This is a genomic window from Agromyces cucurbitae (genome assembly GCF_058349945.1).
Genome location: NZ_JBYRES010000001.1, coordinates 767381 through 825051 on the forward strand (window position 1 = coordinate 767381; position 57671 = coordinate 825051).

Below are 57671 nucleotides of genomic sequence, written 5' to 3' on the forward strand. Positions count from 1 at the left end.
ACGTGAATCATCGTCCTGCTCTCGCAAACACCATGAGCCCGCGTGAACTCGCGGCACTCGCATCGCAGAGCGATATCGTGTTCGTCGGTCTGGACGAAGCCGATCGGCTCTGGGGGACGAAGACACCCGAAGCGGTCAGGGCGCTGTTTCCACGGCCGGCCTGGCTGATCGTGAAGGACGCCGAGCGCGAGGCCGTCGAGTTCCACGACGACGACGTTGTTCGCGTTCGATCGCCAAAGGTCGTCGTGGTCGAACCGACCGGCGCCGGCGATGCCTTCGCAGCAGGCTGGTTGAGCGCCTTCGCAAACGGTCTCCCGGCCCGACAGCGAGTCGAATCCGGCCACGCCTGCGCGGAACGCGTGCTCCGCTCCCGCAGTGACTCCCTCGTACCGGAGATCACCCATGCGATCCACTGAACTCGAGCACGCCCTCTCGGACGTCCCAATCATCGGGATCATCCGCAATCACGATCCAGCCTCGACGCTCTTCGAAGCCGACAGGATGTGGGACGCCGGCATTCGGGTTGTCGAGGTGACCATTCAAAGCGCGGATGCGGTGCCTTCGCTCGCCGCCGCGGCAGCTCGTGCCCGTGAACGGCAGGCGATCATCGGGGCCGGCAGCGTATTCGGCCTGGAACAGCTCGAAGCTGCGACATCCTGCGGCGTGGACTTCACCGTCTCTGCCGGCCTCGCCCTCGATGTGCTCGCCGAGTCCAAGCGACGCTCAGTTCTGCACATCCCCGGTGTTGCGACCGCGACCGAGATCATCGCTGCGCGACAGTCCGGTGCCCCAATCGTCAAGGCGTTCCCGGCTGCTCAGCTCGGAATGGGATGGGTGGGCGCTCAGCTCGCCCCGTTCCCAGACCTGGCGATCATCGCCACCGGCGGCCTCACCCCGGACGATCTGTCCACTTACCGGAACATCGGCTGCCTCGCCATCGGCGTCAGCGCACGAAACATCCATCCAGGTTGGACCGCGCACAGCACGAACGAAGCGGGCGGACGATGAGCGCCCGAGTCGTCGTCGTCACCGGCGGCGCTGGATCTGGCATCGGGCAGGGAATCAGCCGGGCCGTGGCCGGCGCTGGATGGACGGTATTGATCGCCGACCAGGATGTTGAGGCAGCCGAGCGTCTCGCCGCGACCTTCCAAGCGGAAGGGCTGAGCGCCCGCGGCGCCCGGCTCGACGTCGCGGACGATGCCAGCGTCGACCACCTGTTCGGCGAGATCCTGCCGGGTGTCGGGACTCTCCACGGACTCGTCAACAGTGCCGGCGTCGGTCTCGTCAAGAGGCTGGGTGAAGTGAGCCCCGCCGAATGGGACCACCTGCACGGCGTCGACCTCCGAGGGGCGTTCCTGTGTGCCCGCGCCGCGATCCCGCAGCTCGCTCGCAACGGAGGTGGTTCGATCGTCAACCTCGGGTCGGTGCAGGCCCTCGGTCCGCACGTCGGCTACTCAGCTTATGCCGCGGCGAAAGCCGGACTCATCGGCCTGACTCGTGGAATCGCGGCGGATCACGGTCGTCAGAACATTCGCTGCTCGATCATCCACCCCGGCCTCGTCGACAGCCCGCAGAACCGTGACATCTTCGCGGCGTGGGGCGATGCCGATCGGTGGATCGAGGACTACGTCAACACGAGACAGATGCTCCCACGGCTCATCACGGCGGAGGAGATCGGCGCCGCCGCGGTCTTCCTCCTCTCCGACGCGAGTCGGTCCATCACGGCCGCCGAACTCTCGGTCGACGCGGGCAGTTCTCGGATGGCTTTCGACAATACGGAAGGACGATCGTGAAGATCGAACAAATCGAACTCGTAGAGGTACGGGTGCCGGCTCGAACCGGGGCCATCAACTCAGCGCAACTCGATAAACCACTGCACAAGATGGCGTCCGGCGCGGATGCCGCCTGGACCCGCCAGTTCGACGAGTTCTCGAAGGTCATCCTCGTCGCCACTACAGACGATGGAACCGTCGGTCTGGGCGAGTCACTTCGGGATCCCGATCACCAGGTCCTTACCGCGATGGCACGGAAGCTCGTCGGCGCGGACGTCTCAGCCTTGCGATGGCAATCACTTCCCCTCGCAAACGTACGAGAGTACGACGGATTCGAGCTGCTCGTACTCGACCTTCTCGGCAAACGAGCGGACCTTCCCGCGGCGGCACTCCTGGGCGGCGCATTCCGTGATGAGGTTCCGGTGGGGGCTTGGAGCGGCCACCGCACGCCCGAGGACGCCGTGGAAATCGCACTGGCCGCACAGGCGCGCGGTGCGACGACACTCAAGCTCAAATGCGAGCTCGAGGACGATGTCGTGGGTATTGCCGCCGCGATCCGGAAGGCATGCGGTCCCCAGTTCTCGCTGATATTCGACCCGAACGAGCGGTTCGACGAGCTCCGTCACGCCGTCCGGATCGCGAGCGGGCTCGAGCAGATCGGGAACGTGCTCTGCCTGGAGGATCCGCTGCCCCGGTGGGATCTCGGGGCGTATGCCGAGCTCCGGGCTCGGACCGCGATCCCGATCGCCATTCACGTTGCGCTCGGCTATCAGTCGCACGGACAGAAGATCACCGACGTCACCAACGCAGTGGGCGCTCGCGCCGCGGACGTGTTCAATTTCAGCGGCGGGATCGCCGACTTCCTGCGCATGGCACATGTGGCGGATGCCGTTGGGCGGCCGTACTGGCACGGGAGCGAGGTCGACCTCGGCGTGATGGAGGCCGGCGCCGTGCATGCGGCTGCGGCTGCCGCGGGCGCAACGCTGCCGAGCGACATCTTCGGGCGACTCATCCGTGAGAGCGATCTGCTGGCTGAACCGCTCGCGTTCAGCGGCGCGACGGTCCGCCTGCCGCGGGGCGCCGGCCTCGGTGTCGATCTCGACCTCGAGGCGGTCGCGCGCTATGAGCTGTCACGGACGGTCGTCACCCCCGGAAGTGTCCGATGAACAATCTCTTCAAGATTCACGAGATGCTCATCGAGCGAGACATCGAAGCCTTCGTGGCCGAGGACTGGGATGCCGTCCAGGCCGACTTCGATGCAGACGCATTCGCCGGTTACAGCGCCGAGAGCGGAAGTGTCCGACTCCAGTACCCCACACTCGATCACTACCGTGACTCGTGGCTCGAGCAGGCGGCCGTCTTCCGGGGCGCCGACCGGTTGCCACTCGTGCAGCAACTCCACGCAGCGCAGAGCCTGCAGCGGGTGGAGGTGGCTGAAGGACGCGCCCTGGTGACCAAAGTGTTCGATGGCGTCGTCGACGGCGCCCATGGGGCCAGCCACCTGAGATGGACGACGTACTACTTCCTGAAGTTCGACCGCGACCTGAGTCGATGGTTCATCACCGGTTTCGTCGGCTACTTCCCGAGTGATTGGAACGCACGATGAACCGGATCATCTCCTTCTCGCACTCCACCCAGCACTCGACCGCGGGGCCGTATTCGCCGGTGCTCGCGGTCGCAGCCGGCGATCTCGTCGTCGTCAGCGGGCAGGGACCGCTCGACGACCGAGGGAACGTCATTGGTGCAGATATTCGCGAGCAGACCAGGCACACGCTCGAGAACTGCGCCCGGCAGCTCGCTACAGCGGGAAGCGATCTGTCGAGGGTGTTCAAAGTCAACGTCTTCCTCGCCGACCTCGACGAATGGGACGAATTCAACGCCGAGTATCTGCAGCACTTCGTCGAGCCGCGGCCGGTCCGCACGACGGTCGGTGTGCGCCTTCTGCTCGGCATGAAGATCGAGATCGAGTTGTGGGCGACGCGATGAAGCTTCTCGAACTCCGCTCGGCCGAAGCCGACTTTCGGAATCGTGCGGCTGCGGTGGGCGTGCTGCCGCTCGGTGCGGTAGAGCAGCACAGTCTTCACCTGCCGCTCGGGACGGATGCACTAATCGTCGAATCGGTAGCGCACGAAGTGGAGTCACGGCTGCCGGAGCAGGTGGTGATGCTGCCCACGATCCACGTCGGGGCAAGTGACCATCACCTCGCAATGCCCGGCTCGGTGTCCGTCGGCACGGCGGCGATCGCAGATGCGGCAGCACGGCAGTGCCTGTCGCTCGCCCGCAGCAGTGGCATTTCCCGCTTCCTGCTCCTGAACGGCCACGGAGGAAATCAGCCGGCCGTGCGACTTGCACTCGAAACCATCCACGCCTCGGATCCGAGCCTGCGCGGGTTCGGCGTCGACTACTGGTCGCTGATGTTCGATCGCCTCGATGCGGACCAGATCGACCGCCCGACCGGGATGGGACACGCTGATCGCATCGAGACTTCCATCCTTCTGGCGGTGCGACCCGACCTCGTCAGGATGAACCTCGCCGCCGAAGACGGCTATCAGGACGGTCTGCCGGGGGCAGTGTATTCAACCGCGGGTATTCCCGAGCGCACCTGGCACGGCGGTGTCGGCGATCCGCGCGATGCGTCGGCCGCGTACGGCGAGCGATGCCTGGTGGCCGCGGTCGATGCTGTGGTCGCACTGATCGGGCGAATCACGTCCGCACCATGATCATTCATGCCTTCCGGCGAGGCTTGATCCGTAACGAAGCGCATCGATCATCGGCAAATTCGGGCGCGTCTCAGGCTGACCCGGGCTCAACCGACCGTCAGTCCTTCTCCTGACAGTCATGGCCGCGAAGCGCCGCTTCCTCGCGGCGTCGCTCTCGAGCCCACCATGCAAGAGTGCCATTGCGCGATCGACAATGGCGTAGCCGACGGCGTCTCGTGGCGAGGACGTCGAACTACTCGAGCGCCCCTCTTGCCAGGCGGAGATGACTTGCCCGGAGCGTGAGTCGGCATCGGAATGGGGGAACCTGTTGGAAGCTGCGGGTCCCGCCCCGATGGGATTGAACTAGCGGAGCGTGACGGCTCGCGTACTGCCTCCCACGGCCACGTCGTGCAGAACCGATTCGAAGATGGCTTCGTGTTGCCAGCGGGGCTTGCCGGCCGAAGCGGATGATGTTCAGCGATCCCGTCGCCCTGGACCTGGCTGTAGATCGCTGCAGATATGAAAGAGGAAGCGTCCCACGCCGTGCCGAGCAAGATGCCGAAGGAGCGCCATACCCTTCGCCACGTTGTTCTCGTGGTGCAGCTGGGTCCACGACCGACTCCGGGACACCGTTTGCGGCGCCTCGAGAAGGGGTCGGAGCATGTTGAAGCGGAGGCCCGCTCCCACAACGCCGACCCCGATCACTGACTGGTTCATCGATGTTGCTCCTTTGCGTTGTGTGGTGCCCTGAACTTCAGGCGGATCACGATGACCATGCCGGCCAGGGTGAGTCCGATCCCGATGATTTGAATGCCCGCAGGTGCGACGGTGATGCCCAGGACGGCGGAGGCGATGCCGACGAGCGGTGGGACTGCCAGGCCCAGCAGCGACGTGAAAGCAGCGCCTGCGTTCAACAGGAGCCGGTGCTGCACCAGATAGGCGGGTACGTAGACGGCGATGCCGAGGAACGCCAGCACGGCGATGCTTGACGGGTCGACGCGCTGCCCGGCCGCCACGTCGAGCCCGGCCCAGACCACGAGCGGGATGCTCCCGAGCGCGAAGATCGGGAGGATGCGCGGGGTCATGGCGCCCTCGTAATGGCGATTGACGTGCGCGAAGTGCAGGCTGTAGACAGCCATCGAGAGCATGGCCCCACAGGAGGCGAGGGCTCCGACGGCCATGTTCGCGTCGGCGGACCCGTCGAACCGGGGAAGCACGTAGAGCGCTGCGCCCACGATGGCAGCGCACGTGGCGATCAAGGCTGACGCGCCGAGGCGCGTCCGCGTTACGGCTGCCTCGAGCACCAGTACGACAGCGGGCGAGACCGAGAGCACCAGGCTCGGCAGCGTCGGCCCGGCGAGGTTGATCGCGACCGTCGACAGCATCGTGTATCCCGCGACGCCCGTCCCCGCGAGAACAACGAGCTGCCATGCAGTGTAACGCCGCGACCGATCGGCTACCGGTCGGTCATCAGCGGGCGCCGATGCCCCCTTTCGCGACATGAGCAGCAGCAACAGCAGGCCAAGCGACGAGAAGACGGTGCGACCTGCGGAGACCACTCCCGCGCCCGCTCCGACGAGAGCGATGCCGACGATCACCCAGGTCGATGCGAGAAGCGTCACGAGTGCGATCGACTGCATCACGACGCGGGTGGCCGGCGACGGAGACGGAGCTTCGGACGCCGGTAGGCGTGCGGAGGAGAAGTACCGAACCGGCATGACTCTCCTCTTCGTCGAGTCGCACACGGGCGCTTAAACGTTTTGGCAGGAGCTAAGCAAGGAACCGTGCTCGGTGTCAAGAGGTCGGCGACCAGTCGAGGCGGCGCTCTTGACGCAAACGTAAAACGTTTGCTAGCGTCCCGCACAATCGTTTAAGCATGGAGTGGCCCACCGCGTCGGTCGACTGCCCTGTGCCCCACGGGCGATGGAACCGCCGGTTCAGCGAAGAACCGACATGAGCAGAGGAGTACTCGTGACAGACGGGCGAAGCAGACCGATCGCGGTCCTCACCGCGACGGCAGTGATCTCGACGATGATGGCGGTCGGAGCGGCCGCCGGTCCGGCACAGGCCCAGCAGGTCGGCGGGAACGCGCCCTTCATCAATTCGTGGCTGGTCTCCGGACCGTTCGAGACCGCGGTCGCCGACGAGATCTACGGGTGCGAGACCGCCGAAGTGGTGAACCTCGCCCGGACGGCGAAGGCGACGGCATCGTCGTCCCTCGCCGCCAACCCCCCGGCGCAGGTGAACGACGGAGACATCCGTAAGCAGTGGGTGACCGAGAACGACACCGCTCCGACGGTGACACTCGCGTGGGATGCCCCGGTCTCGCTCAATGAGGTGCGCCTCGCCCAGTGGGGCGACTCCCGGCACGTGAACGGCGCCTACGAGGTGACGTTCGTGCTCGCCGACGGTTCGACGGTCCCTTCACCGCGAATCGCAAGCACCTCGGGATCGCCGTCCTCGCCGACGGTCTACACGCACCCCGAGACGATCGACGACGTGGTGTCGATGCGGGTCGCCATCGACCCGGGCCTGACGCCGTATCCCGCCATCACCGGCCTGTCGGAGATCGAGGTCTACGAGCGCACCGAACCAGCCGAAGGCGCGGCGTCGATCGATCCCGCCGTCGGCGGCGAGCTCGGCGACGAGGCGGAGTCGAACCCGTGGGAGTACTTCGACGACCGCGTGTTCAACCGCAACTACGACGACTACCAGGACCTGTACGGCTACTACTCGGTCAAGAAGGGCGAAGACACTCGCAACAAGTTCGTCTATGCGCACACCTACGTCTACAGTCCCGCCGCGCAGAAGGGCTACGTCAACGTCGGCGCAAGCGGTTCGTACCGCCTCTACGTGAACGACCACTGCGTCACCGCCAAGAGCACGCCCGTCGAGGTGCAGAAGGACCTCACCAAGCAGGAGGTCGCCCTGAAGAAGGGCTGGAACAAGGTCCTGCTCCAGATCGAGCACACCTACACGGAGGACATCAACACGAACGGCGTGCCGATCGCGAAGGACCAGAACGTGGCCTACCTCGGTTTCTACGGTCGAGTCGCCGACGCGAACGGCAACCGGATCGACGGCGTCGTGAGCTCGGTGAACGGCCCGTCGGAGAAGCTGACGATCGACACGCGGCCGTTGAGCGGCGAAGGCGCCGAGGATGGCGCGCTGCCGAAGGGTGCGCTCCCGACCGGATACCTCGAATGGCCCTACGTGTGGAACAAGTCGACGACGGGCCGTCCGTACGGCGTCGCAGCGTCGGCGTTCCAGTTCATCGCGAGCGGCGGTGAGCCCGGCTACACCTGGAAGCTGGTCGACGGCGAGCTCCCGAAGGGGCTCGAACTGAACGCCGACGGCACGATCGCCGACGGGCTGGTCGACGGCCGGCCCGACCTTTCCAGCACGAAGGGCATCGTCAGCCCTGCCGCCAGGCTCGGAGACTACGCCTTCACCGTCGAGGTGACCGATGCAGGAGGTGCGACGACGACGAAGGAATTCACCCTCACCGTCGACGATCGGCCGAACCGCGAATTCGAAGAGGGCCGCGTCAGCGCGCTCACGCACGCCGCGCCAATGTACAGCTACTTCGTCGACCCGAACTATTCGTTTGACCAGTGGGCGGCTCGCGCCAAGGCGCAGGGACTCGCCATGGTGTCGGTCGAGGCGTTGCAGCAGAATTACCACTGGCCCTCCAAGTTCTCCGACCCCGCCGGTGACCGCCAGAAGTACCTGCCCAAGGGCGAGGACGGCAACGTCGTCGACGGTCTGAAGCCGATGGTCGACGCCATCCGCCGCTACGGCATGGACGTGGGGATCTACTACGCCACGGAGGGCGGCGGCCTGCAGCACTACTCGACGGACGTATTCGTGCAGAACGTCGAGGACCTGCTCGAGCGGTACGACCCGAGCTACCTGTACTTCGACGGCCCCCAGGCCATGCCGAACGCCAACTACGACGTGATGTACAGCGCGGTTCGCAACCACAGCGCCGACGTCGTCATCGACTCGAACGCCTGGGGCGAGGAGTTCGGCGACCCCGACCTGCGCACGGACGAGGCATCCGGTATCTATGCGAACGCGGGGGCGAACCACCTCGTCAAGCGCACTCCGATGGAACCGTGGAAGATCCTCGGAACGAAGAACCAGGATTCGCCGTACTACCCGCAGCGCGATGACTTCCGGCTCGTCGTGCAGGAGACCGTCATGAACGCCGGCCGAGGGTACGTCGACAACAACGACCAGACGATCGTCGACGGTCGCGGTCCGAACTGGCACTCGCCGGCGGAGATCGTGACGCGGTACCCGAAGGGGGCCCAGGAGTTCATCGACGTCCGGAACGAGATGGCCGACTGGTTCGCGCCCGCGCCGGGGATCAACCTGCTCGAGTCGGTGACCGGCACGACGCCGTACTACCTTCCCGGGTTCGGGTACGACGACGACGGGATCGGCAACTACGAGAAGTTCGCGCATCCGAATGCGACCACCGGGCCCCAGTGGGGGTACGCGACCGCACGCGACAACATCATCTACCTGCACATCCTGAAGGGGCCGGACGGCAAGAAGGGCTTCGACGCGATCGCCGACCGTCGGCTGTCGATCGGCGGCATCGATCACGAGGTGAAGTCGGTCTCGGTGCTGAACACGGGCGAGCGGATCGGCTCGTTCAGCCAGGACGGGGAGTCGCTCGCCCTCGACCTGTCCGCGGTCGAGGCCGATCCCGTCGACACCATTATCAAGATCACGACCGACGATCGCGCACGCGAGTACCGGCTGACCGACCTCACGGTCGACGCAAAGCCGCTCTCGCACGGGCGCCTGCAGTTCGAGACCGCGGGCTACATGAAGTTCCCCGCCCTCACGGCGGCGCTCGACGAGGTGAGATATCGCGTGCCCAACTCGAAGGTCGTCACGATCGACGATGACGGCGTCGTGTCTCCACACTCGAACGGGTCGGTCAAGGTCACCGTGACGGCGAAGGCCGGCGACGTCACCGAGAAGACCAAGGTGCGAATCTCGGTGCGCGACGGAATCGCCTACATCGGCGAGGAACTCTCCTCGGCGGTGCTGCGAATCGGCGGGAAGGAGACCTACGGGAGTTTCCCGATCCATGCGCGACCCGAGTACTCGCTCGACGGCCGCTCGGACGGCGGACGGTCCGTGAGACTCGACGTCGCCGACATCGAGTGGCACGCCGGCATCGTCGACATCGACGGTGGAACGAAGACCGACCCGGTCGCCATCACGGAGGTCGACACGTTCGACTTCGCCGACGGCAGACTGACCACGCCGCAGGTGAGCGAGACCACTCGCGGAGTCGTGTGGGCCGAGGTCACCCTCGACGGCGAGACCGTCACGAGCAACCGGGTCTTCCTCGACCTGCTGCCGACGCGCGACGTCGCCGGCTCCGCGACGGTCGCGACGAGCGACGCCTCGACCTCGGCGTCGAAGCTCACTGACGGGATCGCGATCGATGCCGATCACCTCGGCGGGTCGGGCTGGTCCACGGCTGCCGGCGAAGCCTCGTGGGTGCAGTTCGATCTCGCCGCTCCGACGGAGCTGTCGAGCATCGGCCTCGGCTTCAACGAACTCCGCCAGCGGTACGTGAACACGCCCAAGCAGATCGTCATCCAGACGAGTGTCGACGGCGAGACCTGGGAGGACGCGCGAACCGCAGCGGGGCCAACCGGCGACATGTTCTGGGGGGCGGTGAACTCGTATCCCGTCTCGGGAGTGGCCCAGCACGTCCGGGTCTCGTTCCCGGAGGGTTCGGGCGGTTCGTCGCTCGACCTCCTCGAGGTGCAGATCAACGCGATTCGCGAGATGACAGCGCTCGCTGCCATCGACGCGACGGCGAAGATCGACAGCTCCGAGCGGGCCGCGTCGATCGAAGTCGCCGGTCGCTCATTCCTCGGCGAACCCGTGCAGCTTCCGCACGGTGCGATCTCGATCACGAGCGATGCGCCCGAGGTCGCGTCGGTGGCGAAGGGCGGCGTGTTGGCCGTCGGGGCCGGTCGCGCGAAGATCACCGTGACGGCGATGGTCGACGGCTATCGGGCGGTCGACTCCTTCTTCGTCGAGGTCGATTCGCAGGGGCGCCTGTCGCTTCCCGAGTACCTCAAGGGCGTGAAGCTGACCCTCGGAGAGAGCAGCATCCGCGTCGGCGACCCGGTCGTCGCGAAGGTGGAGGCGACGCTGAACACCGGCGCCGTGGTCAATCCGGCCGAAGCCGTCACCGTGCTCGAGTTCAGTGATGCCCGACTGAAGCAGATCGAGAACAGCAACACGATCGTCCTCACCGAACCGGTGACGACAGCCGTACAGGCCACGGTGCGGGCATCGGTCACGCTCCACGGCGAGACCGTCGTCTCGGGCCCGGTGCCGCTGACCGCGACCGGCGACGACCTCGCCGGTGCTGCGACGGTGACCGTGTCGTCCGTTCGCGACCGTAACGGCGTGCCCGATGGAACCGATGCGGACGCGCGGTACGTCGGGGGCAAGGCCACCGACGGCGACCGGTCGACCGCGTGGGCGTCGAGGAAGGCCGACGTGTCGCCGTGGATCCGGCTGGAGTTCCCCGAGCCGGTGCTGATCGACCGGGTCAACCTGGTCGATCGCGGTCACGAGGTGAACCAGATCGTCGAGGGGCTGCTCGAGTGGGAGGGTGGCAGCAAGGTCGTCACCGGCATCGAATGGGACGGCCAGCCCGACAACATCGTCGAGCTCGACTCGCCCGTGACGTCCTCGTGGGTGAAGTTCACCATCGATCCGCAGAACGTCTTCGACAACCAGGCGCTCGGCGGTGAAGCGGGCCTCGCGGAGTTCGGGGTGTACGGACCCGAGCGCGAGCGGACCCTCGTCGAGTCCACGGCCCTGGCGGTGAACACGTCGGTGGGCGTTCAGCCCGTGCTGCCGGCCGAGATCGACGTCGTCTACAGCGACGGCGCCATCGGCCGCGTCGCCGTCGACTGGGACCCGGTGACCGCGGAACAGCTCTCGAAGGCCGGATGGTTCGTCGTCGAGGGGACGCTCGCCGACACCGAGGTGCGGGCCCGGGCGGTCGTCACCGTGCGGTAGCAGAACTACGGAAACGGCCGGCTCGACGCCCTCCACCCGGAAGCGTCGAGCCGGCCGTTTCGGCGGACTGCTCAGCCGCCCAGCGCGGGCGTCCCGTACAGGCGGACCGACGGCGTCGTCAGCGAGTCGAGTTCGAGCACGGTGATGCTGTTGCGCCCGACTCGGGTCGCCGGCCATGGCACGTACAGTCGTGTCTGCGGGCCTCGGTTCCAGTACCTGCCGAGGCACAGCTCGTTGAACCAGACGTAGCCCTTCGATCCGCCGGGCACTTCGAGGTATCCGTCGGCCTGCTCGTGCAGCTCGACCACCGCGCGCGCGTACCTCGGCCCGATCGTCGGACGAGCCTCCAGATCGGTGATCGCCGTCCAGGAATGGTCGCGAGGATCGGGCAGTGCGTGGGCCGACACCCGGTAGCCGTGCAGCCACTGGTTGTCCTGGCGAAGTCCGCCCAGACCCTTCGTGCCTCCGAGTCGAGGACCGTAGTTCACTCTTCCCATCGACTCGACGACGACCGAGACGCGTGCGGGCCCGCCGACGGTGGGCGGGTTCGAGCGGTCATCGTCGCGATCGAAGATGCCGACGAGCTCGTCGTCGATGAACACGTGGGCCCGGTCGCGCACATCGACGAGCTCGAGGGACAGGGGGGCGCGGGGGCCGGGGATCTCGACCTCGTATCGGACGAGTCCATGATCGATGCCGAGCTCCTCGAACGTGGGCGGCACGACATGCCGGCCGAGGTCCTCGAATTCGACGTCGGCGACATGGGTCATCCTGATCGTCGTCTCGTCCATGAGCGGGCGCAGCTGGGGCAGCGCGATGGGCTCGACAGCGCGGGAGGCGCTCGAGAGCACCTCGCGCAGTGCGTGGAACTTCGGCGTCGGCGCCCCGCGCTCGTCGAGTGGGGCGTCGTAGTCGTAGCTCGTGACGGTCGGGCGGTACTCATCGGTGCCGCCGTGATCGTGATGGTTCGCGCCGGCGCCGACGCCGAAGTTGGTGCCCCCGTGTGCCATGTAGAGATTCACGGAACCGTCGGCGACAAGGATCTCCCGGAGTTCCATCGCGGCGTCGGCCGCGGGTCTCGTGACCCGGGGGTGTCCCCAGTGATCGAACCACCCGTTCCAGAACTCCATGCAGAACGGTGGATCGTCCGGGCGGTGCCGGGCGAGGGCCGCGAAGGCGGCGGATGCCTCTGAGCCGAAGTTCACGGTCGCGGGGATGCCCGCCACCGTTCCGCCGGTCAGGCAGGTGTCGGTCCATCCGTCGCTCGTGAACAACGGGGCTCCGACGCCGCGCTCCGTGAGACCGCGCGCGATCGCGGCCAGGTAGGCGCCGTCGGTTCCGAACGACCCGTACTCGTTCTCGACTTGGACCATGAGCAGGCTCGGGTGGTCGGCGAACCGCGGCACGACCGCATCGAGGTAGCGCTCGACGGGCTCCATGAAGGCCGGATGGCTCGTCCGCACGTGCCGCCCGACCCGTCCGGTGAGCCAGGACGGCAGACCGCCGTTGTCCCACTCGGCGCAGATGTACGGGCCGGGTCGCACGATCGTGCGGAGCCCTTCGGCGTGGGCGCAGTCGAGGAATCTGGTGATCTCGCCCAGGCGCCGCCACTCTCCCTCACGCGGTTCGTGGACGTTCCAGGCGAGGTAGGTCTCGACGGTGTCGAGACCCATCGCCCGAAGCGACCGCATGAGATCCGGCCACTGCTCGGGCAGCGACCGGAAGTAGTGAGCCGCGCCGGAGAGCACGCGGGGCGGGTGGGAGGGGTCAGTCATGGAATCCAATCGTTCGTGTCGTTCGCGTCGCTCGTACGGCTCAGAGCTTCACGGCGCCGGCCGTGAGGTCGACGCGCCAGTACTTCTGCAGGCTGATGAAGGCGATCGCGAGGGGAATGATCGACAGCAGCGACCCCGTAATCACGAAGCTGTAGTTGAGCTCGCTGGGCTGGTTGCCCCAGAAGTAGAGGCCGAGCATCGCAGGCCAGAGCTCGGCGTCGTTCAGGGTGACGAGCGGGAGGAAGAAGTTGTTCCAGATGCCGACGAACGAGAACAAGAACACGGTCAGGAGCGCGGGGCCCATGATCTGTAGAGCGATCGTGAAGAAGATGCGGATCTCACCGGCTCCGTCGATGCGCGCCGCATCCAGGAGCTCGTCGGGAACGCCCTCCTGCGCGGTGATCCGCGAGAGGAACACGCCGAACGGGCTCACGAGGCTCGGGATGATGACCGCCCACATCGTGTTGATCATTCCCATGGAGGAGAAGAGGAGGTAGAGGGGCATGACGAGTAGCGACGCCGGAAGCAGGATCGAGGCAAGGATCCCCCCGAAGATCGCGGCCTTGCCCCGGAACTCGAACTTCGCGAAGACGTAGCCGGCCGCGGCACTGAGCAGCGTCGCACCGATCGCACCCCCGCCGGCGTAAATCACGGAGTTCAGCATCCAGCGGAGGAAGAGCCCGTCCTGCCTCGTGAGCACCGACGCGACATTCTCGAAGAGGGCGAAGTCCTCGCCGAACCACAACGGTGGGCTGGAGAACAGCTGCGAGCTCGATTTCGTCGATGCCGTGATGAGCCACCAGATCGGGATCAGGAAGTAGACGACGCCGAGCAGGAGGACGCCGCGGAGCATGAGGCGGCTCGTGAACCGGGGCATCAGGCGACCGCCCGCCGGGCCGTGAGGAGGTTCGAGATGCGTAGGAAGCCGAACGAGAGCACGAACGTTCCGAGCGCGAGAAGCACGGCCATCGCCGCGGCGACGCCGTAGTCGTTGAGGCCGAAGGCGACATCCTGGACGGCCATGTTCGGTGTGTACCCGGCGGTGATCGCGCTCGCGTACGACTTCAGTACTGTGGGCTCGGCATAGAGCTGGACGGTTCCGACGATGGAGAAAAATGTCGTGAGCACGAGCGCTGGGGCGACGAGCGGGATCTTGATGCTGATCGCGATCCGCCAGGCACCGGCGCCGTCGAGTGCGGCGGCTTCGTACAGATCCTGCGGAATGCCGGTCAGTGCCGAGTAGATGACGAGCATGTTGTAGCCCGTCCACGTCCAGGTCACGATGTTCGCGATCGACCAGAGCACGACGTCCTCGTTGAGGAAGTCTGCCTCGATGCCGATGCTCGCGAAGGCGGCGACGAACGGGCTCGTGCCGCGGAGATACAGGAATGCCCAGAGGATCGCCGCGATCACCCCCGGGACCGCGTACGGGAGGAACGCCGAGAGTCGGACGAGCTTCGGGAAGACGCCCCGCAGGGCGTCGACGGCGAGGGCGAGGGCGAGGGCGACGAACAGCATGATCGGCACCTGGACGACGCCGAAGAGCAGGACGCGCACGACGCCGTCGAGGAGGTCGGTGTTCATGATGGCGGTGACGTAGTTCGCGAACCCCGCGAACACCCGCTCGCCGCCGATGCCGAGTCCTGATCGCCGCTCGGTGTAGAAGCTCTCGACGAGCGCGTACGCGAGCGGGAGCACGAAAGCGAGGATGAAGAGCACGAGGAACGGTCCGAGGAGAAGCCATACGGCCCTGCGCTGCGAGCGGCGGATCGTGTCGTGCGTGCGGGGGTTCGCAGTGCGTGGACGGGAGGCCGGCGGCGCCGCTTCGCGCGTGGCCGTCGGTGCGACGAACGTCATGGTGTCCTCCGTGCGGAGCCTGGTCGGTGATGGGTGCGGGGAGTTCCCCGGCGGCTGAACGCGCGCTGGGGAACTCCGCTACGGGAGGCGGCTGCGCGTCACTCGGTGACGCTGAGCCCCTTGGCGGTGAGCGCGTCGACGAGCGACTGCTGGGCGATGTCGAGTCCCTCGGGCATCGTGCGCTCGCCGTCGAGCACGGGCTTCATCGCGTCGGCGTAGGCGTTCTCGGTCTCGGTGTTCGCCGGTCCGAACTGCCAGTTCGGATCAATGGTCGGTGCGGCCTCCGCGAAGACCTCGTAGACCTTCTGCCCGCCGTAGAATTCGAGCGGCTCACTCAGCGAGCCGAGTCCCGTGCCGTTCGTCGCGGCGGGGAAGGACGCGGCATCCTCGATGAGGATCTCGAGCGCACCGTCGTCGGTGCTCATCCAGTCAGCGAACTCGACCGCGCCGGACACGTCCTCGCAGCCGGTGAGCACCGATGTTGCCGACCCGCCGGCGGTGCCGGTGCTCGGTTCGTCGGCGACGACGTTCGGCATCGGCGCGACCCGCCACTTGCCCGCCGACTCGGCGGCGGCGCCTTCGAGGACGGTCGTCCACCACACCGGGGCGACGTAGCTCGCGATGCTGCCCTCCTGCACCGCGGCGAACCACTCGGGCGTCTCGGGGTTGGTGACCTTCGTGAGGTCGTCGTCCATCATCTGCTGCCAGTAGTCGGCGACGGACTGCGTCTCGGCGCCGTTCATCGAGACCTTCCACTGGTCGTTCTCGCTCGAGTACCACGTTCCGCCTGCCTGCTGCACGAAGCCGGCGATCTGATAGGTAATCGCCGGCGCGAACGAGCTCAGGTAGACGTTCGGGTCGGCCGCGTGCACCTTCGCGGAGTCCGCGGCGAACTGCTCCCAGGTCGTCGCCGGCGTCACGCCGAACTTCTCGTAGACATCGGTCCGGTAGAAGAGCGCGAGCGGAGCGATGTCGACCGGCACGCCGTACGTGCCCTCGCCGACCTGCATGGCCGCCCAGGCGCTGTCAGGGAAGGCGGCGCGATACTCGTCGACCTCGTCCGAGATGTCGACGAGCGTGCCGTCCACGGTGAGCGTGGGGATCGACTCGTTGCCGACGTGGGCGAGGCACGGCGCGTTGCCGGCTTTTACGGCGGCCTGCATCTTGGCGTAACCGCCCTTGCCGCCCGAGGCGGTGGTCTCGAACTTCACCTGCTGATCGTGCGAGGAGTTCCAGAGGTCGACGACCTTCTCGTAGGCCGGGTTCCACCCCCAGAACTCGAGTTCCGCCTGCCCGTCTGCGGGCGGCGTGCTCGAGCAGCCGGCGAGGGTCGCGCCGAGCAGCGTGGCCGAGATCGCGGCGGAAACGATCCCGCGCGTCGTTGAACGGGGCTTCTTCATCTTCTTCTCCTTGGGGGGATTGGGTCTTACCGGGCGTTCGCGGCGAGCGTCGGTGCCGCCGCGAGGTTCGTGAAGCGGATCTCGGGGAGCCCGACGTCCTCGAGCCCGTAGACGGGCTTCGAGCCGTACTCGAAAGCGCGGGTGAGTGCTCCCAGCACCGTGGCGTCGTCGCCGAGGTGGGATGCGATGATCGTCGGTTCGTAGAGGAGCCAGCCTTCGGCGATGAGGCGGGTGCGCAGCATCGCGACGATGGCGTCGCCGTGCTCGGCGGCGTCGCAGCCGACGACGATGCAGCCGGGGTCGACGACCTGTCCGATCATCCCCACCAATTCGGCGAGCCCGTCGACGAACGCGCCGCGCTTCGCAGCAGCCTCGGTCTCGCCTGCCTCGGCGCGGTCGAGGACGGATCGAAGCGAGGGTTCATCAGCCCAACCCAGGTCGCCCTGCGGGTCGACCGGCAGCGGCAGGCTGCGTCCGGCGAGGGCGCCGGCCGAGTCGTGGCTGCCGAGCCGGAGCCGTCCGTCGAGCACGAGGGCTGCCGAAATGCCGCGACCGATTCGCAGGTAGAGCATGTCGGAGATGAGCCGGGCCGAGCCGATCCGGTGCTCCGCCAGCGCCGCCAGGTTGACGTCGTTGTCGACGTTCACGTCGCAGCCGAGCATGCGCGAGAGGTGGTCGGCGATGTCGACTCCCTCCCAGTCCGGGTAGGCGCCGGACTGGCGCAGCCGCCCGTCGGAGCCCACCCATCCCGTGAGGGCGACGTGCGCGGCCACCAAACGCTCCGTCGTCTCGCCGGTCTCGGCGAGGGCCGCCGCGATCTCGGCGGCGACGAGCTTGAGTCGGGCGAGCGAGTCCTTCGGGAGCGGGCCCTCCGTGCGCCGCTGGGCGAGCACGGCGCCGCCGATGTCGGCGATCACGACCGTGATGCTCGTGCGGGCCACGTCGACACCGGCGACGAACGCGGCGCGAGGGACGAACTCGAACACTCGAGCCGGGCGTCCGGTCGCGACCTCCGCCCCCACCTCCGCCTCGACGACGAGGCCGCGCTCGACCAGCCGCGCCAGTGCGACCTCGACGGTCGGGCGCGAGACGCCCGCGCCGCGCGTCAGCGCGGCGACCGACGAGCGCCCGTGGTCGCGGAGCCACAGCGCGCAGCGCGTTTCGTTCTCCTGCCGGATCGCGCCCACGCGGGCGCCGTGACGTTTGCTGCTGTCCACGGTCTGGCCGCCTCATCTCCATCGAAGGTTCACGCCGACTTATGCAAGTACATTGCATTAGTGCGGTATCACCCTAGGAGTACTCAAGCTAGATATCAAGCGGGTTCATTGAGATAAGGAATCCAAGATGCAACTACCTTGCGTAATTCCTAGCGGCGGGAGCGTCGCGGTCAGCCGGTGTCCGCTCGATGATCAGGCGAGCGAAACCCGGCTGAGCCGGACGGTCGACGTGACGCTGCCACGGCCGCGGACCACTGTCTCGTCGCCGCCCCGAGCGGCGCCCGTGCGTGCTTCGCCTGTGCCTGGCAAGATGTTCGCGGGCTCCACGGCGACCGCGTACATGCGCTGGAACCACGGCCAGTCGGGCTCAGCATTGGCCTCTATCCACAGCCACGCGACCGGGTAGCGAACGCGCTGCCAGGTGAGCTGCAAGCCGAAGCCGTGGGTCGGACTCGCGAAGAGCACGCTCGGCTCCGCGGTCGGGAAATCGGCCAGCGCGGCGAACAGCGATCGCCGCGCTCCAGGACCGGGGAGCGCGACGCTCGAGGCGACAGGGCCGGGAGCCAGGATCGAGCGGGGCGCCCCGGCGGCGTCCGCCTCGGCGAGGTTGCCCGGCGCCTCCGCGTCGGCGATGAGCGTACGTGCGTCGGTCACGAGATAGCTCCGCGAGTCGAGGAAGGGCGCTCCGAAGGCGGGATGCTGCACCATTCGGGCGTTCACATCGATGTCGGCGAGGTTTCGGATCGTGTCGGTCACGCGGAGGCCCGATGCATCGACGACCAGGCGGCGACGCAACTCGAACGGGGCGGTGGTCAACCGGGTGCCGAGGACCGCGCTCGACTCGTCGGTCGCGAGCACGTTCCAGCTCAAGAGTGCCGACTCGCCGTGGTAGCCCTGCAGGATCCCGTCGTGCTCACGTTCGGGCCCGGCGTTAGGTGTGAGGAGCTGCCACCCGCCGGGATAGCCGTCGTGCCAGCGCGACTTCGAATCGAGCGAGGGTGGGGGAGGCGCATCGGCGGTTGCCGTCGGGGCCGCGCTGAGCGTGGCGACCCCGGTCGCGCGATCGACGACCTGCACGATGTCGGCGCCGCGCTCGGGCGCGACGGCGACATCGAACATCGACGAAGAGAGCGTGATCGTCATGATACGGACGGGTACCCCGTGAAGAAGTCGGGGTGCTCCGTGCGCAGCCGGGTGGCGTCCGTGAGCACGCGCGTCGCGTGCCGGTCGATCACGCGCACGCCGGCCTCGGCGTCGCGCGACGAGAGGGCCTCGACGAGCTCGCCGTGCTCGCCGAGGAGGTCGTGGTCGTCGATCGACGTTTCGAGGTTCAACCGGCGGAGCCGGTCGAGCTGCAGCTTGGTGCCGCGGAGGACCTCCCAGAGTCGAGGGACGCCCGCGAGTCGGAACACCGACTGGTGCAGGAGCTCGTCGGTCTCGAAGAATGTCTCCGGGTCGCCCGCCGCGGCCGCGGCGAGGTTCGCGTCGAGGTGCCCTCGCATCTCGGTGGTGTCCGGCGTGCCACGCGCGATGGCCTGCTGGAACGCGCTCGTCTCGAGGGCGCGGCGAATGAACACCGCCTCCTCCACCTCGCGGATCGAGATGGGAGCAATCTGGCTGCCGACCTGGGGTACGACGATCACGAGGCCGAGGTCGACGAGTCGAGTGATCGCCTCCCTCACCGGGGAACGGCTCACCTGCAGAGATGCGGCGATGCCCGGCTCGGAGATCGGCGAGCCGGGAGGCAGCCGGAGACTGCGGATCGACTCGCTCAGGGTTGTGAACACCGCGTCGGAGATGCGGTAACGCGAGCCCGGTGCGGCTAGCGGTTGCAGGCCGCGGACTGCAGGGTGGGCGTTCGTCATCTACGGCCTCCGTCGGGTGATGCCTTGCGAACTAGTATACAAGTATGCAAACCTGACCTCCAGTGCTCGGGGTAGAGGAGGACAGGATGCAGCGCAGGCATGAGGGCCGCGTCGTCGTCGTGACCGGCGGTTCCGCGGGGATCGGTCGCGCGGTGGCTGAGGCGTTCGCCACCGAGGGTGCCTCGGTGGTCGTGCACGGCCTCGCGCAGGGCGGCGTCGACGACACCGTGCAGCGGATCACGGCCGGAGGCGGCAGCGCGATCGGGATCGCCGGCGACGTGGCGGTCGAGGCGACACATCGCGCGGTCGTCGAGGTCGCACTTTCGCGATTCGGTCGCATCGACCACCTCGTGACCTCCGCCGGCATCCAGACGTACGGTGACGCCGCGACGACGACACCGGAGAGCTTCGATCGCGTCTTCGCGGTGAACGTCAGGGGGGTGTTCCTCGCGGTCCACCACGCGATCGAGCAGATCAGGCGCAACCGCGGCACGATCACCGTCATCTCGTCGACGCAGGGCGTTGCGACGCAGGGCGACGTCGTCGGGTACACCTCGACGAAGGGTGCATTGAACGCGATGACGCGCGCGCTCGCCGTCGACGAGGCGGCGCACGGCGTGCGGGTCAATGCGATCCTCCCGGGGGCGATCGACACACCGATGCTCCGCACGGCCGCACGCGAGTGGTCGGACGGCAGCGATGCGGGCGAGGCCGGGGTGATCGCCGAATGGGGGCGGGCGCATCCGCTCGGCCGGGTCGGCCGCCCCGCCGAGGTCGGCACCGTGTGCACGTTCCTCGCGAGCGACGAGGCCGGCTTCGTCACCGGCGCCGAGATCAGGGTCGACGGCGGGCTGCTGGCGCGCCTCGCCGCTTCGCTGCCCGATGCCGCGCGATCCACCGACTCAAGAACCGACCGACCCCCCGACGCGACGGAGACCTCCCGTGATCAAGCTCAGTGAATTCCTTCCGCCCCGCCCGACGACCGCCTGGCGATTGATCCGGCAGGTCGGCGTCGACAACGTCGTCGGGGTGCTCAACGGCGGTGAGCAGGACCAGCGGATGTTCGCGTCCGTCGGCAGCGCCGGCTGGGAGATCGAGGATCGCGACGAGGTGCCTTGGAGCCTTCCGGCCCTGCGTCGCAACAAGGAACTGTACGAGCGGTGGGGATTCTCGTTGGTCGCCACCGAGGACACGGCGCCGATGGACAGGATTCGGCTCGGGCAGGACGGTCGCGACCAGCAGATCGACCAGATCATCGAGCAGATCCGGGCCCTCGGCTCACTCGGGGTTCCGACATTCGCGTACAACTGGATGGCGTTGAGCAGTTGGGGACGCACGGATGTCGCGCTCGAAGACCGCGGCGGTGCCCTCGTAACCGGCTACGACCAGGCCACGGCGCAGGCCCGGCCGGCGCTCATGGCGGCCGGTGAAGTGAGCTCCGAAGACATGTGGAGCGCGCTCGACTACTTCCTCCGCGCCGTCGTTCCCGAGGCCGAGGCTGCGGGCGTGCGCCTGGCGATGCATCCGGACGACCCGCCGCAGACGGTCGACCGAGGGGTGCCGCGCATCATGAGTTCGGTGGCCGGATTCCGTCGGTTGCTCGAGATCGTGCCGTCCGATCACAATGGCATGACCTTCTGCCAGGGCAACTTCGCGCTCATGCCGGAGGTGCTCGCCGGCGAGACGAGCATCCCTGCCCTGATCCGGGAGTTCGGGACGTCGAAGATCCCGTTCGTCCATTTCCGCGACGTACGGGGCACCCCCGCCTCATTCCGGGAGACGTTCCACGACGATGGTCAGACCGACATGTCCGCGTGCATCGAGGCGTACCACGCGATCGGCTTCGACGGGGCCATGCGCCCGGACCACGTGCCGACGTTGGAGGGTGAGTCGAACGATGCTCCGGGCTACGAGACGCTCGGTCGCCTGTTCGCGATCGGGTACATCCGCGGCCTCGAGCATTCGGCCTACGGGCACCCCTCCACACGGCTCGGCTGACGTCGAGTGGGGCGATCGCCACGCGTCGGACGGATCCCAAGCGTTCCGCTGTGTCGAGGGGGCAGCCGGAGCGATGCCTCCCGCTCGGGCTAATCTCGGCTGGCGACGAGGGCATCCTCGATCGTGGCCGGATCGTATCCGGCATCCTCGAGCCCGCGGCGGACCTCCGCTTCGCCGGCTTCGCCGACGTCCCGGCCGTGCTGTCCGGTGCGCAGCGCTCGCGAGAGGCGATCGAGGTTGAAGCTCACGAACTCGGTCACCGGCTGAATGAAGTCCAATGGTCGCTCTCCTCTTCGATTGCTGCTCTGGAACGGGCCGAATGCGGCGCGGGCTCGAAGGCTCCCATCAGAAGTCGAGAATTGCCTGAGGCAAACCGGCCGTCGCCCGCGTTTGCAGCCGGCGCTTGGTGGTGCACCTCGTGATCAGGGGCGGTCCTCGGGCTGCCACGTCCACATCTGCGAGATGTGCAGTCGGAGGATCGCCGAGGCTTCGTCGACGCGCCCCTCACGGAGCGCGCGCGTGATCGCCCGATGCTGCTCGTTGGCACGATCGTAGGCCGCTCGAGGCTGCTCGGTCACTTGTACCGGCGGGGGCATTTCGTCGACGAGCAGCTGCACGATGCCCTCCGTCAGTTGATTGCCCGCCCGGCTCCGGTAGATCCGATGGAAGGCGAGGTCCGCCTGCTGCAGTTCCTCGAAGTCGGTCGAGGTATCCATCGTCAGCAGGTGGGCATCCATCTCCTTGAAGTCGGCCTCGGTGAGTAGCGGGGCGGCCTCGGCGAGGAGCGAGAGGTCCAGGTCGAGGCGCAACCGCACGGCATCGGCACGCATGCGCTCGCCCATGTTGAGTGCCAGGGCGATGTGCAGCACCTTCGGGTCGAGGAAGTTCCACTTCGAGGGTTCGCGCACGACGGTGCCCTCGCCCTGCCGGATCGTGACGAGACCGGCGGCCTCGAGGAACTTCACCGCCTCGCGGGCGACCGGTCGGCTGACACCGAACTCGCCGACGAGCTGCGGCTCTGGGGGGAGGAGTCCACGAACGGGGTATGTGCCAGAGATGATCCGCCGGACGAGTTCCTCCGACACGGCCGTGCTCAACCGGTTCGGCCGGTGCGCGCGGCGGGGCTCGCCCGTACGGCCCGCCGAGGCCGGCTGCGTCGATCGTGCGTCCGTCGGGGACTCGTCGCGCATTTCTCTGACGCCATCACGCTCGCTCACGTCTGCATCGTAGCTTGTCCATCAGACGTCAAACGTGTAACGTTCGATGTGTGCCGAATGGCGCGGAGAGCCTGCGAGAGAAGTGCGCGATGAAGATCACCCATGTCGAAGTCTGGACGGTATCGGTGCCTGCGCCGTCGCCGGCGTTCAAGTGGCGAGCCGGGCTCCCGTGCAGCGGTCCCGCGGGTGAGCGCGGCATCCTGCGGATCGGCACCGACACGGGCGCGTCGGGTGTGGCGTACGCCTCACGCCCGGGGAGCGCGCACATGCTGCGCGACCTCGTCGATCGCGTCTGGCGCGACGAGCTCGTCGGGCAGGATCCGCTCCAACGCGAGCATCTCTACCACCGAATCTGGGAGCTCGATCGGCTCGAAGAGTTCGCCCTGCCCTACCTCGGAACCGTGGATCTCGCGCTGTGGGACCTCGCCGCCCGTCACGCGGGTCTGCCGCTCTGGCAGTTCCTCGGCGGTGCGCGGACGCGGATCCCCGCCTACGCCTCGACGACGACGTTCGACGACGCCGAGGAGTTCCTCGCCGTCGCCGACCGGGCGCTGGAACTCGGCTACCCGGCGATCAAGTTGCATGCGTGGGGCGACGCCCGCCGGGATGCTGAACTGTGCCAGACGCTCCGAGACCACGTCGGCCCCGATGTGCCGCTCATGTACGACGGCTCCGCGGGATTCGATCTCCCCGACGCGATCCACGTCGGGCACGCCCTGTCCGATGCCGGCTACCTCTGGTACGAGGAGCCGATGCGGGAGTTCTCCATCTCCGCCTACTCGGCCCTCGGTCGCTCGGTTCGTGTACCACTCCTCTCGGCCGAGACCTCCGATGGCTCGTTCATGAACGCCGCCGACTTCGTGAGCGCGGGCGCGGCATCGTTCGGACTGCGAATCTCGTCGGAGCTGCGAGGCGGCATCTCGGGCGCGATGCGCACGGCGCATCTCGCGGACGCCTTCCGACTGCGTGCCGAACCGCACGGCATGGGCGAGCCGGAGCGGCACCTGTGCATGGCCGTAGGCAACGCCAGTTACTACGAGTCGCTCGTCACGCACCCCGGGTTCGAACGCAGCGACGGCATCGACGACGAGGGCTTCCTGTTGGCTCCAGTCGGCCCGGGCGTCTCGCTCCCGAGGACTCTCGACTACCCACGAGAGCTCGACGACTACGTGAACCCGGACCCGGTCTCGGTCTCGGTCGCCTGACGACGTCCGGATCGGTCCGGCGGTCAGGCTTCGGTCGGCTCCTCGGCCGAGAACAGCCGGTCGAGGATGGCGCCCTTGAACTGTCGTGCCGTGATGTCGACGTGCTCGGCCATGAGTGCGACGGCGAGTGCGGTGTTCCCTCCCGAGATCGCTCCGGCGATCGCGACATGCTGCTCCGCAGCGGCGGTAATCGAGCCGCCTGCGGTGCTGGCCAGCGCGATGACGCTGATCTGGCGCTGCAGGCGCTGCACCGAGGCGAGGCAGCCCAGCATGAACGTGTTCCCGGATGCCTCGCCGATCGCCCGATGGAAGGCCGAGTCCGCATCATTGAATGCCTCGAGGTCGCCGTCGGCGAGCTCCAGCGTCCGCGCGGCCGCCTCCTGGATCGCTCGGACCTGCGCCGGCGTGGCCCGCCGGGATGCAAGCTCAGTCGTGCCGAGCTCGACGAATCGCCGGAACTCGAAGATCTCGCCGACCTGGTCGGGATCGGTCGGCAGGAATCCGGACAGATCCGGACCCCACGGCGTCTCGGGCGGCCGTGCCACGTAGATGCCGCGACCGCGCTGCACCGAGAGTCGTCCGAGCGCCGAGAGGATCTTCACGGCTTCGCGCACGATGGTCCGCGACATCCCCACGATCTCCGCGAGGGAGGCCTCGGTGGGCAGCCGCGCGCCGGGAGGGAGTTCCTCGTCGACGATGTATTCGAGGATGCGCTCGGCCGCGATCTCGTATCCCGGCCGGTACGTCGACGCCGGCGGTGGCGCGCCCGGGGCGGACTCTGCGAAACCTGCCACCCTGATTCTCCTTCGTGAAGACCGACGCGCAGAGCCTACAACAGGGGGAACACCGACCCGGGCGCAGTACGGGAGTTCCGAAGGGAACACCCGGCGCCGCTCGCGAGAGCGACGCCGGGTGCGAATACCGCGCAGGGCCTCAGGCCGAGGAAGCGACTTCGGAAGCCCTGCGCGGAGTCATCGAACGGTGACCACGGCGGTGGCTTTCGCCGACGTTCCCGCGATCGTTCCCTCGACCCTGAACCAGCCGGGCTCGGCGACATCGTCCGCCGTCACCGGCTCCCAGTCGACCGAGACCGCCTCGACCGTGCCGTCCGAGTAGACCGCGTCGACCTGGGCGGGCAGCGAGGGGAGCTGTCCGACGGTAGTCTCGACGACCGCATCGACGGTGTCGACGACGGCTCGCTCATCACCGGCTTCGTAGACCTGGAACTCGACCAGACCGCACTCGCCGCCGCCGGCCACGTTGTCGTAGGTCTTATCCGGGTCGATCGTGAACTTGACCCAAGAGGTGGTGATCGGCGAGTCGAACGTCACGATGTTGTCGGGGTTGCCCTCCCACTCGATGTCCGTGACCATCCGGCTGCCGCCCTCCCATTCGAGGAGGCCTTCGCCCGCGTGGTCGACGAGCGAGCCGCGGTCGACCAAGTTGATCCGGTCGATCCGGATCGGGTCGTCGAAGCGGAGCGTGATCGACGGCGTGGCATCCGCCTTCTTCGCCGCCCACTGCGTCGACCTGCTGCCGTCCGTCGCCATCGTTCCCACGTAGCGCGAGTCCTGGTCGTCGCCGTTCGGCGCCCCCGAGCGACTGCGGACCGAGGACGTCGTCACCTCGGCGAGCCCGGAGACGTTGGTTCCTGCGACGCGCACCGTCTCCGTGTTGGAGCGAACCGTCACGCCGTTCAGCGTCACCACGGCTTCGATCGTGGCCTCGAAGGGCGCGGTGACCGGCTCGGCCAACACGATCACATCGCTGCCCGGCACACGCTGCAGCCGGTCGTCGCTGAGGACGTACTCGACGTCAGCCTCGGCCAGGTTCGCCGTCGCGCCGGTGTCCAGCATCCCCTCGAGTCGGGCGACTGCTGGTGCCCCGGTCGTCACCTCGTTCTTGTCGAGGTCGAGCTTCGCCGACGTGAGGAACGTCGGCACGGAGATGCGTCCGGACCCGTCGACGTCCAGGTAGAGGTAATCGCTGGCGCGGTACCCGTTCCGTTCGGCCGTCACCGTAACTTTGACCCGTCCTTCCGAGACCGCGGTGACGAGTCCGCGGGCATCCACCGACGCGATGGCCTGGTCGCTGCTCGTGAAGGTCATCGTGCTGCCGGTGAGGTCGAGCTCCTCGTCGAGGAACGATCGTGCCTCGACTCCGATGGTCGCGGTGCTGCCGTCACCGGCGACCTCCGCATCGACGTCGAGAGCGCCGAGCTGGGTCAGGTCCCGCAGAGAATGGACCTGCGCCTCGAGGAGGTCGATCGGTGCACCATCCTGGCCGCCCTCCGGGAAGGAGACCCGCACGTACCGCGCGGGGACGCTGGCGTGCTCGGGGTCGACCGCGTAGTCGTAGTAGTTCCCCTCCTGCTCCCAGCCGTACAGTGTGGTTTCGTTCTTCGGAACCGCCTTGGTATTCCGTGAGGTCGGCAGCCCGCCTCCGGACAACTCCGTCGTCTCAGTCCCGGTCGTCCAGTCCGTGCCATCCATGCTGTACTCGATCTTCACCGCCTTCGGCACGTTGGTGTAGGTGACGTTGTCGGCGTTGGGCATGTGGTGGTTGAAGAACAGGTTCACGCGAGTGAGCTCCTGCGGCGTCTTCAGGTCGTACGTCAGGCTGCCGGATTGTCCAGCCGGGACGACCCACTTCGATGTGGCGTTGCCGCCGCGCTCGTCGTTGATGATTCCATCAGAGAGACGCTCGGCGTGCTCAGTGTCGGTGGAGACCTCCGGCTGGATGCCGGCGGTCGCGTTCGCGTCCGGGCGGATGGTGACGAAGTTGCGGGTCGACGTGTAGGTCTGCCCGTTCACGACGACGTCGGCCCAATAGCTGAACATCGTCGGCTTCTGGACACCGGTCGTGACCTGCAGGCTGCCGTCCGTCACGACGAACGGCACCTTGTCGGCCGGCACCTCCGTGATCGCGATCTTGCCCGACGGGATGTTCCGGCGTCCGTCGACGGTCGCGTAGTGGTAGGTCACCTCCGAGGGCTTCAGGATGTCGATGGATCCGCCCTTCTCGGTGTAGCCGTCGAACGTCACGGGCGACTGCTCGCGGGCGCCCAGCTCCTTCCAGAACTGCGCGCCGCCGGTCGACAACTCGACCCCGACGAGCGGGAGCTTCGGCGAGATCACGCCGTCGCGCACGACGACCGGGTAGGTGTCGGTCTTCACCTGTGGGTCGTGCACGCCGTCCTTGTACGTCGCAGTGACGGTGATCGTCGCAGTGCCGTCGCCGACGGCCTTGACGTTGCCGGCCGCACCGCTCGGCTTCGCCACGGACGGGTTATCGCTCGTGTACGCGAGCTTCGCCGGGGCGAGGACGTTGGTGTACCCGTTGAGGTAGCTCTCGGCCCGGAGCTTCAGCATGCGCGGCGTCTCCTGGCTGCTGAAGAGCTTGACGCTCGTCAGCTTGTAGTCGCGCGTCTTGTCCTTCGTGGTGACCTTGATGACGGTGTCGATGGGGTCGGCGGAGACCTCCGAGGTGTCGATCGTCACGAAGTAGTCATCGCCGACCTTCGAGCTCGTGAACGGGAGCGACTCGCCCTCGTTCAGCCATTCCACCTTCGCGACGGGGTGCGTGAAGGGGCCGATGTCGCTCAGCCGGTCCTCACCGGAGAAGCCGGACTTGGCCGTACCCTTGATCTGGTTCTGGATCAGGTGGAGATACACGAACTGGTCGCGCGACATCGCGTAGCCCCAGTCGGGTCCCTGTCCGAATGCGATCGCCTTCTGCGGGTCCTCGAACCAGCCGGGCTCGAGCTCGTAGTCGAGGGCGTACGGCGTGGTGCCGTACAGCGACTCTCGCAGGTCGGGACCGCCGGGGTTGTCCATCCAGTTGACGATGCCGGCGCGCATGTCCGACAGCTGCTGCGACGAGATCGGCACCATCGAGAAGATGTTGTCGTTGTCGAGGTTGCTGCTCAGGTTGTCCATGCCGCGGGTGACCGTGATCGACGAGTCGTAGTTCATGACGTAGCCGTGGCCGTACTGGTTGATCAGCTCCTTCGTCGCCTCGCGCCAGTCGTCACGCTCGTTGCCGCCGGCGTACTGCGTCCAGACGTCGAGTGCGGTCGTGTACGGGTCGTTCCACTCCTCATGGGCGGTCTTGCGGCCCTGCTCGAGGATCCCGTTCCGCCAGTGGTTGTCCTGGTACGGCTCGCTGTTCCAGAACGGCCGTTCGTGGAGCGTGATGTCCTGGTCGCCGGTCTGGGCGTTCGGGTTCGCGTCGATCAGGACGCGATCGTTGAAGTTGCGCGCGGAGCTCCAGGCCACGTCGGTGTTCGAGTACGACTCCGGCCCGCCGTCCGCGAAGAGATATGACGGGTCGTACTTCGCCACGAGGCCCTGGATGTCGCTCTCGAGGATCTCGCGTCCTTCGTAGAGGGACGAGAGGTAGACACCGAACCTCAGCCCGTAACGCTCGGCGGCATCCTTGGCCTGCTGCACCCGGTCCTTCACGTGCCACGTGCCGTCGGCGGCCTGCCCGAGGGCGTTGTACTTGAAGAGCTTGTTGCCGTTGTCGGGGGTGAGGTTCGCGTTCGGGGACGGCCAGTAGTAGACGGTGTTCTGGATGGTCTCCGTGGAGAGCATCGTCATGCCCATCTGCTTGGCCGTCCGAGCCCACTCGTCATAGTTGTAGTTCGGGTCGTACAGGTTCGGCATGGTGCCCGTCGTGTGCGACAGCGCGGACATCTTGCCGTCGATGAACCAGTCCACCGGGTTGCGCTTCACCGTGATGGTGAACTCCTTGGTAGCCGTGGCGCCTTCGGCGTCCTTGGCCTCAACCGTGAAGGTGTAGTCCTGCGCGCCATCGCCCTGGGCGCCGTCCTCGACGGTGCCCTCGAGGTGGCCGTCGGAGTCCAGCGTCAGGCCGGGCGGGAGCTCGCCGTCGGCGACGGACCAGGAGTACCCCGGCGCGCCTCCGGCTGCCTGGAACGTGAAGGGCGACGCTTGCGGGGCGATCCCACTCGTGTTCCGCTTGCCGTCGAGCGTGGCCGTCATGGCGACGTACGGGTTCTCGTCGTAGGCGTAGGGGAGGACGTTGCCCGGGTAGTCATTCGCCGGGACATCGGCGTTCCGCTTCTCGAATGCCGTCTCGTCGATGTCGAGGCCGCTCGTGACGATGCTCACCTCCTCGGTGCTGCCGATGGACGCCGAGTACGTCAGGTCGGGCACCTCGTTGCCGCTGGCATCGGAGACGCGCGAGTAGAAGCCGAGGAAGTTCTTGTTCGAGCCCGGGTTCTTGTGCTGGATCTCGATGACGAGCTCGTTCCATCCCGCCTTGAGCTCGACGGCATATCGGGCGCCGGATTTGCTCACTCGGCTGGCCGTGGTGTTCTGGGCGCCCACCTGGGCGTCGTTGGCGTACGCCTTGTAGACGCCGGAGCCGCCGATCTGCCACTGCACCGTCCGAGCGGTCGGGCTGTACACGTAGCTCGCCGCCAGGACCCATTTGTCGAGTGTGGGCCGGCCCTGCTTGACGTCGAAGTATCCCATCAGGTCGTTGTAGTCGTCGTAGTTCCGGTTGAAGATCCGGTCGTCGAAGTACTGCCACGTCGATTTCTCCGCACCGCCCGGAGCGACGAGCTCCGCCCCCAGCGCGGGGTCCACCGTGACCGTCGCGCCGGCGAGGATCGGGTTCGTGAACGGCCCCGAGACGAGCCATTGGTTCACGTACGGCGCCGAGCCGGAGGTCTGCATGGCGAGTGCCGACCCGGTCGGCACGATCGCCGCCGTGGTCGCTATCGCTGCGGCGGCGAGGGCGCCGGCTGCTCCGCGCCGGATCGTTCGCAATCTCTTCATTCCCGTTGCGTCCTTCTCTTCATCGAGGTTGGCGGTTTCTCGTCGCTGCGGAAGCGCCTCGGCGACCGGGGCGCGCTCATGGCGACCATCGAGGGAGATAGCTGAGCAGCAGCCGACCGCGTCGCGAACGAGGTGCGCTCGCTTCCCTCGGGTAGCCGATGTTTAGGAAACATCGACCATCAAACGGGGATTAGATCAGATGTTCAGGTAGGCCGCAACCCTCCTCTCTTGAGATAGCCCTCGCAATTCCGGGTGGATCGCCGAGCGACGACAATCAAGAGCGCTCAGATGAATCTGATACATTGGCATCGAAAGGGCGCCGCCCCAACATGCCCAATCCCCGCGCACCGCCGCGCCGGGAGCCGCCTTGGCGACGCCTGCGCCGACTAGGCTTCTGGGACGATGAACGCACGATCAGGCAAAGAGCGCACGCGAGTGACCCTTCGCGAGGTTGCGGCCCACGCAAGGGTCTCGGTCGCGACGGCGTCGTACGTGCTATCCGGTGCCGAGCAGGAGGGTGCGCGCTATTCGGACGAGACCGCGGAGCGGGTGCGGCAGTCTGCTCTCGAGCTCCAGTACCTGCCGAACCGCATGGCCCGATCGGTCCGAACGGGTCGCACGCGGGTCATCCAGCTCGTGTTGCACATGCTGGGCGACCCGTGGACCTTGAGCCTCGCAGAGGCGTTCACCCAACGTGCGCCTGAATATGGTCTGACAACGCTGATCGCGATGGATTCAGACTTCGCTTCCGCGCTCGCGAGGAGTGAGTTCGACGCGGCGTTCGTGGCCGCTGCCGGTGCGACGGAGTCGACTCAATGGCGGGATGCGCTGGGTCCTGTGGCTCGCAAGGTCGCCGTATATGCATCGGATCTCGAGCCTGACGGCTTCGACGTCATTCGGTTCGATGAGCGCCGCGCGGCGCGCATGGCAGTCGAGCACCTGATCGAGCGGCATCGCGCGATCGCTATCCTCTCGGCTGTGTCCGGAGCGGATGAGCCGAACGGCGGGGCTCGGCGGCAGGTGTTCGTCGCAACGATGGAGGCAGCTGGGTTGCCGATTCCCGAGGGCTACATCGTCGAATACGAGAAGGATCTGCTCGACCCGTACCGAGCCGCGCGAAAACTGTTCGACCGGTCGGATCCGCCAACTGCGGTATTTGCGGAGGCTGATTTCGCGGCTTTTGCCGCGATGCAGACCGCTCGTGAGCTTGGCCTCCGCGTGCCGGAGGATGTCGCGATCATCAGTATCGGCGACTCCCGTCAGGCGGAGCAGTCAGGTATTTCTTCGATCGGCGCGCTGGAAATGCGCGCACAGATCGTCGACTTCGTGTTGGCCAGGGCCTTGGATCCCGACACGCCTGCTGACCGCGTGCTCGAGCTCGCACCGGCGCTCTTTGCGCGTCGGTCCACGCTGGCCGAATAGGGGACTTGACAGCCGGCGGTGGTTCTTGTTGAATCTAGCCGAAACGTTTAAGCAGGTCCCCCTCCTGCGGATATCGCTGTCGCATCGTTGCGGCGGAAAGGAAACGTCATGCAATCACGAAAGTCCCGGTACGGCGTGGGTGCACTCGCGCTCCTCGCGGGCTCGTCCCTGCTCCTCGCCGGATGCTCCGCCGCCACAGGAAGCACATCCGGCGATGAACCGGTCACGCTGAACTACACGATCTGGGATCAGAACCAGGAGCCGGCGCTGCGGGACGCGGCGGACGCGTTCGAAGAGGCGAACCCGAACGTCACCGTCGACATCACCGTCATCCCCTCGGCCGACTACTGGACGAAGATCCAGACGCAGCTCTCGGCTGACTCGGGTCCGGATGTCTTCTGGGTGAATGGTCCGAACTTCCAGCTCTACGCGTCGAACGACCAGCTCGCCCCCCTCGATGACACAGGGATCGACACCGCGGACTACCCGAGCTCGCTCGTCGACCTGTACTCCTTCGACGGCAAGCTCTACGGCGCTCCCAAGGACTACGACACCATCGGCGTTTACTACAACAAGGCGCTCTTCGACAAGGCTGGGATCGAGTACCCGGCCGAGGGGTGGACGTGGGACGACTTCGTCACCGCCGCCGAGAAGATCACCGATCCGGCCGCAGGCGTGTACGGCACCGCCGCCGCCCCGTATGGGCAGATGACCTACTACAACACCGTCTTCCAAGCCGGCGGAGAAGTTCTGACCGACGACGGAACGAAGTCGGGAATGGACACACCGCAAGCGGCGGAGGGCGTGCAGCTCTGGGTCGACCTGATCGAGAAGGGCGCCTCGCCCACCCTGCAGCAGCTGACCGACACCTGGCCGGGTGACACCTTCAGCTCGGGGAAGATGGGCATGTTCTTCGACGGTTCGTGGGCGGCCGGGACCTACAGCTCGGCCGAGGCGATCAAGGACGTCGTCGGTGTCGCGCCCCTGCCCGAGGGCCCGGAGAGCAGCACGTCGGTCATTCACGGTCTGGCCAACGCGGCTTCCGCCAGCTCGAAGAACGTCGAATGGGCGAAGAAGCTCGCCGTGTTCCTCAGCGGGGAGGAGGCCGCGGACATCCAGGCTGAGACCGGCACGGTCATCCCGGCGTACAACGGCACCCAGCAGGCCTGGGTGGACGCGCTGCCGACGATCGATGCGCAGATCTTCCTCGACGAAGTCGCCGACGCGACCCCGCTGCCGATCTCCGAGAACACCTCGGCTTGGATGCCTATCGAGGAGAAGTACATCAAGGAGATCTTCTCCGGGCAGGTCGACACCGAGAGCGGTCTGGCCGCGATGGCCGAGGAGATCGACGCCAAGCTCGCCGAGGAGTGAGATTCGCATGACGGACATCCTCATCGAGGAGGCCGCCCCGGGCGCTGCGGCGAAGCAGCGCCCGGGGGTCCGGGTCGCGGCGGCGAGGCGACGGCCGCCAGGCCGCAACCGGGCTTGGTGGGCATTGCTGTTCATCGGTCCGGCGGGATTGGGACTCTTCGTCTTCTACCTCTGGCCGATCGTGCGGGGAATCTATCTGTCGTTCCAGAAGGTCGGCCCGTTCGGCGGTGAGACCTTCGCGGGGCTGGAGAACTTCATCACGGCCTTCCAGGAACCGGACCTCGCACGAGCGCTCGTCAACACCCTGCTGTACGCAGGGATCGCCTTGCTTGGGATTCCCATCGCCATGGTCGTCGCCGTCCTCCTGAACACGCGCGGGCTCAAGTTCCGAGGCCTGTTCCGGGTCATGTTCTTCATCCCGGTCGTGACGATGCCCGTCGCTGTCGCGCTGGTCTGGCGACTGCTGTTGAACGTCGACTACGGTGTCGTCAACCTGACCCTCGAGGCCGTGGGGCTGCCTGGCGTCGCCTGGCTCTCGACGCCGTGGGTGAACATCGTCATCCTCTCGGTGATCGGCATCTGGATGGCGCTCGGCACCCAGATCATCATCTTGACTGCTGGGCTTCAGGGCATTCCCGAGTCAATCCTCGAGGCCGCTGAACTCGACGGGGCCGGGCCGATTCGCCGCTTCTGGTCGATCATCGCCCCGATGCTCTCGCCGACGACATTCTTGCTCTGCGTCTTGAGCGTGATCGCGTCGATGCAGGTGTTCGATCTCGTGTATCTGATGATCGACCGGATATCGAACCCCGCCTTCGCCCAGTCGAAGACGCTCGTCTACCTCTTCTACGAGAAGGGCTTCATCCAGCACGACCTCGGCGAAGCTGCGGCAATCGCCTGCATCCTGCTGCTCATCATTCTCGCGCTGAGCGCCATTCAATTCCTGCTACAGCGGAAGTGGGTCCACTATGAGTGACACCGCTGCACTCACGACGCCCCGCGGCGCCACTGCGCAGTCGCGCCGGGCTGGCGGATCAGCCAAGCGATCGCTCGCTTGGACCTACGCCCTGCTGATCGCCGGATCGATCATCATGGTGTTCCCGTTCGTCTGGGAGATCCTGACGTCGTTCAAGACCGTCTCCGGTGCCGCCTCAGTGCCGCCGCAAATCATCCCCGACCCGATTACGCTGCGTGCGTACGAGAAGGTTTTCGACACGCTGCCGTTCTGGACGCTCCTCGGCAACTCGGTCTTCCTCACCGTGCTCCGTACGGCCGGTCAGGTGATCCTGTGCACGATGGCGGGGTACGGGTTCGCCCGATTCTCGTTCCCGGGCAAGAACGTCCTGTTCATCGCGTTCCTTGCGGTGCTGATGGTGCCCGGACAGCTGTTCATCCTCCCGCAGTACGAAATCATCCAGGGGCTCGGACTCATCGGGACAATTACCGGTATCGCCATTCCCGGACTGTTCAGCGTGTTCGGCACGTTCCTGCTGCGTCAGTTCTTCCAGTCGCTGCCGCAGGACATGGAGGAAGCGGCGCGCCTCGACGGTGCCAACGAATGGCAGATCTTCTGGCACGTCATGCTGCCGCTCGCGAAGCCCGGGATCATCGCGCTGACCGTTCTGACTGCGCTCTGGTCGTGGAACGACCTGCTCTGGCCGCTGGTCGTCTCCGGCAACGTCAACTCGATGCCGTTGAGCGTCGGGCTCAGCCTGCTCACCGACCTTCGCCTGAAGGACGACGCACTCCTGATGGCGGGCGCGCTGCTGAGCTCCCTGCCGATGATCATCGTCTTCCTCGTGCTGCAGCGGCAGTTCATCCAAGGCATCGCCTTCACCGGTTCGAAAGGATAACCAACAGCAATGGAAAACACGCGGATGCCGGTGGGCGTCATCGGCTTCGGGGTCCGGGCCCTCCTCACCGAGGAGCTCGCCGCGAGGCCCGACGTCGACATCAGGGCGATTTGCGATCCGTCCGAACGCGCTCGCCTTCGTGCGGCCGAACAGTTCCCCGACGCGATCGTGACCGCCGACCTCGATGAGCTGCTCGCCGCCGGCGTTGAGGCGGTATTCGTGCTGACGCCCGACCACACCCACGCCGAGGTCGTCGTCCGCTGCCTCACCGCCGGGGTCCCAGTTTTCTGCGAGAAGCCGTTCGCGACGTCGATCGACGACGCCGACCACATGCTCGAACTCGCGCGCTCGACCGGTACACGCCTGTACCTCGGTCACAACATGCGGCACATGCCCGTCATCAGACTCATGCGCGAGATCATCCAGTCGGGCCGCATCGGTGAGGTGAAGGCGATCTGGTGCCGCCATTTCGTCGGCAACGGCGGCGACTACTACTTCAAGGACTGGCACGCCGAACGATCCCGGGCGAACTCACTGCTCCTACAGAAGGGAGCGCACGACATCGATGTGATCCACTGGCTCGCCGGCGGCTACTCGGAGCGGGTCTCCGGAATGGGCGGACTCACCGTCTACGGCGACCCGCGTCTGCAGGGCGCGCGCGAGGGCGAGATGATGACCGACTGGATCAGCACCGATAACTGGCCGCCCACCACCCAGACGGGAATCAGTCCGCGTGCGGACGTCGAAGACCTCTCGATGGTCACGATGCAGCTGGACAACGGCGTGTTCGCGACCTACCAGCAGTGCCACTACACCCCCGACTACTGGCGCAATTACACCGTGATCGGCACGGAAGGGCGCCTGGAGAACATCGGCGACGGACCCGACGGCGTCGTCAACATGTGGACGAGGCGTCACGCCGGGTACGCCGCGCCGGACGAGGTGATCCCAGTGCCCGAGGCGATCGGATCGCACGGCGGCGCCGACCCCCTGCTGCTCGACGAGTTCCTCCGCTTCGTGCGCGATGGAGGAACGACGGAGACTTCACCGATCGCCGCTCGGCAGGCCATCGCGGTCGGCGTGCTCGCCGCGGAGTCGCTGCGGGGCGACCAGGGCGCTCGCAGTGTACCGGCGCTCGCGTCTGACCTGGTTCGGTACTTCGACGACGGTCAGCCGGACTCCCGCGGCGCGGGCAGCGCGGTAACCGTGACCGCGGGCGGCTGAGGATGCAGCGACACGGATCAGTGATCCGCCTTCGCCCAGAGCACGAGCAGGAGTACCTCGCGCTGCACCGTGCCGCCTGGCCCGCGGTGCTCGAGCAGATCACGAGAAGCAACATCACGAATTACTCGATCTTCCTCCGCGACGGCATGCTGTTCTCCTACTTCGAGTACACGGGCGACGACTTCGACCGCGACATGGCGGCCATGGCCGCCGACCCCGAGACGCAGCGCTGGTGGGAATTGTGCGAGCCGTGCCAGGAGCCGCTCCAGAGTGCGACCGGAGCAGAGCACTGGGCGACGATGGCGGAGGTCTTCCACCATGCCTGATCTGCCTACCGGACTCGGTTCGCTCGGATTCGGCGCGGCACAGCTTGGCAACCTGTACCGCGCGGTGGACGACGCGGCGAGTCGTGCAGCCGTCGACGCGGCGTGGGGACACGGCATCCGCTACTTCGACACGGCCCCGCACTACGGGTTGGGACTCTCCGAGCGCCGGCTCGGCGCCGCGCTCGCCGATCGCCCCCGCGGCGAGTACCTGCTCTCGACCAAGGTCGGTCGGGTCCTCCGGCCGAATCCCGACTACCACGCAGGCGAGATGGACGGCGAGGGATTCGTCGTGCCCGCGACCATGCGACGCGAGTGGGATTTCTCGCGTGACGGCATTCTGCGCTCGTTCGAGTCGAGCCTCGAACGCCTCGGCACCGACCGGATCGACATCGTCTACCTGCACGACCCCGACGAGCACTGGGAGGCCGCCTCCACGACCGGAATCGAGACCCTCATCGAACTTCGCGACGAGGGGGCGGTCGGCGCCGTCGGCGTGGGGATGAACCAGTCGCCCATGCCCGCCCGGTTCGTGGCCGAATGCGACATCGATGTTGTAATGCTCGCGGGGCGGTATACGCTGCTCGATCAGGCTGCGCTCGACGACTTGCTGCCGGCCGCGCTGGAGCGCGGGATCGCCGTGGTCGCGGCCGGGGTGTACAACTCCGGCATCCTCAGCTCCGCGCACGTCTCCGACGAGGCCGCCTTCGATTACGCCACGGCCCCGCACGACCTCGTCGAGCGTGCGCGGGCGATCGCCCGCGCCGCGAACTCTCACGGCACGACGCTGCCGGAGGCGGCCGCGCGCTTTCCGTTCACCCATCCGGCCGTGTGCAGCGTCGTGCTGGGCATGCGCACCGCGAGCCAGGTGGCCGAGGGCGTTGCACGCGTGCGTGCCGAACTGCCGCAGGCACTTTGGGCCGAGCTCATCGCGGCCGGGCTCATCGACCAGCGCTGCGCCCAGGCGAAGACCCATCCACTCGAAGGAGTCCACCTGTGAAGTTCTCACGTCTCGGCCCTCCCGGAGCCGAAATCCCAGTCGTCCACCACGACGGTCGCGTTCTCGACCTCCGGCCGATCACGGCCGACATCGATGCGGCCTTCCTCGCGTCCGACCCCGTGGCGCGTGTCCGCGACGCGGTCGTTCGCAACAGGCTCGAGGTGCTCGAGGACGCTGCGGATCGTCGTGTCGGAGCGCCGATCGCCAGGCCGGGCAAACTCGTCTGCGTAGGCCTGAACTACGCGGGTCACGCTCGCGAGACGGGGGCCGACATCCCCAACGAGCCCGTCGTCTTCCTCAAAGCCTCGGACACGGTCATCGGACCGTACGACGACATCCTGATCCCGCGGGGATCCGTCAAGACCGACTGGGAGGTCGAACTCGGGGTCGTGATCGGGCGCACGGCGAGGTACCTCGACGATGACGAAGACCCGCTCGATCACGTCGCCGGATACGTCGTCTCGCACGACGTGTCGGAGCGAGAGTTCCAGCTCGAGCGCGGCGGTCAGTGGACGAAGGGCAAGAGCTGCGAGACCTTCAATCCGCTCGGGCCCTGGCTCGTGACCGCCGACGAGGTGGCTGATCCGCAGGCTTTGCGGCTCTCGCTCAGCGTCAACGGGTGGACGAGACAGGACAGCTCGACGGATGACATGATCTTCTCGGTGGCCGAGATCATCCGATACTTGAGCCGATTCATGGTCCTCCACCCTGGCGACCTGATCAACACGGGGACCCCGGCCGGTGTCGCGCTCGGCATCGAGGGCAATCCCTACCTCCGCGCGGGCGACGTCGTCGAACTCGAGATCGACGGTCTCGGTTCTGCGCGGCAGCCGGTGGTGCAGGCGTGAGCGCCGGGTCCGGGGCGGGGGTCGCCGGCCTCCGGGTCGTCGTGACCGGTGGGCTGTCCGGCATCGGCCGGTCGACCGTCCTCGCGTTCCAGGAAGCCGGTGCCCACGTTGGCATCCTCGACATCGGCGACGACCAGCCGCCGGCCGGTTCGATCCACCGCGACGCCGACGTCCGTGACCGGCAGCAGGTGACGCGGGCGGTCGACGAACTCGCCTCCGAGCTTGGTGGGCTCGATGTGCTGATCAATAACGCAGGGGTGAGCGCCGTCGGCTCCGTCGCCGACAACTCGGACGAGGACTGGGCACGCGTGCTCGACATCAACGTCACCGGGGTAGCTCGGGTCAGCGCCGCCGCGCTGCCGTACCTGCGCGAGTCGGATGCCGCGGCCATCGTGAACCTCTGCTCCGTCGCGGCACTGAACGGATTGCCGCAGCGAGCGCTGTATGCAGCGACCAAGGGGGCGGTCCTCTCGCTCACGTTCGCGATGGCGACCGACCACGTGCTCGAGGGGATCCGAGTGAACTGTGTGCGCCCGGGCACAGTGTCGGGGCCGTTCGTCGATCGAATGCTCCAGCGCTTCCCGGACCCTGAGGCCGAGCGCCGCGCCCTCGACGCGCGCCAGGCGACGGGGCGGATGGTGACTCCGGAGGAGGTCGCCGCGGCCATCGTCTATTTGTCCGGCCGCGAAGCCCGTTCGATCACGGGCACCGCACTCGACGTCGACGGCGGTATTACACACCTGCGGGTACGTCGCGACGTTCAGGCGTCCAGCTGAGGTCAGGTTAGCCCGTCGGCCCGTCGGCCCGTCGGCCCGCTGCGCCGACGGCCGTCTGCTCGTCGCCCGAATGTCGTCGGGCCTGCGCTTGCATCTCTGCGACTCCAGTTCAGGACTGCCGACGTCCGTATCGAGCCGCTGTTTCGAGAGCTTCGGCCCAGCGCAGGCGGCAGGTGAGCGTACGACTTCGGTGAGCTGCCCGCCGAGTCCGCGTGTGCCAGTCGGGGAGTGAGGGTTGAGCGAAGCGGTGTTGGCGGCGAGATGAGCGCTCCGATCGCACCTCTGTGAGCGCCGCCCGCCTCAGTCGATCGACATCACGCAGGCTCGGGTGCTGTTGAGCCATCCTCCTCGACCGCCTCTCGCGCAACACATCCGCGTTCGAGGTGCCGACGGACACCTGCCGAAGGGGCGTCGGCGCGGGCGAGGAGATCTTGGGTTCATCAGGTGACGTAGCCACAATCGATCGGTTCTTCCACGTGAGTCGGCGCCGCTCCCGCATTGCCATGGCGACACGCGGGAGCGACACCGATTCCCGAGGCAGGAGGGCGCAGTACTCGTCGCGTACCGCGCCCGCCCGGCTCGTTGCTAGAACCCCGTCACCTGCGCTTCGACCCAGGAGTTGTACGGGTTCGAAGTGCTCCCGTTGGCCCAGAAGCGCACGTAGCGAGCGTTGACAGGACTCATCGAGATCTTCTTTCCAGCTGACGTCTCGGCGTACTCTGCATCGGTCCCAGCACCGAGCCCGGAGGAGTTGTCGCCATCGTTGTTGAAGACGGTGGTGACATCCGACGCGAACGTGGGATCGTTGGAAAGCTGGACGACCACGTCGTGATAGGTGCGGCCGTTACCCCAGTATTGCCAGAGCTTGATCTGGTTGACGGTGCGAGTTCCGCCGAGGTCGAGCTGCATCCATCCGGTTCCGGGTTCAGCCAACCCCACCCAGCCGTTGGTGTCTGTGCCTCCGTCGGTGGCGAATGCAGGGTCCTGCGAGGTCGCACCGCTGAAGGTGGGCGTGATCCCTGACGCGAGATTGCGAGGCGACTGGAAGACCTGTGCCTCCACCCAGGCGTCGCGGGGGTCCGTGGTACTTCCGTTCGCCCAGAACCGTGCGTATCTGGCGGTGACATCCTCGACGCGGATCGACTTGCCCGCAGGAGACTCGGCGTATTCGGAGTCGGTACCGGCCCCGAGTCCAAGCGTGTTGTCGGTGTCGTTGTTGAACACCGTCACGGTCTCGCCGGTAGGGAAGTCGGCGTCGTTCGACAGCTGAACCACGACGTCGTGATAGCTGCGACCGTCGTCGTAGTACTGCCACAGCTTGATCTGGTTGACGGTGGTCGGCTTACCGAGATCGACCTGCATCCAGCCGGCTCCACGAGCCTTCAGGCTCGTTGCGTGACCGGGCGTGGAGGCGTCCCCGTCGGTCACGTAGGCCAGCGGTCGAGCGGTCTCGCCGCTGAGTGTCACCGGCTTGTCCAGCGCGACGTTCTTCGAGCCTGCTGTGTTGCCGACGAAGACGTCTTCAGGGTCGCCGATCGCCACGCCGTTCGCGTCCGTCTCCTGGAGCGACCACCTCACGCCCTCCTCGATGACGGACAGCGTCCAATAGGTGCTCGTGTCCATCATGCGGTTGCGCTGGTCCTTCGTGAATGCACCGAGGTTCCTCGCGGTTTCCCACTGCTTGATCTTCTCGAGATACTCGCCCTTGGACGCAAGACTCGCGACGCTCGACTGGAACCCAGTGCCGGCGTTCCACGCGGCCATCTTCGAGAGGACGTGTTCGAGCGCGCCGACCGAGCTGTAGTTCCTCAGGTAGAGCCACCCGATCATCGAGGGCAGGAAGTTGCGCTGCATGTAGTTCATGTTGTTGTAGCGCTGGGCCATGCTCGTACCGCTCTCGCCCCAACTGACGCGAGATTGCATGTCCCAAGTGTTGGACGCCAGCATGCTCGCCTCCGTGATGAAGCCATCCTTCTCGCTCGTGCGATCGAGCATGTTCCCCATGAAGTTGGCGAGGTCGTACGGACCGTACTCCGAGTTGTAGAGGCCTTCCAGGCCGTCGAAGCTCATCGCCCGTGTGCCTGTGTTGTTCCAAGCCTCGGCGAAACGCGAAGAGATCTCGTCGACCAGCTCGTGGCCGCCCAGGAAACCCCCGTACTGGTTCGCCCAGAGACGGATGGCGGTGGCTCCGCTCGCGTGAGCCGACTTACTGGTCCCGTAGGCTGCGCGCGAACCGCCGCTGAGACGCCATTCGGCCGGGCCGACGGCAGTGACGGTGCGGAAGGTGATCAGCTCGTCATCCACGCGGATGGCTGAACCGTAGCCGTTCTTGAAGGGCGCCGCGTCGCTCACGTAGAGGTCGGTGCTGGACTCGTCGAGCGCGCGAGTGAGCGAAGCGTTCCCCGCCTTCGCGAGGCCGGGATGGGGGACAGGTCGAACGTAACCATCGTTCGTGCTGATGAAGTCCGAGAGCGTGTGAGCACCGTAGTTCACTCCCGCATCGGCAGCGACATCAACGGTGGACTTGACGTCCGCATCCGTCGCGCCGAGCTTCGACTTGAAGATCTGGTGACCGTCCGACACCCAGGGGCCGGAGACACCTTCGAGTGAATAGACCGTGCTCAAGCCCGCCTGCTTCGCGTACGCGGCGGCCTGCGACATGTTCGCGGCGCTGATGTCATTGAGGACGAGGAACGACTGCGTCGTCGCCTGGGCGGTCTTCTGCCATTTGCCGTCGATCGTGCCGTGATAGAGGCCCTCCCCGAGTTCGATGTTCTCGATGGTGGGGAGGATGTTCGGCCGCCACGCGCCGAACAAGGCGATCTTGGATCCCTCGAGTTGCGCGTCAGTTCCGGCGAGAGCAGGGACGGGCTGGCTCGGCATGTACTGGCTTGGCACCCCGGGGATGCCGATCGTGCGCGTTCGCGCCTTCGTGTAGTCCCAGGAGTAGGCCTGTAGCACGCTGCCCCAGGGGGTCGGCGCGGCGGCACCCATGTGATAGTCCATGCGGTTCGGTTTCCCGCCCGGGTAGCCGAGCTCGTCGAGCTCGAGCGGCCATCCGCCGATTGTCTTGTGGTTCAGCGAGTGGATACCGATCGCGAAGTTGCTGTCATACGCGACGCCAGCCGTCTCTGCGACCGACTGAGAGATGCTCGTCGGAAGGGGGCCCCACAGGAGAGCTTCGACGTCGACACCTGATGGGGCGGTGACGCTACTGACTTCGAAGGTGGCGTAAGTGCTCTTGGATTGAACCTCGATGCCGACCTGGATGTCCTTCGACGCGAAGTCGAATGTGTATGTCGAGCTACCGGGGTCGTAGGAGAGCGCGGTCGGGTCCTGTTCATCGCCGTCCGCGATGACCCTGATCAGCGAGACGAGACGATCGGGAACGGTGTGTTCGGAGCCGTCGATCTTGCTGGCGAGTCCTGTGACGGTGCCGGTGTCGCTCAGTGTAAGCGTGAGCTCGCCGGCTTCGATTTCGAACGACGGCTCGGCGTGAGCGGCGATCGGGGTCGATAGCGTGCTGACGCTGGCAAGGCTGATGGCGCAAGCTGTGACGATGGCGGCAAATGTGCGCCGTGGTTGGCGTGTGTGATGCATGTGCAGCTCCATTGCTAGACGGGTCGCGCACCTATGGCGCGATGAACGGTCTCGGCGCGCGATGTTGCCGTGCCAACGAGTACCGAAGGGGGCGGTATCACGCATGCCGAACGGAATGTGAAGAAACGTTTAAGCAACCTTCGGCACACGACCGTAGCTCACGTGGGCAGGGCGGTCAATGCCCATGTGATTTCGTGAGAACCCCTGTGCTGAACTTGCGACGCTCGCGCTTATCTGCGTCCACCGCGGCCGCATCAGGGTGATGGCGAGCATTCCGGCCGTCAACTTCGGTCGACCCACCTGGCGCCCTCGAAGGCTCGCCGGGCACCACGAAAGACCGCGGTAGACGCCGCCCACCAGATCCCCTGGTGTTGCTTGGCCGGTGTTCACCGTACGAGGTTGCGTAGACGAGAAAGAGCCTTGTTCAAGTGATTCCTCATCGCTTGGAGCGCGGAATTCGGGTCACCCGTAGCGATGGCCTCGAGGATCTCGCGATGCTCTTCCCACGCGTGCTCCACGGCGGAAGGGCTGGACGACAGGATGTTGTAGCGCCCCATTTGCTCGAGGATGTCCCTGAGGTACTCGATGACCACGTCGTTACCTGCACGGGATGCGATCGCCATGTGGAACTCGATGTCCGAACTGCCGAGGCGCTGCAAGTTCTCCGCTGACCGGTCCCCGAGCAACGACTCCGCCGTGTCGCAGATCGCCGCGAGTGCAGCCGTGGCATCGCCTCGAGCGTGCTTCGCGGCCCGTGCGGCGGTCGGAGCCTCGATCATGAGCCGGAGGTCGAACAACTGCTCTACGGTCCGTGAATCGAGGATCGGCGACGCGGTGAAGCCGACGTACGGTTCCTTCGTGACCAGGCCATCAGCTTCCAGCCGGGCCAGCGCCTGGCGGACTGGCGTGTTCGATACGTGCAGTTCGCGAGCCAACCGGTCGAGATTGAGTCGGGACCCGGGCGCGATCCGCCCCAGCACCAGGCTCTCGTGCAGGATCTCGTAGACCTCGTCTGCCAGAACCCGGCGCGACACGATTCGGGGAAGGCCAAGGTCCGTTTCCGGTTCCACCAGTTCTGTCATCGACACTCCATTCGTCTTGCACGATCGGGCCTGCGTTCGCCACTCTTCGTGTTTGCCGGGGCTGCGCCCTTGACTCCTCCGCGCGTTCTGCCGACGATAACAGGATCGTGTACGAAGTTTCTAGCCTGAACCTGGTTCACGACACGTGGAGCGATGGATCACCTTCCGACACAAAGCACAACGTTCCAGCACACAGCAACGAAAGGAAGCGTTTCAATGAAGAAGCTGCTTGCGGTCCCGCTCGTGGCGGCCTCAGTCTTTGGATTGAGTGCCTGCGGCGGAGACAGCGCCACACAGGCGAGCGGAACTCCAGAGGTCCTCGTCTGGGTCGACTCCGTGCGCGAGCCGGCCGCGAAGGCGTATGCGGAGTCAGTGAAGGGTGAGGTGGATGTCACGGTCGAGGTCGTCGACACGACCGAGCTCCAGACGAAAATCTCCCTCTTCAACACGACCGGCAGCGGGTGGCCGGATGTGGTGTTCGCCGGCGCGCCGAATGACATCGCTGCCTGGGCCGATCCGAGCAACGGCTATGCCGCGGATCTCACGGATCTCGTGGATCAGAAGGTCTTCGACGATTACGAGGGTGCGAACGACTGGTGCCTGATCGACGGCAAGATGTACTGCCTCAAGAACGATCTTGCGCAGAGCGTGCTCTGGTACGACACAACCGTCTTCGACCAGTTGGGCCTCACCGTCCCGACGACGATGGATGAGTTCGCGGCCGAAGCGATGAAGCTCAAGGGCACCGGCTACGTCGCCGGGGCAATCGGGGATGCGAACTTCTACGCCAGCTACCTTTGGCCGAGCGGCTGTCCGATGTCGTCGGTGACCGCTCCCAATGAGGTGCTGATCGACCCCGATGCCAAAGAGTGCAAGCGCGTCGCCGAGCTCGTCCAGCCGCTTGTCGACGCCGGCGTCCTCGACACGCGCTCGTCGTTCGACGCGGGCTTCCTCGCCGACATCGCGCAGGCAGGCAAGGTCGCGATGTCGTTCGGCCCGTCTTGGTTCGGCGAGTTCGTCATCCGTCCGGAGAGCTCGTGGGCGATCCCTGCTGGGCACATGACGGCGGCACCGATGCCGACTTGGGACGGCGCTGACGTGAACTACTCCGGCGAGTGGGGCGGCGGCATTTGGGCCGTCTCATCGCACGCCGAATTCCCCGAGGCAGCTGCAGCCGCCGCCGTGTACATGGCCACTGCACCAGACATCGCGAAGGACTCGGTCACCTTCCCGGGCTCCAAGCCCGCCTACGAGGCATGGGCAGCGCGCGTCAGCGACGACCCGTATTACGCGGCCGATCCTGTCCCGGCGATGATCGAGCAGGCCAGCCGTATCAACACGACAGAGCACCCAGTTCGTTTCGACATCTCCGGCCAGGTCAACTCCGTGCTCCAGACCGAGTTGAACGCCGGCACGCCGGTCGCTGAGGCGATTCGAAAGTTCCAGGAGTCGTTGATCCAGCTCGCCCCGGGTTCCGGGTACACCGTCCTCGAGTAAATGACGCGTCCTCCGGCCGGTACCTACCGCCGACCGGAGGACGCCCTTCCAGAAAGGAGCGGTCGGCAATGGCGCGGACTCGCATCAAGCGGCTCGGGGCCGCCTCCGGGTTCCTGATGGCGACTCCCTACCTCATCCTGATGATCGCCTTCGGAATCGTCCCAGTCATCCTTGCCGTAGTCACATCGTTCAGGCCCTCCCTGGCCAACCCGTCCGGCGGACTCGGCAACTACGCCCTTGTGCTCCAGGACTTCCGGTTCCTCCCAGCGGTGGCCAACGTCGGCGTCTTCCTCCTGATCTACGTTCCGATCATGGTGGGCATGGTCGCGCTCATGTCACTGCTGCTGGACACCGTTCGTTCCCGCTGGACGGTGCCGCTTCGGGCGGCCTACATCGTTCCGGCAGCGATCTCGGGCTCGGTATCGATCTTGGTCTGGTACTTCATGCTCGAGCCGACCTACAGTCCATACGGCGATGCCCTCCGTGCCCTCGGCATCACCGAGGGCACCCAGATCTGGAACGCCGGCAACCTCACCGCCATCTTCGTGCTGATGGCGTTCTTCACCGGCGCCGGCAACTGGATCATCGTCCAGTACGGGTCGCTCCAGTCGATCCCCGACGACATCCTCGAGGCTGCAACCATCGATGGTGCGAGTACGCCGCAAATCGGTCTGCAGATCAAACTTCCGCTGATCAAGAAGTACTTGATCTACATGGCGATCCTGACATTCGCAGCAGGGTTGCAGATCTTCGTGGAACCGTTCCTCATCTCCTCCACGGTCTACCCGGGTCTCGCCGATGACTGGTCACTCAACCAGCTCGCATACTCGTTCGCGTTCAAATCAGCGAACCTCGGCGCCGCGAGCGCACTGTCTCTCCTCCTGCTCCTTGTGTGCCTCATTGCCGCCCTGATTGTCGTCTTCCGAACGGACTTCTTCGAAGAGGCCGGAGTGAGGAAATCATGACCACCACCACGAGAACGGAAGTCGAGCGGGGCTTGCAGCCGCCGTTGAGCCGGCCAACTTCGCTCACACGCACCCGTCGCCGAAGCGCGGCTGGACTTGCCGGCCGCGGGGCCGTATGGGTCGCGCTCATCTCGTTCGGCATCGTGAGCGTCGTACCCATGATCTGGCTGGTGCTCGCCCCGTCGAAGTCAGCAGCAGACCTCACCGGCCTCAGCCCGTTCGCATTCGGCTCGTTCGAGCAATACGGGATCGCGTGGCAGAACCTCATGCTCTTCCAGGACGGTCGCCTCCTGCTGTGGCTCTGGAACTCGATCTGGTACACGGCTTCCATCGTGGGGATCTCCTGCACGACCGCGGTGCTGGCCGGATACGCGCTTGCCACCGCGCCGATCCCGTTCCGTCGGACCATCCTCATCACGACGCTCGTTGCAATGATCGTTCCGCCGGTAGCGCTGGTAATGCCGCTGTTCATTGAAGTGACGGCGATCGGGATCTACAACACGCCGTGGGCGATCATCCTGACAAGCTCGTTCTTTCCGTTCGGAACCTTCCTGGCCTACATCTACTTCGCGACCTCGATCCCGAAGGAACTGTATGAGGCTGCTCGGATCGACGGCTGCAGCGAGTTCGGCACATTCACCCGGGTTGCGCTGCCGCTGGCGAAGGGCCTGATCGGTATGCTCGCCTTCTTCAGCTTCACTGCCGCCTGGGTGAACTACTTCTTGCCCTACGTCTTGGTGAACTCGGGGGAGGTGCTCACCCTGCCGGTCGGCCTCGGCGTCCTGTTCAGCGCGACACCGGCACTCAACCCAGGCATGGGCGCAAGCATTCTGCCGATCCGTCAACCTGAAATCGCTCTCGCGGGGTTGCTGGTGGCTGTCCCGATCCTCATCGTGTTCGTGGCATCCTCGAAGTTTCTCGTGCGAGGCGTTCTCGCAGGGTCAGTCAAGAGCTGACACTCAGACTGACCGAGCGACCTAGGGCTGACCGATACGGAGCGCGTTGGCGGGTGCAGCCAGCGCTGAGTGGGCCCCTCGGCGATCGTCATCGACACGATCCGACGGCGTTTCCCGGTCTTCATGTTTGCAGCGACGTCAACCTTGACACCTCCCTGTCTGCGTCATGACGATGGAAGCAATCGTGTACGAAGTTTCCGACCTGAATCCCAACATCTCTTATCTCTGTCATCCAGCCCGTGCGGCCGACCCCGCTGGCTTCGTAAGGAGTGAACACATCTATGCGCATCGTCAGTGTTGACGTCGTCCTCACGCACAACCCCGCTGTCGAACCCGCGTTCCGCTGGAGGGACGGGCTCCCCGGCTCGGAGGGCGCGCACACCGGTGGCTGGCTCGTAGTCCAGACGGACACCGGCCACGCCGGCTACGCCTACACCAACAGGGGGACGATGCTCGCGGAACTCGTCGACCGCCGGCTTCGTCCCGAGCTCCTCGGCCACGACGCTCTCCGCCGCGAATGGCTGTGGCAGCGGCTCTGGGACCTGCACCGCATCGAGACCTTCCCGAACTACGCCATCGGGCTCGTCGATGTCGCACTCTGGGATCTCGCGGGCAAGGCTGCCGGGCTGCCTCTGCACGAGCTCATCGGGTCATACCGGTATGCCATTCCGGCCTATGCCTCGACCGTGACGTTCGAATCGGTCGAGGAGTACCTCGATGTGGCCGATCAGTGTCTGGAACTCGGCTTTCCGGCGATCAAGCTGCACGTCTGGGGCGACGCCCGGCGCGACATCGACCTGATTGCCCGCCTGCGCGAACACGTCGGCGACGACGTGCCGCTCATGTTCGACGGGTCCGCCGGTTACGACCTGCTTGACGCCATCCGGATTGGACGTGTCCTCGCCGACGCGGACTACCTCTGGTACGAGGAGCCGATGCGCGAACACAGCCTTACCGCGTACCAACTGCTCTCGGAGAGCGTCGAGATCCCACTGCTCGTCGCGGAGGTCGCTGAAGGCGCTCACATGAATACGGCCGACTTCATCCAGAACGGGAGCGCGAGACTGGTGCGAACGGGCGTCACGTTTCGTGGGGGAATCACTGGATCTCTGCGCACAGCGCATCTTGCCGAGTCGTATCTCATGCGCGCCGAGGTGCACGGCGGTGGGCTTCCGAACACTCATCTCTGCATGTCGATCCCGAACACGACGTACTACGAGGCCCTCGTCGGCTCGAACCCGGTCGTGCGCCCCCGCGAGGTCGGTGCGGACGGTCTTGTTCGGGCACCCGAGGGCCCCGGGATCGGCTACGAGGCTGCATGGGATATCGATGGCTGGCCGGCCGGCCTCGAGCAGCTTGCGTCTGCGTCCTGACATCCGCCCCGCTCTCGATGCACGGCGAATCGCCCGACCTAACCAGAGTTCAACTTCCGCGAATAAGGACCGCTTTGAGCACGATCGTCAGTGTCGACACATGGGACATCCGCTTCCCGACGTCGAATGAGCTCGATGGCTCGGATGCAATGAACCCGGACCCGGACTACTCGGCTGCGTACGTCGTCATCCGTACCGACGCCGCCGACGGGCTGGAGGGACACGCATTCGTGTTCACCATCGGTCGCGGAAATGAGGTCCAGGTCGCAGCAATCGACGCCCTGCGCGGCCACTTGCTGGGACGCGACGTCGAGGAACTGCTTGCAGACATGGGGGCCGCGTCGCGCATGTTAATGCACGATTCGCAGCTCCGCTGGCTTGGGCCCGAAAAGGGCGTGATGCACATGGCGATCGGCGCCGTGTTGAACGCACTCTGGGATCTCCGTGCGAAGCGTGCTGGCCAGCCGCTCTGGATGCATCTCGCCAGTCTCACCCCGGAGGAACTCGTCGCGCTGGTCGACTTCCGATACCTTACCGACGCGATGACCCCCGACGAGGCCCTCGCCATCCTGCGGGCCGCGGAGCCGGGCCGAGCCGAGCGCACGACTTGGCTCTTGGAAGTCGGCTACCCCGCGTACACGACGACGCCCGGATGGCTCGGCTACTCGGACGAGAAGCTCGATCGGTTGTGCCGCGAAGCGGCAGCGGACGGATTCTCGCAGATCAAACTCAAAGTCGGTGCCGACCTCGACGAGGACATCCGCAGGCTCGGGATCGCCCGCCGAGCGGTTGGTCCGGACTTTCCGATCGCAATCGATGCGAACCAGCGATGGGACATCGGGGAGGCGATTGCCTGGGCGGACGCGCTCGTGCTGTTCCGGCCCGCTTGGATCGAGGAACCAACGAGTCCTGACGACGTCCTCGGCCACGCCGCTATCGCGAAAGCCATCGCGCCAGTTCGCGTCGCCACGGGCGAGCATGCGCAGAATCGGGTCATGTTCAAGCAGCTTCTGCAGGCGGGGGCCCTTGGCGTGATGCAGATCGACTACACCCGCGTGGGAGGGGTGAACGAAAACCTCGCCAACCTCCTGCTTGCTGCCAAGTTCGGGGTTCCCGTCTGCCCGCACGCTGGCGGGCTCGGTCTGTGCGAGGCTGTGCAGCACCTGTCGATGTTCGATTACGTCGCCGTTTCGGGGACTTTGGACGGGCGCATGATCGAGTACGCGGACCACCTCCACGAACACTTCGCTGTTCCGGCCAAGGTCGTGCGCGGGCGGTTCATTGCCCCGACTGCGCCGGGTGCTGGCACCGAAATGCTGCCGAGCTCGGTGCGTTCTCACGCATGGTCGGGTGCGCACGCGGGGGTGATGGCATGACCGGCGTCGGCGACGTCACCAGTGCCGAGCTCCTCGGCCCCCTTGGCTTCGGCGCTGCGCCGATCGGCAATCTCTATCGGTCGGTTTCGGATGAGGACGCCTTCGCCGCGCTCGAAGCCGCCTGGGACGGCGGAATCCGCTATTTCGATACCGCGCCCCACTACGGGCTTGGATTGTCCGAACGTCGCCTGGGCGCTTTCCTGCGCGAACGGCCCCGGAATGGGGCGATCGTCTCGACGAAGGTCGGTCGCGTGCTCGAACCGAATCCCGCCTTCATCGGCGGCGATGACCTCCGCCACGGCTTCGACGTTCCCGACGACCTCGTGCGGCGTTTCGATCCCAGCGAGGCCGGTATCCGCCGGAGCATCATGCAGTCCCTCGAACGGCTCGGCTTGGATCGCATTGACATCGCGTATCTGCATGACCCGGACATCTACGACCTCGACCGCGGTCTTGCGGAAGGCCTTCCAGCGCTGGAACGCCTTCGTGACGAGGGCCTCGTCGGCGCGATCGGGATCGGCACGAACGACGCCGATGCCGCTGCCCGGGCGGTCCGCGAGGGCGATCTGGATCTCGTGATGATCGCCGGCCGCTACACCCTCCTCGAGCAATCCGCCCTCGCGGATCTGCTTCCGTTGTGCGAGGCGCGTGGCGTCGGGGTGGTGGCCGCCGCCCCATACAATTCGGGCCTACTCGCGTCGAACGAGCCCCTCGCCTCGGCCCACTACGACTACGGCACCGTGCCACAACGGGTTCTCGACCGAGCCCATCGACTTGCGGCGACCTGTCGAGCGTACGGGGTGGAACTCCCGACAGCGGCGATCCACTACCCGCTCCGCCATCCGGCCGTGCGGACCGTGGTGTTCGGCTCTGCCCGTGCCAGCTCCGTCAGCGAGAACATCAAGCGTGCGGCTTCCGAGGTCCCAGCAGAGCTGTGGGCTGCGCTTCGAACTGAACGGCTGATTCCGTGAACGTGCGTCGCACAGACACTCATACAGGGCCGGCGAGGTACGGATCCGTCATACAACTCCGAACAGAGCAGGAAGTCGAATACCGGCGCCTGCACGCCGCAGTGTGGCCCGAAGTCCTGCAACAAATCCGGTGCAGCGGTATCCGGAACTACACGATCTTCCTCCGCGACGGCTTGCTCTTCGCCTACTACGAGTACTTGGGCCATGACCACGACGCCGACATGGCGGCGATGGCCGAAGACGACCAGACGAGAGCATGGTGGGAGCTCACAGGGCCGTGCCAACACCCTGTCGAGGGGGCAGGGCCTGATGAGTGGTGGGCCCCGATGGAGGAGGTCTTTCACCTTGACTGAACGGATTGACGCGCACCAGCATGTGTGGGACCTCGAGGTCCGACCCCAGGGGTGGACCGAAGGCCTCCCTCCCCTGAACCGCACGTTTGCGTCGGAGGAGCTTGCACCTCAACTCGTCGCTGCAGGCGTGGACGGCACAGTACTCGTCGAGACGATCAATGTCGCACCGGAGACATCCGAACTGCTGGCGCTCGGCGAAATACACGCACACATTCGAGGGGTCGTCGGTTGGGTTGACCTCACCGCTGGGGATGTGGAGGACCGGATTGCGGAGTTGCGAGAGTCGCCGGGCGGCGAGCGCCTTGTCGGACTCCGACACCAGGTGCAAGGCGAGTCCGATCCTCACTGGCTCACCCGCCCCGCTGTGCTGAACGGGCTGCGTGCCGTCGCCGACGCGGGGTTGGTCTTTGATCTGCTCGTCCGTCCCAACCAGCTCGAGGCCGCGAATGAGGCGGTCCGATGTACGCCAAGCGGCCGGTTCGTACTCGACCACCTCGGCAAGCCGCCGATTGCAGCGGGCGCGATGGAACCTTGGGCTTCTTTGGTCAGCCAGCTCGCCGAGGCCCAGAACGTTGCCTGCAAGCTTTCAGGGCTGTTGACGGAGGCCGCGCCGGACTGCACGGTCGGCGATCTCGAGCCGTATGCGCACCACGTGCTCTCGGCGTTCGGACCGCACCGGACAATGGCCGGCTCCGACTGGCCGGTGTGCCTGCTTCGTGGCGAATACGCCGCCGTCTGGGACACGAACGAGCGGCTCGTGGCAGACCTGTCTGCAAACGAACAGGAGGAGGTGCTCGGCGGAACGGCCATCGACTGGTACGCGCTCGGCGCGCTCACGTAGTCAGCTTCGGCAAGCAATCGCGATCGATGTCGACGCCGACTTCACCAGGGCACAGGTAGCGCCGAGCCACCCGGCCGACGGGTGCGGCCGACTCCGCGCGTCCGTTGGCATGGAGCCGTGTGGGAGGTGCCTGCTTCCTCTCCCTCCCACACGGCTCCATGCCAACGGGTGCGTTCACGATAATCGATGTGGTTGGAAGCGCCACGCGGCTTGGCGCATCGTGGTCCGCAGCTCGGGCCGTCCAGCTCCGTGGCGGACGTAGGTGGTTGATCACGGCCATGCAGCTGGGGGCGTTGTACAAGAGATCCTGCCTCAGTGCGCGGACGACGCGCCTCTATTTTTGGTATCGCCGATATGCGCCTACAGATTGCCGGCTCGCGTCCACCAGAACGTATGCCTACCGACTCGCGTAATAGGCCAGGTGGTTGAAGGGGGGTTGCGAGGACGGATGGGAGACCGCGGCGGCGCCGACTGAGCAGGCGATATTCAGCGCCGCGATGTCGTCAGCGCCGGACCGGAGGGCGAGCACGAGGGCGGCGCAGAATGAGTCGCCGGCTCCGACGGTGTTGACGGCGATGGTACTGACGCCGCCAACGCGCGCAGTCTCGATTCCGTACTTGAGTAGCGCAGCACCGTTGGCGCCGTACGTGACCGCGACGAGCGGCGCCGAACTGAGCTCTGGCATCAGCTGGTACTCGGTCTCATTCACGATGAACAGGTCGACGCGGTTCAAGAGTTCGGTGGTGAGTCGTTGAGCGGGCGCCGCGTTGACCGCCAAGTAGTTGGCGGTGTTTGCGGCGATCTGCTCGACGACATCGAGGGAGATCTCGAGCTGGGCGAGAATCACCTCGTCCTCGTCGAAGGTCGCACCGTTGATGTTCACGTACGCGTTCGCGCCCTGGCAGACCGCGATTTGGTTCTCCGCGTTCTCGTCGACCACGATGAGTGCGGTCCCGCTGAGGGTGGGGGCGACCTGGATGCCCGCGACATCCACACCTGCGGCCGCGATCCGCTCCCGCATCCACACCCCGTCGGGGTCGTCGCCGACCGCGCCGATCATCCTGACGTCTGCGCCGAGCCTGGCAGCCGCGACCGCCTGGTTGGCGCCCTTTCCTCCGATGTCCCGACTCAGCGTCCCCCCGGCGACGGTTTCTCCGGGAGTGGGCAGCCGGTCGACATATCCCGTGATGTCGAGGTTGATGCTGCCGACGACAGCGACGCGGGGCAGGGGAGTGGAGGTCATCTGCAGCGGCCTTTCAGGTGGTGCTGGATTGAACGATGGAGAGGCTCCCGAACTCTGACGACACGATGTACTTCGCCAGGTAGATCGGGATGCCGTTGTACGCGGCCGTCTGGGTGAGGACGAGGACCGGCGTTGCGGGCTTCACGCGCAGGTGGCCGGCGCGGGTGGATCCGGCCACATTGGCGGCGACGGTGCAGACCCCGCCGCCGAGAATCGGCCCGAATCGGTCGGTGACGGCGGCGAGGAGCGACTTGGGCTCGGCGGCGAGCGTCTCGAGTGCGTCAGCGATGCCGGGGTGGATGTCGCTCAGGTACCGTCCCGCAGGAAAGTGCTCCTGTGCGATCGCGACGGGGGTGTCATCCACCGAGACGACCGCTTCGCGGAACCAGGTGTTCGCGGCGGAATCGAGCGCCAAGTTGTTGGAGATGAAGTCCGTCGTCGGCTGGATCGTGAACTCGAGTTGGCGGACGGCGACGGATCGATCAGCCGTGTCCAGGGTCTTCTCGAGAGGGCGCAGTTCCTCCAGCCCGATGTGCGGCAGCTTGTCGGCGACGAATCTTCCGACCCCTCGACGGGTCACGATCAAACCGTCTTCCTCGAGGAGCATGAGCGCTTCTCGAACGACGGTTCTACTCACCCCGAGGGAGATCGCGAGTTCGGTCTCACGCGGAAGCACCTGCCCGAGCGGGAAGACGTTCGCGCGGATCCCTTCCGCAAGCCGGGAGTAGACGGCAACCCGAAGCGGTTGGCCGACCGGAGTGGTCAGCCGTTGTTCGAGGAACTGATCAATGGTGGTCACGCCGTGCTCCTTCGCTCGAATGTCGGCCAAACCATGATGTCAAACTCCAGTCTTGCATAAGTTCTACCCGAGAGGTATAACTTCATACCAGTCATCCCTCATTCGGACGAAGGAGTCTCTCTTGGATGCACATGGCCCCACCACGGCGATCCGCACAGAACCGGGCGCCGAGCTCACACTCGTGCGGGGCGGGCGCGCGGTCGCCCTCGTCGCGACCTTGATTCTCGGGGTGCTCTCGTATCAGTTGAACGCGAGCATGCTCACCCCGGCAATCCCGCACATGGCGACCGAGCTGGGTGTCGGTGTGGGCGAGGTCTCGCAAGTTTCGTCGCTGTTCTTCCTCGCCGGCGCGATCGGCGGCATCGTCCTGTCCCGTTGGAGCGACTACATCGGCCGCCGCAAGGCGCTGCTGCTCGTGCTCGGGATTCTCACCGTCGGCACCCTCCTGTGCATCTTCGCGCCGAACCTGCCGATCCTGCTGATCGGCCGCGCACTCCAGGGCGCATCGAGTGCCGCGTTCCAGCTGGCGTACATCATTCTCAGTGAGTCGCTGAGCGCGAAGGTGTTCGGCACCACGCTCGGCATCATCACTGCCGTGAACGGAGGAGTCGGCGGCGTCGACGGTTACGTCGGTGGGCTGCTCGTGGAGAACTACGGTTTCCGGTCCATCTTCGTCGTCATCCTCAGCGTCGGCATCTTGGCGATCTTCTGCGTGAGGCTGACCGTACCCAAGGACGGGCCGGCTGTGACAACCGGAAAGATGGACTGGATGGGGGCTGCTGCCCTCTCGGTCGGCCTGATCTGCATCACTTACTTCGTGTCCCAGGGCGGCAGCGCAGGCTGGGTGGCGCCCATCACGCTCCTCTACCTCGCCGGCGCGCTGGCATCGTTCGTGGTGTTCTGGTTCGTCGAGAAGCGCCGTCGCTCACCGCTGATCGCGGTGCACCATCTGAAGTCCCGCCACATCTGGCCCGTTCTCGCCACCACGGTGCTCACCCTCTCCAGCGTCTTCGCCGTGATCAACTTCACCGTCGTGGTGCTCAGCCAGACTCCCGAGATCGGATTCGGCCTGGACGCGGCCACGGCTGCGGCGTTGTTCCTGGTCCCGGCCGCGCTCATCGGTGTCGTTGCGGCGCCGTTCTCGGGGTGGCTCGCCGGCAAAGTCGGATGGATCCTGATCTTGCGTGTCGGGCTCGTCCTGAGTCTGGGCGCGGTCTCGCTCATCGCACTGCTTCCGCAGAACAGAGGTGTGGTGATTGCAGCGATCGCGATCCTCGGTGTCACCTACAACGGCCTCGTGCTCACCACTATCAATGGTCTGGGGGTGCTGATGTCACCGGAGGATGCCCCCGGCGCGCTGCCCGGCCTCAATGGTGCCGCGTTCGGCATCGGCGCGGGCCTCGGTATCGGCGTCGTCGCTCCGTTCGTCACGCAGATGACCCTGGGCGGATTCACTCTCGCGCTCTGGATATCGGCCGGGATCGTTGCACTCGCCCTGCTCACGAGCCTGCTGATCGCCCGGCGCCCCGGCCAGAAGATCTGAGCGGACCATGACCAACACCATCCCGATCGATGACCGGTCGCCGATCTACCTCGACTGCGACACCGGCATCGACGACGCGCTCGCGCTCTCGTACCTCGCGACCTCCCCCGACGTGCGCCTGGTGGGAGTGGGAACCGTGAGCGGCAACACCAGCGCCGAACAAGCCGCGCGCAATTCGCTCGACCTCCTCGCGATGCTGGGGGAGGAGCACGTCCGCGTCGGTCTCGGCGCGCGGGATCACCTGGCGAAGCCGTTCGATGGGGGCGTGCCCGAGATCCACGGTGAGAACGGCGTCGGCAACGTCGAGCTTCCACGATCCGCGGTCGAGGAGCCGTCGGAATCCGCCGTGGATCTGCTCCTCGACCTCTCGCGGCAGTACGACGGTCGGTTGCACATCGTCACGGTCGGCCCGCTGACGAACATCGCCCTCGCATTGCGCCGGGACCCCACCCTCCCATCGCGGGTGCGTGCGCTGACGGCGATGGGTGGCGCCGCCCTCGTACCGGGGAATGTGACTGCGGTCGCGGAGGCGAACGTCTGGAACGATCCGGAGGCGGCCGCAGAGGTCTTCGCGGCAGACTGGGACGTCACGATCGTTCCTCTGGACGTCACACTGGAGAACACACTCGACGAGGATGACCGCGCCCGGTTGTTGGCCGCCGCCTCGCCCATCGCCCGAGCGCTCGGTCAGATGCTCGACCACTACTTCGACTTCTACCTGCCGCTGTACGGAGTGCGAAGCTGTGCGCTTCACGACCCGCTGGCCGCCGCCATCGCCGCGGGTGGGATCACCCCGACGCTGGCACCGCGGGTGCCCGTCATCGTCGACACGACCAGCGGTCCCGGCCGGGGGCAGCTCATCGTCGACCTGCGCAACCAGAGGCTGCGGAGCGTGGATCACTCAGGAGCCCGCACTCGCGTCGTGCTCGACACCGATCGGCCCCTCGGCCCGCACCTGATCGACATGCTGACGACCGCATCGGCGGCGTCTCCGAAGGAGGCAGCAGCATGCTGATCAACCTGCACACCCACCTCGAAGGCCGCGTGCGTCCGCAGACCGCGGTGGAGCTGTCCCGCGAGCTGGGCCTTGCTGGCGCCGACCGCGACTGGGAGGAGGCGCTGCAGCTCGAGGCTCCAGCCGACCTCACGGTGTACCTCGAGAAGGTCTCCTCGACGTATCCCTTCTTCTCGGACTACGAGGCCCTCGTCCGGATCGCCCGAGAAGCAGTGGAGGACGCCGCCGCCGATGGACAGGATTACCTCGAGCTGCGCTTCGGTCCGGCAACCCACGTCAAGCCTCACCTTCCGCTCGACGAGGTGATCGCGGCCGTATGCGAAGGAGTCGACCAGGGCACCGAGATCAGCGGGATGCGTGCCGGTGTGGTCGTGGCCGCGTTGCGACTTCACGAGGCCGAGCTCAATGAGCAGGTGGCCCTGGCGGCTGCCCGATTCGCCGGCCGCGGCGTCGTCGGCTTCGACCTCGCCGGAGACGAGCTGCGCTACCCGAACCTGGAGCCGTACGTCGAGGCATTCGCGATCGCCCGCAGCGCCGGTCTCGGCTTGACCTGTCACGCCGCAGAGGCCGCACCCGCGCAGGCCGCTCTCGACGCGGTGGACCTGTTCGGCGTCAGCCGAATCGGTCATGGCGCGCACATCGTCGAGAACCCGCTCGCGCTCGAGCGGGTCGCGGAGGAGGGGATCTTCGTCGAGGTGTGCCCTTCGTCGAACGTGTACACCGGCGCCATCCCGTCGCTGCATGCTCATCCTGCTCGGCTCTTCAGCGACGCGGGCGTGAGCCTGGTCCTCGGCGACGACAACCCGCGCCAAACCGGCTCGCCGCTGTCGCGTGAGCGAGATCTGCTCAGCGATGCCCTGGGCTTCGACCGAGCACAGCTGCGTCAGCTCGACGCCGACAGCGTCCGTGCCGCCTTCATCGCCGAGTCCGACCGCAAGGAACTCGCGCAGCGGATCGGTCAGCCGGGCTGAGCGCGTCGGGCCGGATGCCGACCCGCATCGTCCAAGACAGAACATGAAAGGAAGATGGCAATGACGCCACCGACGAAACACCGAATGACAGCGATCTTCGCCACTGCTGCCGCCCTCGTGCTTGCGTTGACCGGCTGCACAGTCGGATCCGACGCTCCCATCGAAGACGCAGGCAGCTCGGCCGCTCCAGCTCCGGCGCTCGAGATTCCGCAAGGCGAACTGATCGGGGCTGCCACGCCCACCACGAACGAGTTCCTCGGCATCCCCTATGCGAAGCCGCCGGTCGGCGACCTCCGGTGGCGTGCTCCCGAAGCGCCCGATCCTTGGCAAGGCACACTCGATGCAACCAAGCCCGGGCCCGACTGCCCCCAGGCTACGGG

The 57671-nt window shown here is 66.3% G+C and carries 48 protein-coding genes (2 of these 48 running past the window's edge); 32 read left to right on the forward strand and 16 right to left on the reverse strand.

The annotated features are described in order from the left end of the window. The 7 genes in view from AC3RJ6_RS03715 to AC3RJ6_RS03745 are tightly spaced (each overlapping or abutting the next) and all read left to right on the forward strand, a layout consistent with a single transcriptional unit that may run on beyond the window. On the forward strand, nucleotides 1–416 hold the final stretch of the coding sequence (locus tag AC3RJ6_RS03715) for a sugar kinase (RefSeq protein WP_491425519.1). Its footprint begins 484 nt before the window's first position; 416 of the gene's 900 nt are visible here — the last part of the coding sequence; the start codon falls outside the window, past its left edge; the stop codon is at nucleotides 414–416. After that, nucleotides 403–1008: a bifunctional 4-hydroxy-2-oxoglutarate aldolase/2-dehydro-3-deoxy-phosphogluconate aldolase gene (locus tag AC3RJ6_RS03720; protein ID WP_491425520.1), complete on the forward strand. Its 606-nt coding sequence runs from the start codon at nucleotides 403–405 to the stop codon at nucleotides 1006–1008. Before AC3RJ6_RS03715 ends, AC3RJ6_RS03720 begins: the two co-directional genes overlap by 14 nt. After that, nucleotides 1005–1793: an SDR family NAD(P)-dependent oxidoreductase gene (locus AC3RJ6_RS03725; protein ID WP_491425521.1), complete on the forward strand. Its 789-nt coding sequence runs from the start codon at nucleotides 1005–1007 to the stop codon at nucleotides 1791–1793. Before AC3RJ6_RS03720 ends, AC3RJ6_RS03725 begins: the two co-directional genes overlap by 4 nt. After that, nucleotides 1790–2938 (forward strand): mandelate racemase/muconate lactonizing enzyme family protein, encoded by a 1149-nt coding sequence (locus tag AC3RJ6_RS03730; RefSeq protein ID WP_491425522.1) that lies wholly within the window; start codon nucleotides 1790–1792, stop codon nucleotides 2936–2938. The genes AC3RJ6_RS03725 and AC3RJ6_RS03730 overlap by 4 nt, the downstream gene beginning before the upstream one ends. After that, the gene (locus AC3RJ6_RS03735; RefSeq protein WP_491425523.1) at nucleotides 2935–3378 is read left to right on the forward strand and encodes a hypothetical protein; all 444 of its coding nucleotides are present in this window, start codon (nucleotides 2935–2937) and stop codon (nucleotides 3376–3378) included. Before AC3RJ6_RS03730 ends, AC3RJ6_RS03735 begins: the two co-directional genes overlap by 4 nt. Further along, nucleotides 3375–3758 (forward strand): RidA family protein, encoded by a 384-nt coding sequence (locus tag AC3RJ6_RS03740; RefSeq protein WP_491425524.1) that lies wholly within the window; start codon nucleotides 3375–3377, stop codon nucleotides 3756–3758. The genes AC3RJ6_RS03735 and AC3RJ6_RS03740 overlap by 4 nt, the downstream gene beginning before the upstream one ends. Next, a complete protein-coding gene (locus AC3RJ6_RS03745) occupies nucleotides 3755–4492 on the forward strand; it encodes a creatininase family protein (protein WP_491425525.1) in 738 nt (245 codons plus the stop codon). The genes AC3RJ6_RS03740 and AC3RJ6_RS03745 overlap by 4 nt, the downstream gene beginning before the upstream one ends. Before the next feature lie 692 nt (nucleotides 4493–5184). Here AC3RJ6_RS03745 and AC3RJ6_RS03750 read toward each other — a convergent pair. Beyond that, nucleotides 5185–6111 (reverse strand): DMT family transporter, encoded by a 927-nt coding sequence (locus AC3RJ6_RS03750; RefSeq protein ID WP_491425526.1) that lies wholly within the window; start codon nucleotides 6109–6111, stop codon nucleotides 5185–5187. A 331-nt stretch (nucleotides 6112–6442) separates the two neighbouring features. Here AC3RJ6_RS03750 and AC3RJ6_RS03755 point away from each other — a divergent pair, with 331 nt between their 5' ends. Beyond that, entirely contained in the window at nucleotides 6443–11545 is a 5103-nt protein-coding gene (locus AC3RJ6_RS03755) for a DUF7402 domain-containing protein (RefSeq protein ID WP_491425527.1), read from the forward strand. A gap of 71 nt (nucleotides 11546–11616) precedes the next feature. Here the strand turns inward: AC3RJ6_RS03755 and AC3RJ6_RS03760 are convergent, their stop codons facing one another. From AC3RJ6_RS03760 to AC3RJ6_RS03790, 7 genes are all read right to left on the reverse strand, one after another. After that, nucleotides 11617–13320 (reverse strand): beta-galactosidase, encoded by a 1704-nt coding sequence (locus AC3RJ6_RS03760; protein ID WP_491425528.1) that lies wholly within the window; start codon nucleotides 13318–13320, stop codon nucleotides 11617–11619. Nucleotides 13321–13360: 40 nt separating this feature from the next. Further along, on the reverse strand, nucleotides 13361–14173 hold the full coding sequence (locus AC3RJ6_RS03765) for a carbohydrate ABC transporter permease (protein WP_491425529.1): 813 nt from the start codon (nucleotides 14171–14173) through the stop codon (nucleotides 13361–13363). Nucleotides 14174–14196: 23 nt separating this feature from the next. Continuing rightward, nucleotides 14197–15177, reverse strand: coding sequence for a carbohydrate ABC transporter permease (locus AC3RJ6_RS03770; RefSeq protein WP_491425530.1), 981 nt, complete (start codon nucleotides 15175–15177; stop codon nucleotides 14197–14199). A 98-nt stretch (nucleotides 15178–15275) separates the two neighbouring features. Further along, nucleotides 15276–16577: an ABC transporter substrate-binding protein gene (locus AC3RJ6_RS03775; protein WP_491425531.1), complete on the reverse strand. Its 1302-nt coding sequence runs from the start codon at nucleotides 16575–16577 to the stop codon at nucleotides 15276–15278. A gap of 26 nt (nucleotides 16578–16603) precedes the next feature. Beyond that, nucleotides 16604–17794, reverse strand: coding sequence for an ROK family transcriptional regulator (locus AC3RJ6_RS03780; protein ID WP_491425532.1), 1191 nt, complete (start codon nucleotides 17792–17794; stop codon nucleotides 16604–16606). 192 nt (nucleotides 17795–17986) lie between these two features. Then, nucleotides 17987–18937 carry a DUF4432 family protein gene (locus tag AC3RJ6_RS03785; RefSeq protein ID WP_491425533.1) on the reverse strand — a complete coding sequence of 317 codons (951 nt, stop codon included), beginning with the start codon at nucleotides 18935–18937 and terminating at the stop codon, nucleotides 17987–17989. Next, nucleotides 18934–19659 carry a GntR family transcriptional regulator gene (locus AC3RJ6_RS03790; protein ID WP_491425534.1) on the reverse strand — a complete coding sequence of 242 codons (726 nt, stop codon included), beginning with the start codon at nucleotides 19657–19659 and terminating at the stop codon, nucleotides 18934–18936. The genes AC3RJ6_RS03785 and AC3RJ6_RS03790 overlap by 4 nt, the downstream gene beginning before the upstream one ends. An 86-nt stretch (nucleotides 19660–19745) precedes the next feature. Here AC3RJ6_RS03790 and AC3RJ6_RS03795 point away from each other — a divergent pair, with 86 nt between their 5' ends. Together AC3RJ6_RS03795 and AC3RJ6_RS03800 are read left to right on the forward strand one after the other, a co-directional pair. Continuing rightward, nucleotides 19746–20618: an SDR family NAD(P)-dependent oxidoreductase gene (locus AC3RJ6_RS03795; protein ID WP_491425535.1), complete on the forward strand. Its 873-nt coding sequence runs from the start codon at nucleotides 19746–19748 to the stop codon at nucleotides 20616–20618. Further along, a complete protein-coding gene (locus AC3RJ6_RS03800) occupies nucleotides 20602–21657 on the forward strand; it encodes a mannonate dehydratase (protein WP_491425536.1) in 1056 nt (351 codons plus the stop codon). Before AC3RJ6_RS03795 ends, AC3RJ6_RS03800 begins: the two co-directional genes overlap by 17 nt. An 89-nt stretch (nucleotides 21658–21746) precedes the next feature. Here the strand turns inward: AC3RJ6_RS03800 and AC3RJ6_RS03805 are convergent, their stop codons facing one another. Then, nucleotides 21747–21917: a hypothetical protein gene (locus tag AC3RJ6_RS03805; protein WP_491425537.1), complete on the reverse strand. Its 171-nt coding sequence runs from the start codon at nucleotides 21915–21917 to the stop codon at nucleotides 21747–21749. 162 nt (nucleotides 21918–22079) lie between these two features. Beyond that, nucleotides 22080–22874 (reverse strand): FadR/GntR family transcriptional regulator, encoded by a 795-nt coding sequence (locus AC3RJ6_RS03810; RefSeq protein WP_491425538.1) that lies wholly within the window; start codon nucleotides 22872–22874, stop codon nucleotides 22080–22082. A gap of 89 nt (nucleotides 22875–22963) precedes the next feature. Between AC3RJ6_RS03810 and AC3RJ6_RS03815 the strand changes: the two genes are divergently transcribed. Next, the gene (locus tag AC3RJ6_RS03815; RefSeq protein WP_491425539.1) at nucleotides 22964–24079 is read left to right on the forward strand and encodes an enolase C-terminal domain-like protein; all 1116 of its coding nucleotides are present in this window, start codon (nucleotides 22964–22966) and stop codon (nucleotides 24077–24079) included. Between the two features lie 23 nt (nucleotides 24080–24102). Here AC3RJ6_RS03815 and AC3RJ6_RS03820 read toward each other — a convergent pair whose 3' ends face one another. Continuing rightward, on the reverse strand, nucleotides 24103–24873 hold the full coding sequence (locus tag AC3RJ6_RS03820; protein ID WP_491425540.1) for a FadR/GntR family transcriptional regulator: 771 nt from the start codon (nucleotides 24871–24873) through the stop codon (nucleotides 24103–24105). 177 nt (nucleotides 24874–25050) lie between these two features. Then, nucleotides 25051–29886, reverse strand: a complete 4836-nt coding sequence (locus AC3RJ6_RS03825; protein ID WP_491425541.1) for an Ig-like domain-containing protein — start codon at nucleotides 29884–29886, stop codon at nucleotides 25051–25053. Between the two features lie 402 nt (nucleotides 29887–30288). On the opposite strand from AC3RJ6_RS03825, the gene AC3RJ6_RS03830 reads away from it, so the two are divergent. The 9 genes from AC3RJ6_RS03830 (at nucleotide 30289) to AC3RJ6_RS03870 (ending at nucleotide 38706) form a co-directional block, all read left to right on the forward strand. Then, the gene (locus AC3RJ6_RS03830; protein ID WP_491425542.1) at nucleotides 30289–31308 is read left to right on the forward strand and encodes a LacI family DNA-binding transcriptional regulator; all 1020 of its coding nucleotides are present in this window, start codon (nucleotides 30289–30291) and stop codon (nucleotides 31306–31308) included. A 108-nt stretch (nucleotides 31309–31416) separates the two neighbouring features. Next, complete coding sequence (locus tag AC3RJ6_RS03835) at nucleotides 31417–32682, forward strand: ABC transporter substrate-binding protein (RefSeq protein WP_491425543.1); 1266 nt, start codon at nucleotides 31417–31419, stop codon at nucleotides 32680–32682. Nucleotides 32683–32689: 7 nt separating this feature from the next. After that, nucleotides 32690–33658 carry a carbohydrate ABC transporter permease gene (locus tag AC3RJ6_RS03840; RefSeq protein WP_491425544.1) on the forward strand — a complete coding sequence of 323 codons (969 nt, stop codon included), beginning with the start codon at nucleotides 32690–32692 and terminating at the stop codon, nucleotides 33656–33658. After that, the gene (locus AC3RJ6_RS03845; protein ID WP_491425545.1) at nucleotides 33651–34535 is read left to right on the forward strand and encodes a carbohydrate ABC transporter permease; all 885 of its coding nucleotides are present in this window, start codon (nucleotides 33651–33653) and stop codon (nucleotides 34533–34535) included. The genes AC3RJ6_RS03840 and AC3RJ6_RS03845 overlap by 8 nt, the downstream gene beginning before the upstream one ends. A gap of 9 nt (nucleotides 34536–34544) precedes the next feature. Continuing rightward, on the forward strand, nucleotides 34545–35759 hold the full coding sequence (locus AC3RJ6_RS03850; RefSeq protein WP_491425546.1) for a Gfo/Idh/MocA family protein: 1215 nt from the start codon (nucleotides 34545–34547) through the stop codon (nucleotides 35757–35759). A 20-nt stretch (nucleotides 35760–35779) separates the two neighbouring features. Further along, nucleotides 35780–36085 (forward strand): L-rhamnose mutarotase, encoded by a 306-nt coding sequence (locus AC3RJ6_RS03855; protein WP_491425547.1) that lies wholly within the window; start codon nucleotides 35780–35782, stop codon nucleotides 36083–36085. Next, the gene (locus tag AC3RJ6_RS03860; RefSeq protein ID WP_491425548.1) at nucleotides 36030–37082 is read left to right on the forward strand and encodes an aldo/keto reductase; all 1053 of its coding nucleotides are present in this window, start codon (nucleotides 36030–36032) and stop codon (nucleotides 37080–37082) included. Before AC3RJ6_RS03855 ends, AC3RJ6_RS03860 begins: the two co-directional genes overlap by 56 nt. Continuing rightward, the gene (locus tag AC3RJ6_RS03865; RefSeq protein WP_491425549.1) at nucleotides 37079–37930 is read left to right on the forward strand and encodes a fumarylacetoacetate hydrolase family protein; all 852 of its coding nucleotides are present in this window, start codon (nucleotides 37079–37081) and stop codon (nucleotides 37928–37930) included. The genes AC3RJ6_RS03860 and AC3RJ6_RS03865 overlap by 4 nt, the downstream gene beginning before the upstream one ends. Further along, nucleotides 37927–38706 carry an SDR family NAD(P)-dependent oxidoreductase gene (locus tag AC3RJ6_RS03870; RefSeq protein ID WP_491425550.1) on the forward strand — a complete coding sequence of 260 codons (780 nt, stop codon included), beginning with the start codon at nucleotides 37927–37929 and terminating at the stop codon, nucleotides 38704–38706. The genes AC3RJ6_RS03865 and AC3RJ6_RS03870 overlap by 4 nt, the downstream gene beginning before the upstream one ends. A 585-nt stretch (nucleotides 38707–39291) precedes the next feature. Here AC3RJ6_RS03870 and AC3RJ6_RS03875 read toward each other — a convergent pair. Both AC3RJ6_RS03875 and AC3RJ6_RS03880 read right to left on the reverse strand, forming a co-directional pair. Then, the gene (locus tag AC3RJ6_RS03875; RefSeq protein WP_491425551.1) at nucleotides 39292–42318 is read right to left on the reverse strand and encodes a discoidin domain-containing protein; all 3027 of its coding nucleotides are present in this window, start codon (nucleotides 42316–42318) and stop codon (nucleotides 39292–39294) included. Between the two features lie 374 nt (nucleotides 42319–42692). Then, entirely contained in the window at nucleotides 42693–43388 is a 696-nt protein-coding gene (locus tag AC3RJ6_RS03880) for a GntR family transcriptional regulator (RefSeq protein ID WP_491425552.1), read from the reverse strand. Between the two features lie 216 nt (nucleotides 43389–43604). On the opposite strand from AC3RJ6_RS03880, the gene AC3RJ6_RS03885 reads away from it, so the two are divergent. From AC3RJ6_RS03885 to AC3RJ6_RS03920, 8 genes are all read left to right on the forward strand, one after another. Further along, complete coding sequence (locus tag AC3RJ6_RS03885; protein ID WP_491425553.1) at nucleotides 43605–44885, forward strand: ABC transporter substrate-binding protein; 1281 nt, start codon at nucleotides 43605–43607, stop codon at nucleotides 44883–44885. Nucleotides 44886–44953: 68 nt separating this feature from the next. Further along, nucleotides 44954–45850, forward strand: coding sequence for a carbohydrate ABC transporter permease (locus AC3RJ6_RS03890; RefSeq protein WP_491425554.1), 897 nt, complete (start codon nucleotides 44954–44956; stop codon nucleotides 45848–45850). Then, complete coding sequence (locus AC3RJ6_RS03895) at nucleotides 45847–46806, forward strand: carbohydrate ABC transporter permease (RefSeq protein WP_491425555.1); 960 nt, start codon at nucleotides 45847–45849, stop codon at nucleotides 46804–46806. The genes AC3RJ6_RS03890 and AC3RJ6_RS03895 overlap by 4 nt, the downstream gene beginning before the upstream one ends. 281 nt (nucleotides 46807–47087) lie before the next feature. Then, on the forward strand, nucleotides 47088–48179 hold the full coding sequence (locus AC3RJ6_RS03900) for an enolase C-terminal domain-like protein (protein WP_491425556.1): 1092 nt from the start codon (nucleotides 47088–47090) through the stop codon (nucleotides 48177–48179). Nucleotides 48180–48253: 74 nt separating this feature from the next. Further along, nucleotides 48254–49555, forward strand: a complete 1302-nt coding sequence (locus AC3RJ6_RS03905) for an enolase C-terminal domain-like protein (protein WP_491425557.1) — start codon at nucleotides 48254–48256, stop codon at nucleotides 49553–49555. Next, a complete protein-coding gene (locus AC3RJ6_RS03910) occupies nucleotides 49552–50526 on the forward strand; it encodes an aldo/keto reductase (RefSeq protein ID WP_491425558.1) in 975 nt (324 codons plus the stop codon). The genes AC3RJ6_RS03905 and AC3RJ6_RS03910 overlap by 4 nt, the downstream gene beginning before the upstream one ends. Continuing rightward, entirely contained in the window at nucleotides 50523–50879 is a 357-nt protein-coding gene (locus tag AC3RJ6_RS03915; protein ID WP_491425559.1) for an L-rhamnose mutarotase, read from the forward strand. The genes AC3RJ6_RS03910 and AC3RJ6_RS03915 overlap by 4 nt, the downstream gene beginning before the upstream one ends. Then, nucleotides 50836–51720 (forward strand): amidohydrolase family protein, encoded by an 885-nt coding sequence (locus tag AC3RJ6_RS03920; RefSeq protein WP_491425560.1) that lies wholly within the window; start codon nucleotides 50836–50838, stop codon nucleotides 51718–51720. Before AC3RJ6_RS03915 ends, AC3RJ6_RS03920 begins: the two co-directional genes overlap by 44 nt. Before the next feature lie 397 nt (nucleotides 51721–52117). Here AC3RJ6_RS03920 and AC3RJ6_RS03925 read toward each other — a convergent pair whose 3' ends face one another. Both AC3RJ6_RS03925 and AC3RJ6_RS03930 read right to left on the reverse strand, forming a co-directional pair. After that, the gene (locus AC3RJ6_RS03925) at nucleotides 52118–52963 is read right to left on the reverse strand and encodes a ribokinase (RefSeq protein ID WP_491425561.1); all 846 of its coding nucleotides are present in this window, start codon (nucleotides 52961–52963) and stop codon (nucleotides 52118–52120) included. Nucleotides 52964–52976: 13 nt separating this feature from the next. Then, nucleotides 52977–53762: a GntR family transcriptional regulator gene (locus tag AC3RJ6_RS03930; RefSeq protein ID WP_491425562.1), complete on the reverse strand. Its 786-nt coding sequence runs from the start codon at nucleotides 53760–53762 to the stop codon at nucleotides 52977–52979. Between the two features lie 121 nt (nucleotides 53763–53883). Between AC3RJ6_RS03930 and AC3RJ6_RS03935 the strand changes: the two genes are divergently transcribed. The 4 genes in view from AC3RJ6_RS03935 to AC3RJ6_RS03950 are tightly spaced (at most 60 nt apart) and all read left to right on the forward strand, a layout consistent with a single transcriptional unit that may run on beyond the window. Then, nucleotides 53884–55305, forward strand: coding sequence for an MFS transporter (locus AC3RJ6_RS03935; RefSeq protein ID WP_491425563.1), 1422 nt, complete (start codon nucleotides 53884–53886; stop codon nucleotides 55303–55305). Between the two features lie 7 nt (nucleotides 55306–55312). Continuing rightward, on the forward strand, nucleotides 55313–56320 hold the full coding sequence (locus AC3RJ6_RS03940; protein WP_491425564.1) for a nucleoside hydrolase: 1008 nt from the start codon (nucleotides 55313–55315) through the stop codon (nucleotides 56318–56320). Next, entirely contained in the window at nucleotides 56314–57291 is a 978-nt protein-coding gene (add, locus tag AC3RJ6_RS03945; protein WP_491425565.1) for an adenosine deaminase, read from the forward strand. Before AC3RJ6_RS03940 ends, add begins: the two co-directional genes overlap by 7 nt. Nucleotides 57292–57351: 60 nt before the next feature. Further along, on the forward strand, nucleotides 57352–57671 hold the 5' portion of the coding sequence (locus AC3RJ6_RS03950; RefSeq protein WP_491425566.1) for a carboxylesterase/lipase family protein. It continues 1267 nt past the right edge of the window; the window shows 320 of its 1587 coding nt (coding positions 1–320); its start codon is at nucleotides 57352–57354; its stop codon lies beyond the right edge, outside the window.

Bases quoted from the DNA above. Each gene is read 5' to 3' on its own strand.
- AC3RJ6_RS03890 (WP_491425554.1), top strand. From the start codon at position 44,954: ATGGCGCGGACTCGCATCAAGCGGCTCGGGGCCGCCTCCGGGTTCCTG.
- AC3RJ6_RS03745 (WP_491425525.1), top strand. From the start codon at position 3,755: ATGAAGCTTCTCGAACTCCGCTCGGCCGAAGCCGACTTTCGGAATCGT.
- AC3RJ6_RS03925 (WP_491425561.1), bottom strand. From the start codon at position 52,963: ATGACCTCCACTCCCCTGCCCCGCGTCGCTGTCGTCGGCAGCATCAAC.
- AC3RJ6_RS03845 (WP_491425545.1), top strand. From the start codon at position 33,651: ATGAGTGACACCGCTGCACTCACGACGCCCCGCGGCGCCACTGCGCAG.
- AC3RJ6_RS03840 (WP_491425544.1), top strand. From the start codon at position 32,690: ATGACGGACATCCTCATCGAGGAGGCCGCCCCGGGCGCTGCGGCGAAG.
- AC3RJ6_RS03795 (WP_491425535.1), top strand. From the start codon at position 19,746: ATGCAGCGCAGGCATGAGGGCCGCGTCGTCGTCGTGACCGGCGGTTCC.
- AC3RJ6_RS03940 (WP_491425564.1), top strand. From the start codon at position 55,313: ATGACCAACACCATCCCGATCGATGACCGGTCGCCGATCTACCTCGAC.
- AC3RJ6_RS03775 (WP_491425531.1), bottom strand. From the start codon at position 16,577: ATGAAGAAGCCCCGTTCAACGACGCGCGGGATCGTTTCCGCCGCGATC.
- AC3RJ6_RS03880 (WP_491425552.1), bottom strand. From the start codon at position 43,388: ATGACAGAACTGGTGGAACCGGAAACGGACCTTGGCCTTCCCCGAATC.
- AC3RJ6_RS03875 (WP_491425551.1), bottom strand. From the start codon at position 42,318: ATGGAGCTGCACATGCATCACACACGCCAACCACGGCGCACATTTGCC.
- AC3RJ6_RS03835 (WP_491425543.1), top strand. From the start codon at position 31,417: ATGCAATCACGAAAGTCCCGGTACGGCGTGGGTGCACTCGCGCTCCTC.
- AC3RJ6_RS03825 (WP_491425541.1), bottom strand. From the start codon at position 29,886: ATGAAGAGATTGCGAACGATCCGGCGCGGAGCAGCCGGCGCCCTCGCC.
- AC3RJ6_RS03770 (WP_491425530.1), bottom strand. From the start codon at position 15,177: ATGACGTTCGTCGCACCGACGGCCACGCGCGAAGCGGCGCCGCCGGCC.
- AC3RJ6_RS03920 (WP_491425560.1), top strand. From the start codon at position 50,836: ATGAGTGGTGGGCCCCGATGGAGGAGGTCTTTCACCTTGACTGAACGG.
- AC3RJ6_RS03910 (WP_491425558.1), top strand. From the start codon at position 49,552: ATGACCGGCGTCGGCGACGTCACCAGTGCCGAGCTCCTCGGCCCCCTT.
- AC3RJ6_RS03785 (WP_491425533.1), bottom strand. From the start codon at position 18,937: ATGACGATCACGCTCTCTTCGTCGATGTTCGATGTCGCCGTCGCGCCC.
- AC3RJ6_RS03815 (WP_491425539.1), top strand. From the start codon at position 22,964: ATGAAGATCACCCATGTCGAAGTCTGGACGGTATCGGTGCCTGCGCCG.
- AC3RJ6_RS03765 (WP_491425529.1), bottom strand. From the start codon at position 14,173: ATGCTCCGCGGCGTCCTCCTGCTCGGCGTCGTCTACTTCCTGATCCCG.
- AC3RJ6_RS03740 (WP_491425524.1), top strand. From the start codon at position 3,375: ATGAACCGGATCATCTCCTTCTCGCACTCCACCCAGCACTCGACCGCG.
- AC3RJ6_RS03900 (WP_491425556.1), top strand. From the start codon at position 47,088: ATGCGCATCGTCAGTGTTGACGTCGTCCTCACGCACAACCCCGCTGTC.
- AC3RJ6_RS03735 (WP_491425523.1), top strand. From the start codon at position 2,935: ATGAACAATCTCTTCAAGATTCACGAGATGCTCATCGAGCGAGACATC.
- AC3RJ6_RS03790 (WP_491425534.1), bottom strand. From the start codon at position 19,659: ATGACGAACGCCCACCCTGCAGTCCGCGGCCTGCAACCGCTAGCCGCA.
- AC3RJ6_RS03895 (WP_491425555.1), top strand. From the start codon at position 45,847: ATGACCACCACCACGAGAACGGAAGTCGAGCGGGGCTTGCAGCCGCCG.
- AC3RJ6_RS03760 (WP_491425528.1), bottom strand. From the start codon at position 13,320: ATGACTGACCCCTCCCACCCGCCCCGCGTGCTCTCCGGCGCGGCTCAC.
- AC3RJ6_RS03885 (WP_491425553.1), top strand. From the start codon at position 43,605: ATGAAGAAGCTGCTTGCGGTCCCGCTCGTGGCGGCCTCAGTCTTTGGA.
- AC3RJ6_RS03750 (WP_491425526.1), bottom strand. From the start codon at position 6,111: ATGCAGTCGATCGCACTCGTGACGCTTCTCGCATCGACCTGGGTGATC.
- AC3RJ6_RS03850 (WP_491425546.1), top strand. From the start codon at position 34,545: ATGGAAAACACGCGGATGCCGGTGGGCGTCATCGGCTTCGGGGTCCGG.
- add (WP_491425565.1), top strand. From the start codon at position 56,314: ATGCTGATCAACCTGCACACCCACCTCGAAGGCCGCGTGCGTCCGCAG.
- AC3RJ6_RS03830 (WP_491425542.1), top strand. From the start codon at position 30,289: ATGAACGCACGATCAGGCAAAGAGCGCACGCGAGTGACCCTTCGCGAG.
- AC3RJ6_RS03720 (WP_491425520.1), top strand. From the start codon at position 403: ATGCGATCCACTGAACTCGAGCACGCCCTCTCGGACGTCCCAATCATC.
- AC3RJ6_RS03725 (WP_491425521.1), top strand. From the start codon at position 1,005: ATGAGCGCCCGAGTCGTCGTCGTCACCGGCGGCGCTGGATCTGGCATC.